At 53.9% G+C, this 57,671-nt stretch carries 56 protein-coding genes (2 of these 56 only partly in view); 16 read left to right on the top strand and 40 right to left on the bottom strand.

The features are described 5' to 3' along the window. The 4 genes from O146_RS11100 to O146_RS11090 form a co-directional block, all read left to right on the top strand. Positions 1-687 carry the 3' portion of a mechanosensitive ion channel family protein gene (locus tag O146_RS11100; RefSeq protein ID WP_021352357.1) on the top strand. The gene continues 546 nt to the left of window position 1, outside the view, so the window shows 687 of its 1,233 coding nt (coding positions 547-1,233); its start codon lies off the left edge, out of view; its stop codon occupies positions 685-687. A gap of 32 nt (positions 688-719) precedes the next feature. Beyond that, positions 720-1,361: a PH domain-containing protein gene (locus O146_RS11095; protein ID WP_232218023.1), complete on the top strand. Its 642-nt coding sequence runs from the start codon at positions 720-722 to the stop codon at positions 1,359-1,361. A gap of 66 nt (positions 1,362-1,427) precedes the next feature. Next, a complete protein-coding gene (gene ilvD / locus O146_RS0104370) occupies positions 1,428-3,269 on the top strand; it encodes a dihydroxy-acid dehydratase (protein ID WP_027017763.1) in 1,842 nt (613 codons plus the stop codon). Continuing rightward, on the top strand, positions 3,262-4,560 hold the full coding sequence (locus O146_RS11090) for a glycosyltransferase 87 family protein (protein WP_244266803.1): 1,299 nt from the start codon (positions 3,262-3,264) through the stop codon (positions 4,558-4,560). Before ilvD ends, O146_RS11090 begins: the two co-directional genes overlap by 8 nt. Here the strand turns inward: O146_RS11090 and O146_RS12140 are convergent. Then, complete coding sequence (locus tag O146_RS12140) at positions 4,557-5,750, bottom strand: DoxX family protein (protein WP_051619248.1); 1,194 nt, start codon at positions 5,748-5,750, stop codon at positions 4,557-4,559. The genes O146_RS11090 and O146_RS12140 overlap by 4 nt on opposite strands. Positions 5,751-5,816: 66 nt before the next feature. Continuing rightward, a complete protein-coding gene (locus tag O146_RS11080) occupies positions 5,817-6,584 on the bottom strand; it encodes an HNH endonuclease family protein (protein ID WP_051619247.1) in 768 nt (255 codons plus the stop codon). Positions 6,585-6,696: 112 nt separating this feature from the next. Here O146_RS11080 and O146_RS0104350 point away from each other — a divergent pair, with 112 nt between their 5' ends. Further along, complete coding sequence (locus O146_RS0104350; RefSeq protein WP_027017762.1) at positions 6,697-7,791, top strand: glutathione S-transferase C-terminal domain-containing protein; 1,095 nt, start codon at positions 6,697-6,699, stop codon at positions 7,789-7,791. A gap of 29 nt (positions 7,792-7,820) precedes the next feature. Here the strand turns inward: O146_RS0104350 and O146_RS0104345 are convergent, their stop codons facing one another. The 4 genes from O146_RS0104345 to O146_RS0104330 all read right to left on the bottom strand — a co-directional run bounded on the left by O146_RS0104345 (position 7,821) and on the right by O146_RS0104330 (position 13,472). Beyond that, positions 7,821-9,233, bottom strand: a complete 1,413-nt coding sequence (locus O146_RS0104345; protein ID WP_027017761.1) for a YkvI family membrane protein — start codon at positions 9,231-9,233, stop codon at positions 7,821-7,823. 93 nt (positions 9,234-9,326) lie between these two features. Beyond that, positions 9,327-10,835 carry an Asp-tRNA(Asn)/Glu-tRNA(Gln) amidotransferase subunit GatB gene (gene gatB / locus O146_RS0104340; RefSeq protein WP_027017760.1) on the bottom strand — a complete coding sequence of 503 codons (1,509 nt, stop codon included), beginning with the start codon at positions 10,833-10,835 and terminating at the stop codon, positions 9,327-9,329. A gap of 58 nt (positions 10,836-10,893) precedes the next feature. Continuing rightward, positions 10,894-11,925 carry a 6-phosphofructokinase gene (locus O146_RS0104335; protein ID WP_023019615.1) on the bottom strand — a complete coding sequence of 344 codons (1,032 nt, stop codon included), beginning with the start codon at positions 11,923-11,925 and terminating at the stop codon, positions 10,894-10,896. Between the two features lie 116 nt (positions 11,926-12,041). Next, on the bottom strand, positions 12,042-13,472 hold the full coding sequence (locus O146_RS0104330) for an MFS transporter (RefSeq protein WP_272696771.1): 1,431 nt from the start codon (positions 13,470-13,472) through the stop codon (positions 12,042-12,044). 48 nt (positions 13,473-13,520) lie between these two features. On the opposite strand from O146_RS0104330, the gene O146_RS0104325 reads away from it, so the two are divergent. Further along, positions 13,521-13,844: a hypothetical protein gene (locus O146_RS0104325; RefSeq protein WP_021353126.1), complete on the top strand. Its 324-nt coding sequence runs from the start codon at positions 13,521-13,523 to the stop codon at positions 13,842-13,844. Positions 13,845-13,912: 68 nt separating this feature from the next. On the opposite strand, the gene gatA is transcribed toward O146_RS0104325, so the two are convergent. Together gatA and gatC are read right to left on the bottom strand one after the other, a co-directional pair. Further along, positions 13,913-15,400, bottom strand: coding sequence for an Asp-tRNA(Asn)/Glu-tRNA(Gln) amidotransferase subunit GatA (gene gatA, locus O146_RS0104320; protein WP_027017757.1), 1,488 nt, complete (start codon positions 15,398-15,400; stop codon positions 13,913-13,915). Between the two features lie 60 nt (positions 15,401-15,460). After that, positions 15,461-15,751 (bottom strand): Asp-tRNA(Asn)/Glu-tRNA(Gln) amidotransferase subunit GatC, encoded by a 291-nt coding sequence (gene gatC, locus O146_RS0104315; RefSeq protein WP_021353124.1) that lies wholly within the window; start codon positions 15,749-15,751, stop codon positions 15,461-15,463. 196 nt (positions 15,752-15,947) lie between these two features. Between gatC and O146_RS0104310 the strand changes: the two genes are divergently transcribed. Continuing rightward, entirely contained in the window at positions 15,948-16,610 is a 663-nt protein-coding gene (locus O146_RS0104310) for an ACT domain-containing protein (RefSeq protein WP_021353123.1), read from the top strand. Here O146_RS0104310 and ligA read toward each other — a convergent pair. Beyond that, positions 16,607-18,712 (bottom strand): NAD-dependent DNA ligase LigA, encoded by a 2,106-nt coding sequence (ligA, locus tag O146_RS0104305; RefSeq protein WP_035000583.1) that lies wholly within the window; start codon positions 18,710-18,712, stop codon positions 16,607-16,609. The genes O146_RS0104310 and ligA overlap by 4 nt on opposite strands. 82 nt (positions 18,713-18,794) lie before the next feature. Between ligA and O146_RS0104300 the strand changes: the two genes are divergently transcribed. The 3 genes from O146_RS0104300 to O146_RS0104290 are packed head-to-tail and all read left to right on the top strand — an operon-like array spanning position 18,795 to position 20,771. Beyond that, positions 18,795-19,466: a 3'-5' exonuclease gene (locus O146_RS0104300; RefSeq protein WP_021353121.1), complete on the top strand. Its 672-nt coding sequence runs from the start codon at positions 18,795-18,797 to the stop codon at positions 19,464-19,466. Positions 19,467-19,482: 16 nt separating this feature from the next. Next, positions 19,483-20,496 (top strand): serine hydrolase domain-containing protein, encoded by a 1,014-nt coding sequence (locus O146_RS0104295; RefSeq protein ID WP_023019620.1) that lies wholly within the window; start codon positions 19,483-19,485, stop codon positions 20,494-20,496. Beyond that, on the top strand, positions 20,496-20,771 hold the full coding sequence (locus O146_RS0104290; protein WP_023019621.1) for a hypothetical protein: 276 nt from the start codon (positions 20,496-20,498) through the stop codon (positions 20,769-20,771). Before O146_RS0104295 ends, O146_RS0104290 begins: the two co-directional genes overlap by 1 nt. On the opposite strand, the gene O146_RS0104285 is transcribed toward O146_RS0104290, so the two are convergent. Both O146_RS0104285 and mnmA read right to left on the bottom strand, forming a co-directional pair. Further along, positions 20,768-21,877: a uroporphyrinogen decarboxylase/cobalamine-independent methonine synthase family protein gene (locus O146_RS0104285; protein ID WP_023019622.1), complete on the bottom strand. Its 1,110-nt coding sequence runs from the start codon at positions 21,875-21,877 to the stop codon at positions 20,768-20,770. The two genes, O146_RS0104290 and O146_RS0104285, sit on opposite strands and share 4 nt — an antisense overlap. Before the next feature lie 20 nt (positions 21,878-21,897). Further along, a complete protein-coding gene (gene mnmA, locus O146_RS0104280; protein ID WP_024272798.1) occupies positions 21,898-22,989 on the bottom strand; it encodes a tRNA 2-thiouridine(34) synthase MnmA in 1,092 nt (363 codons plus the stop codon). A 102-nt stretch (positions 22,990-23,091) separates the two neighbouring features. On the opposite strand from mnmA, the gene O146_RS0104275 reads away from it, so the two are divergent. Further along, positions 23,092-23,931 carry a spermidine synthase gene (locus O146_RS0104275; RefSeq protein ID WP_023019623.1) on the top strand — a complete coding sequence of 280 codons (840 nt, stop codon included), beginning with the start codon at positions 23,092-23,094 and terminating at the stop codon, positions 23,929-23,931. Between the two features lie 10 nt (positions 23,932-23,941). Here the strand turns inward: O146_RS0104275 and O146_RS0104270 are convergent, their stop codons facing one another. From O146_RS0104270 to rho, 24 genes are all read right to left on the bottom strand, one after another. Beyond that, complete coding sequence (locus O146_RS0104270) at positions 23,942-25,063, bottom strand: cysteine desulfurase family protein (RefSeq protein WP_021353114.1); 1,122 nt, start codon at positions 25,061-25,063, stop codon at positions 23,942-23,944. 73 nt (positions 25,064-25,136) lie between these two features. Then, on the bottom strand, positions 25,137-26,102 hold the full coding sequence (locus tag O146_RS0104265; RefSeq protein ID WP_023019624.1) for an electron transfer flavoprotein subunit alpha/FixB family protein: 966 nt from the start codon (positions 26,100-26,102) through the stop codon (positions 25,137-25,139). A 27-nt stretch (positions 26,103-26,129) separates the two neighbouring features. Beyond that, positions 26,130-26,933 carry an electron transfer flavoprotein subunit beta/FixA family protein gene (locus tag O146_RS0104260; protein ID WP_027017754.1) on the bottom strand — a complete coding sequence of 268 codons (804 nt, stop codon included), beginning with the start codon at positions 26,931-26,933 and terminating at the stop codon, positions 26,130-26,132. A 198-nt stretch (positions 26,934-27,131) separates the two neighbouring features. Next, entirely contained in the window at positions 27,132-28,013 is an 882-nt protein-coding gene (locus O146_RS0104255; protein ID WP_024272797.1) for an NUDIX hydrolase, read from the bottom strand. 16 nt (positions 28,014-28,029) lie between these two features. After that, positions 28,030-28,881, bottom strand: coding sequence for an ABC transporter ATP-binding protein (locus tag O146_RS0104250; protein WP_023019627.1), 852 nt, complete (start codon positions 28,879-28,881; stop codon positions 28,030-28,032). 276 nt (positions 28,882-29,157) lie between these two features. Continuing rightward, a complete protein-coding gene (locus tag O146_RS0104245) occupies positions 29,158-30,222 on the bottom strand; it encodes a tetratricopeptide repeat protein (RefSeq protein WP_051619246.1) in 1,065 nt (354 codons plus the stop codon). A gap of 121 nt (positions 30,223-30,343) precedes the next feature. After that, the gene (locus O146_RS0104240) at positions 30,344-30,670 is read right to left on the bottom strand and encodes an MTH1187 family thiamine-binding protein (RefSeq protein WP_024272796.1); all 327 of its coding nucleotides are present in this window, start codon (positions 30,668-30,670) and stop codon (positions 30,344-30,346) included. A 46-nt stretch (positions 30,671-30,716) separates the two neighbouring features. Beyond that, on the bottom strand, positions 30,717-30,959 hold the full coding sequence (locus O146_RS12990) for a hypothetical protein (protein ID WP_081820574.1): 243 nt from the start codon (positions 30,957-30,959) through the stop codon (positions 30,717-30,719). A 78-nt stretch (positions 30,960-31,037) separates the two neighbouring features. Continuing rightward, entirely contained in the window at positions 31,038-31,730 is a 693-nt protein-coding gene (gene nucS, locus O146_RS0104235) for an endonuclease NucS (protein WP_023019631.1), read from the bottom strand. Positions 31,731-31,740: 10 nt separating this feature from the next. Continuing rightward, entirely contained in the window at positions 31,741-32,178 is a 438-nt protein-coding gene (locus O146_RS0104230; RefSeq protein WP_024272795.1) for a DUF2550 domain-containing protein, read from the bottom strand. A 181-nt stretch (positions 32,179-32,359) separates the two neighbouring features. After that, complete coding sequence (locus O146_RS0104225; RefSeq protein WP_021353105.1) at positions 32,360-32,731, bottom strand: F0F1 ATP synthase subunit epsilon; 372 nt, start codon at positions 32,729-32,731, stop codon at positions 32,360-32,362. Between the two features lie 16 nt (positions 32,732-32,747). Then, positions 32,748-34,199, bottom strand: a complete 1,452-nt coding sequence (gene atpD / locus O146_RS0104220; protein ID WP_021353104.1) for a F0F1 ATP synthase subunit beta — start codon at positions 34,197-34,199, stop codon at positions 32,748-32,750. Between the two features lie 3 nt (positions 34,200-34,202). Then, positions 34,203-35,177 (bottom strand): F0F1 ATP synthase subunit gamma, encoded by a 975-nt coding sequence (locus tag O146_RS0104215; RefSeq protein WP_021353103.1) that lies wholly within the window; start codon positions 35,175-35,177, stop codon positions 34,203-34,205. Positions 35,178-35,234: 57 nt separating this feature from the next. Next, complete coding sequence (atpA, locus tag O146_RS0104210) at positions 35,235-36,908, bottom strand: F0F1 ATP synthase subunit alpha (protein ID WP_024272794.1); 1,674 nt, start codon at positions 36,906-36,908, stop codon at positions 35,235-35,237. Positions 36,909-36,954: 46 nt separating this feature from the next. Then, on the bottom strand, positions 36,955-37,782 hold the full coding sequence (locus tag O146_RS0104205; protein WP_027017751.1) for a F0F1 ATP synthase subunit delta: 828 nt from the start codon (positions 37,780-37,782) through the stop codon (positions 36,955-36,957). A 6-nt stretch (positions 37,783-37,788) separates the two neighbouring features. Continuing rightward, the gene (locus O146_RS0104200) at positions 37,789-38,358 is read right to left on the bottom strand and encodes a F0F1 ATP synthase subunit B (RefSeq protein WP_021353100.1); all 570 of its coding nucleotides are present in this window, start codon (positions 38,356-38,358) and stop codon (positions 37,789-37,791) included. Between the two features lie 45 nt (positions 38,359-38,403). Further along, entirely contained in the window at positions 38,404-38,640 is a 237-nt protein-coding gene (locus O146_RS0104195) for an ATP synthase F0 subunit C (protein ID WP_018120014.1), read from the bottom strand. Between the two features lie 94 nt (positions 38,641-38,734). Then, a complete protein-coding gene (gene atpB / locus O146_RS0104190; RefSeq protein ID WP_021353099.1) occupies positions 38,735-39,538 on the bottom strand; it encodes a F0F1 ATP synthase subunit A in 804 nt (267 codons plus the stop codon). Positions 39,539-39,903: 365 nt separating this feature from the next. Beyond that, a complete protein-coding gene (locus O146_RS0104185; protein ID WP_027017750.1) occupies positions 39,904-40,389 on the bottom strand; it encodes a Cg1360 family ATP-synthase-associated protein in 486 nt (161 codons plus the stop codon). Positions 40,390-40,515: 126 nt separating this feature from the next. Continuing rightward, positions 40,516-41,691, bottom strand: coding sequence for a glycosyltransferase family 4 protein (locus tag O146_RS0104180; RefSeq protein WP_021353097.1), 1,176 nt, complete (start codon positions 41,689-41,691; stop codon positions 40,516-40,518). Then, complete coding sequence (locus tag O146_RS0104175; protein WP_027017749.1) at positions 41,691-42,353, bottom strand: L-threonylcarbamoyladenylate synthase; 663 nt, start codon at positions 42,351-42,353, stop codon at positions 41,691-41,693. Before O146_RS0104175 ends, O146_RS0104180 begins: the two co-directional genes overlap by 1 nt. A 134-nt stretch (positions 42,354-42,487) precedes the next feature. After that, the gene (prmC, locus tag O146_RS0104170; RefSeq protein WP_425265829.1) at positions 42,488-43,378 is read right to left on the bottom strand and encodes a peptide chain release factor N(5)-glutamine methyltransferase; all 891 of its coding nucleotides are present in this window, start codon (positions 43,376-43,378) and stop codon (positions 42,488-42,490) included. A 3-nt stretch (positions 43,379-43,381) separates the two neighbouring features. Continuing rightward, a complete protein-coding gene (gene prfA, locus O146_RS0104165) occupies positions 43,382-44,455 on the bottom strand; it encodes a peptide chain release factor 1 (protein WP_021353094.1) in 1,074 nt (357 codons plus the stop codon). 3 nt (positions 44,456-44,458) lie between these two features. Then, the gene (gene rho, locus O146_RS0104160) at positions 44,459-46,618 is read right to left on the bottom strand and encodes a transcription termination factor Rho (RefSeq protein ID WP_027017747.1); all 2,160 of its coding nucleotides are present in this window, start codon (positions 46,616-46,618) and stop codon (positions 44,459-44,461) included. A 463-nt stretch (positions 46,619-47,081) separates the two neighbouring features. Between rho and O146_RS0104155 the strand changes: the two genes are divergently transcribed. Genes O146_RS0104155 through mobA form a run of 5 tightly spaced genes read left to right on the top strand, consistent with a single transcriptional unit; the run spans position 47,082 to position 52,611 of the window. Then, positions 47,082-48,869: a long-chain fatty-acid--CoA ligase gene (locus O146_RS0104155; protein ID WP_027017746.1), complete on the top strand. Its 1,788-nt coding sequence runs from the start codon at positions 47,082-47,084 to the stop codon at positions 48,867-48,869. A gap of 60 nt (positions 48,870-48,929) precedes the next feature. After that, positions 48,930-50,048, top strand: coding sequence for a GTP 3',8-cyclase MoaA (gene moaA / locus O146_RS0104150; RefSeq protein WP_027017745.1), 1,119 nt, complete (start codon positions 48,930-48,932; stop codon positions 50,046-50,048). Positions 50,049-50,063: 15 nt separating this feature from the next. Beyond that, positions 50,064-51,431, top strand: coding sequence for a molybdopterin molybdotransferase MoeA (locus O146_RS11075; protein WP_051619245.1), 1,368 nt, complete (start codon positions 50,064-50,066; stop codon positions 51,429-51,431). A 24-nt stretch (positions 51,432-51,455) separates the two neighbouring features. Beyond that, complete coding sequence (moaC, locus tag O146_RS0104140) at positions 51,456-51,935, top strand: cyclic pyranopterin monophosphate synthase MoaC (protein ID WP_021353089.1); 480 nt, start codon at positions 51,456-51,458, stop codon at positions 51,933-51,935. A 28-nt stretch (positions 51,936-51,963) separates the two neighbouring features. Beyond that, positions 51,964-52,611: a molybdenum cofactor guanylyltransferase gene (mobA, locus tag O146_RS0104135; RefSeq protein ID WP_051619244.1), complete on the top strand. Its 648-nt coding sequence runs from the start codon at positions 51,964-51,966 to the stop codon at positions 52,609-52,611. A gap of 64 nt (positions 52,612-52,675) precedes the next feature. Here mobA and O146_RS0104130 read toward each other — a convergent pair whose 3' ends face one another. The 5 genes from O146_RS0104130 to O146_RS0104110 form a co-directional block, all read right to left on the bottom strand. Next, the gene (locus O146_RS0104130) at positions 52,676-53,830 is read right to left on the bottom strand and encodes a ThiF family adenylyltransferase (RefSeq protein ID WP_027017743.1); all 1,155 of its coding nucleotides are present in this window, start codon (positions 53,828-53,830) and stop codon (positions 52,676-52,678) included. Positions 53,831-53,888: 58 nt separating this feature from the next. Continuing rightward, positions 53,889-54,389 carry a molybdenum cofactor biosynthesis protein MoaE gene (locus tag O146_RS0104125; protein WP_027017742.1) on the bottom strand — a complete coding sequence of 167 codons (501 nt, stop codon included), beginning with the start codon at positions 54,387-54,389 and terminating at the stop codon, positions 53,889-53,891. Then, a complete protein-coding gene (locus O146_RS0104120; RefSeq protein ID WP_081820565.1) occupies positions 54,370-54,939 on the bottom strand; it encodes a MogA/MoaB family molybdenum cofactor biosynthesis protein in 570 nt (189 codons plus the stop codon). The genes O146_RS0104125 and O146_RS0104120 overlap by 20 nt, the downstream gene beginning before the upstream one ends. 135 nt (positions 54,940-55,074) lie before the next feature. Next, positions 55,075-56,616, bottom strand: coding sequence for an L-lactate MFS transporter (locus tag O146_RS0104115; protein ID WP_027017740.1), 1,542 nt, complete (start codon positions 56,614-56,616; stop codon positions 55,075-55,077). Between the two features lie 178 nt (positions 56,617-56,794). Continuing rightward, positions 56,795-57,671 carry the 3' portion of a molybdopterin molybdotransferase MoeA gene (locus tag O146_RS0104110; RefSeq protein ID WP_051619243.1) on the bottom strand. The gene runs 446 nt beyond the window's last position, so 877 of the gene's 1,323 nt are visible here — the last part of the coding sequence; its start codon lies beyond the right edge, outside the window; the stop codon is at positions 56,795-56,797.

The raw sequence follows: 57,671 nt of genomic DNA, 5'->3' as shown, positions 1-57,671 counted from the left end.
GCCGTCGTCGTGATGCCGGTCCCGCTGCTCGAAGTGAAAACCCCCTGGGAGGCCGTCGAGAGATTCCAAAAAGCAACGCAGCGCGCACTCGAAGTCCCAGAAATCGCCGAAGTTCTCAAAGGCGATTTGGAAATTCACCCAGCGGTCGGCAACGGCATCAACCCTCCCCAGGTAGTTGGAATGCCCTGGACCGTAAATATCCGTGCGATGATTATGACTGAAGCAGGTATGCAATGGATGGTTGAGCGTGGCATCCGCCTGTCTGTAATGGAAGAGTTTTGGAGCGAATACGGTTCAGCCCCAACTATTAACGGCGACCTACAGGGCGAAGTCTCCCTACGAAAGAAACCGGAATATACCGAAAACACCTCAGGTTCTTATGCCAACAACCCATGGGTGGATCTATCCCTTGGCACCACCACACCAGAAGAAAACAGCCAGGAGATCACCGAGCTAACCGCACAAGACTCCGAGCATTACCGCAGGCTGGACCCGCGCACGCTCGTCGGCAAGTTATTGTCGTTCAATGGCAACCTTCGCCCTTCAACAACGGGCCTATCGTTATTGTTTATCGCTCTGCTCATTGTGCGTATTCTCGGCTCCAGCATAGAAATCGACGGCGAACTGGTACACGGTCCGCTGGCACCCCCTGCGACAGAAACCACACTGAAGGTATCCACGAATTAAAGATTTTTCCTTCATCCCGTAGCATGGTCGCCATGAGTGTTGCAGAAAACCCAGCCCAGGGCACCAGTTTCCGCCCAGAGCGCACCCACATTATTGCCGCTGTACTCATCATTGGCATTGCAATCATGGGCATCGCCTGGGCTCCCCTTGTGCTTGGTTGGTTGTTGCTTTTCCCATTGGCCTTTATCTACTGGGCTCTACGCGCAAAAACAACCGTCACCGCAACAGGCATTACGATTACCTATGCCTTCAAATCCGATGTCACCATCGCCTGGGAGGAATTCCAAGGCATTGGGTTTCAACGATCCCGAGTTTTTGCCAGCACACGGGACGGCAAACAATTCAACCTTCCCGGGGTGACTTTCCAATCACTTCCCGCATTAGAAACCGCATCTCAAGGACGAATCCGAGACGTCCTCACCGAGGGCAAAGAAGCCGCTGACGAAAAAGTTGTGATCACTCATCGCGACGGTCAGCGCATCATGATGACACGGGACGAATTTGAAAAATACGATGGCGTTGCTGCCCAGCACTACGAATCGCACCCGGCCTCTCGCAAACAGCAGCACCAACAAGTCCACGAACACAAGCCAGACCACAGCCCCCGGAAACCACATAGCAAGTCGAGTCAGCAACAGCAGCAGCAACGCCGACGTTACCAAGGGGACAGCTGAGAAAACCGGATTTAGGTTATTTCTCCCTGCTTCGCCGACTAAACCGCACAAAAGAAAGGCATCCTTGTGTACCCTCTTCGCTCGAAAGTAACAACCGTTGGCCGCAATGCTGCAGGCGCGCGCGCTTTATGGCGTGCCACCGGCACCCGGGATAATGAGTTCGGTAAGCCAATCGTGGCAATCGTGAATTCCTACACGCAATTCGTGCCCGGTCACGTGCACTTAAAGAACGTCGGAGATATCGTTGCCGAGCAAGTACGCGAAGCCGGCGGTGTACCGAAAGAATTCAACACCATCGCGGTGGACGACGGAATCGCCATGGGTCACTCGGGCATGCTGTATTCCTTGCCTTCTCGGGAAATCATCTCCGATTCTGTCGAGTACATGGTTAACGCTCACACTGTCGACGCCATGGTGTGCATTTCCAACTGCGATAAGATCACCCCGGGCATGCTTAATGCAGCTATGCGCCTAAACATTCCCACTGTTTTTGTTTCCGGCGGCCCGATGGAAGCCGGAAAAGCCGTCGTCATCGACGGCGTTGCGCAGACGTCTTCAGACCTTGTCGACGCCATCTCCGCATCGGCTAACGACAAAGTTTCTGACGACGAACTTGCCAAAATCGAGGAATCGGCCTGCCCTACCTGCGGATCATGCTCCGGCATGTTTACAGCCAACTCGATGAACTGTCTAACCGAAGCCCTTGGTTTATCTTTGCCAGGCAACGGCACCACGTTGGCAACACACCAGGCACGCCACGGTTTGTTCCAAAAAGCAGGCCAGTTAATCGTCGACATGTGCGAGCGCTATTACGGTAATGAAGACGAATCCGTCTTGCCACGCAGCGTCGCTACGAAAAAGGCGTTCCGCAACGCAATGGCGCTCGATATGGCCATGGGCGGTTCCACCAACACGATTTTGCATACCCTCGCTGCAGCCCAAGAAGGCGAGGTCGATTTCGATCTACGCGATATCGAGGAAATCTCACACCAAGTGCCGTGTCTGTCGAAAGTCGCTCCCAATGGGGTCTACCACGTAGAAGATGTGCATCGCGCCGGTGGCATCCCCGCGATCTTGGGCGAACTGCGACGCGGCGGTTTGCTGGACGAAGATGTTCATACGGTGCAGTACGACACCCTGGACGGCTGGCTTAACGACTGGGACATCCGCGGGGGCAAAGCAATCACGGACGCCGAGGATCTGTTTTATGCAGCACCAGGCGGTGTGCGCACCACTGAGCCATTCTCCAGCACAAATCGCTGGGAATCACTGGATACCGATGCCGAGACAGGTTGCATCCATGATGTTATGCACGCTCATTCTGCCGACGGCGGGCTCGTCGTCTTGCGCGGCAATCTCTCGCCGGATGGCGCTGTACTGAAAACCGCGGGTGTAGACGAAAACCTTTGGGAATTTAGCGGTCCGGCACGCGTGCTGGAATCCCAAGAAGCTGCTGTCAGCGCAATCCTCAAGCGCGAAGTACAACCTGGTGAGGTCGTCGTAATCCGTTACGAAGGCCCTGCCGGAGGTCCAGGGATGCAAGAAATGCTGCACCCTACCTCGTTCTTAAAGGGCGCTGGGCTCGGCAAAAAGTGCGCTCTGATCACGGATGGCCGGTTCTCCGGAGGCACTTCAGGGCTGTCCATTGGGCATATCTCACCAGAAGCTGCAGCAGGTGGTTTAATCGGATTGATCGAAAATGGCGATACCATCCGCATTTCCGTCAAGGACAGGAGCTTAACCCTAGAACTTGCCGACGAAGAAATTGCACGTCGTCGCCAAGAAATGGAAAACCGTGCGCAACCGTGGCAGCCCACCGAACGTAAGCGCACCGTAACCAAGGCGCTGCGTGCTTATGCCAAGATGGCTACCAGCGCAGATAAAGGGGCCGTACGCCAAGTTGACTAGCAGAGACACTAGTTTGCGGCACCACAGTGCTCCATTGCTAACCATTATCGGGCTAATTGCTGGGCTAGCCGCGACGTTTTATCGCATCAACAAAACAGCGTCGCCGGTGGATATGGTGATCTACCGGCAGGGCGTTGACGCATTCTTGCACGGTCGGGAAATGTATTCCGAGCCCATGTTTGCCGGCGACCTCGCGCTGCCATTTATCTATCCGCCGTTTGGCGCACTATTTATGGCACCCCTCAATATAATCCCTGGGATTGATGACACCTTCGCCGGTCGTATCGTCATCGCACTCTCCAACGCACTCTTGCTGCTCTGCTTATGGTTGGTATGGCGCTGGCTACTCGACGCTAACCGCTGGGCTATGCCAGCCGCAGCTATTTCTTGGGCGTTGGCTTTAATCAGTGAGCCGGTGGAGCTCAACCACAGCTTCGCCCAGATTAACGTCATCCTCATGTCGTTGGTAGTACTCGATCTTGTACCCCGCAAACGCACACTCCCACAAGGATGGCTAATCGGCATCGCCGCCGCAATCAAACTAACGCCATTGGCAATGCTGCTCTATTTCCTGCTCCGCAAAGACTTCCGAGCAATAGTCACCGCCGGTATTTCTGCTGCACTCGCAACACTGCTTGCCGCTATCGTGCGCTTCGATGCCACCTGGGAATTTTATGGTGCTCGCCTTCTGGGAATGGGTTCAGGTGGAGATTTCGGCGTCAATACCTCGTACCAATCAAACAGCTCCTGGCGCGGCATGATCCAGCGCTGGTTTAGCAGCGAGCAAGCTTTGGAAGATTCCGGACACCTCGTGACTGCTCTCTGGGCAGTGTTGGTAATTCTAACTATCACCACTGGCGCATGGATCATGATCCAGTTATTGCGCCGTGGCTATCTCGTCGACGCCTGGCTTATCAACGCAGTAATCATGCTATTAATTTCTCCAGTGTCGTGGTCCCACCATTGGGTCTGGTTAGCCGTAGCGGTTCCGGTGTGGTTCTGGCGGGCACATAGCATGCGTGATTACGGCCTTGGGGCTACCGTCGCGCTCTGGATTTCCGTTCTGGTAGTCCTCGAACAACCACCGAAATGGTGGTACGGCGATGCCATCGAAGTACACGCATTAAGCTTTTGGCCGAAGGTATTTGTTAGTGATTTCGTCTGGCTCGGCTTAGCAACCCTGCTCGTTATCGCCTGGGAATGCCGACCACAAGGCAAGTATCACCAGCACGGGAAATCGCTAGCAGGATTGCCCAGCCAAACCGGGACGAGCGATAAAATAACGCTTTAAGCCGACAGTGGGTTGGTTCCTGCCAGCAACCACCATGCGACCACGACTGCCGCAATGCCGAGGATCATAAAGAGCCAGGAGGAGGCTAGCGGGCGTCGTGCCCAGCCGCGCGCACCATCAAGCGCATATAATCCGGGCCCGGTAAATTGAACTACCAGCGCAAGAACTGCTGCCATCACCGGCACCCACAAAGTTTCTTCCCAGTTAAAAACGTTGAGACCAGTTTGCGCCTGGGCAAGCTCGTGGACGACCAAAAACCCGGTCACAATCCACGCAAGCATGGCAGCAACTGGTGCTAACAAGCCAAGCAGCAAGAAAATACCAGCAGCCAATTGTACGGATGGAACTGCGATGGCCACTAAATGTGCTTGGTTATAAGCAGCAAAATCAGATTCTAAGCCTGCAATACCCTCATGGGAGCCCAGTGTGAAAAACGTCCCGGTCGCTTGAATGATCAGCCACGCAGAGAGCGCAATGCGCAGCAGGAACAGCCCCAAATCAATAGTCCCGCGGCGAGTATCAACTGTGGTCACCGGCTCTGCACTAGCAGCGTTGCCAGGCGTTTCGGCTGAGACACCAGTTCCCTGTGCATAAGGCCCATCAACCGGAATCTGTTCATCGTTGGCGAGACCTTGCTGCCCCTGTGGAACACCTTGCTGAGTTGGCACCGAATACCCGGCTTGTTGTGGTGTAGCAGATGCTGCAACCGGTATGGTGGTCTGCTTGCCAGCAGGATCAATGACTTCGGTAGCGGCAAAATCTTCATCTCGGTATTCCGGACGATGCTCATCCACTGCGTCCGACACACCAGCTTCCGGTGCGCCAGCATTCGGTGTGCCAGCATCCGTCGCGCCAGTATTAGTAGCTGCCTCTGGCTGAGCAAACTGCGTCGTTGGCTCGGAATCAACGCTCGCACCAGTAGCGCGGTTTTCGCTAGAATTCGGCTCGATCACCTGCGGAGCTGCCCGGCCAGCTCGTTCGAAAATAGTTGTACGAGCTTCTGTAGACGGAGAAGTTTTCTCTGCGTCCGCTTTTGCCCGTTGTGGTTTTTCGGAAGGTTGGGTCGTCGATGTTTGCGGCCCCTCATAGGTGGGGACGTCGAATGCGTCATCGTGAAAATCCGCTTTATCTGGTTTTCGGCCAGCGTTGCCACCTTGGGCTGTGCTGGAAGTATTTTTTCGATCGCTCATGGACCCAATTTATGCGATCACCCTGCAGAAACCAGGCACCAACCCACCGATAAACCGAAGAGGTTACTAGCACTGGTCCAACAATTCGCCAAGCACTCGATGTTCAGCGTCAGTAGCCCATAACCCGTAAACATATTTCACGTGAACCTGGATACGCCCATAATCGCAACGAAAAGCCTTGTTGGGTGGCAACCAACTGGCAGCATCAGCTGCACCTTTCGCGCGATTGCTGGATGCGTCCACGGCCAAGAGATTAATCGGGTCATTCGCGAAATCACGGCGCTTAGTTTCACCCCATTCGAAAGCCCCCTTCACCCAGGCGTCGCCAAGCGCAACTACGTGTTCGATATCTACCTGATTGTCCCCACGACGAAAGTCAATGTGTTCACCGGTATACGGGCTAGTAAACTCGCCACTTTCCACAAGGCATCCATGGGTCCCATTGCGAACAGAGATCTGAGCTAGATCGCGTTGCAAAATATCATTGCGAGTATCACAGCCATTACGTCCACCAGCGACATTCACGTCGTCAGTCCACGCAGAACCAAAACGCTCCCTATCATAGCCGGTTTTCGGGGCTCGGCCTTTGATCTCCAAGCTCTGATGCATGGCACGGTAATCCAGCGAGTCGTCTGTATAGACACCTGGTTGCGCATGCGGAAACGGATGCTGCGCACTCTGATTCTCCGATGCTTCCGCATTCGTTTCCGCAGCCTGTGTGGTGGTAACCGTGGTAGACACCGTGGTAGTTGTAGTCGCACCAGCTTGCCCCTGGGTGGAATCTGCACCTCCAGAAACAGTGCAGCCTGATAACAGCACAGATACTGCCCCCATCAGGGCAATCCCCGTAGTTTTTCTTAGCGCTCGCATAGTGCGCTTAGATTACCACAGCTTTTGCTATAGTTGACACGTCATACAGTTTCCGTTTTAGAGAGAGCAATCACGCATGCCACAAACAGATGATTGGGCCGGAGACGCCCACAACGCCGCCACTAGCGGAGAATTCCGACGCGATACCAACTACATCGGGGACCGTATCCTCGCATCAGTAAGCACCACCCAGGCGCAACTAGCAGAGCAGAACGTCATGCATTGGCCAGTCCAACCACACCGGTACCGCCTGGTAGCGGCACGCGCCTGCCCCTGGGCACACCGCGCAGTGATAGTGCGCCGACTACTAGGTCTAGAAGACGTCATTTCCCTAGGGCTAGCCGGCCCTACACACGACAAACGTTCCTGGACCTTCGACCTGGACCCAGGCCAGGTCGATCCTGTACTACGCATTCCTCGTCTCCAGGACGCCTACTTTAACCGCTTCTCCGACTATCCCCGCGGCATCACAGTGCCTGCGCTAGTAGAAGAATCTAGCCGAAAAGTAGTCACCAACGATTTCTCGTCGCTCGTGCGCGATTTCCAGACCGAATGGACAAAATACCACCGCGAAGGAGCCCCGAACCTACTCCCACCGCGCGAGCAACACGCAGAAATGCACGAGATTAACGAGTTCATCTTCAAAAAATTCAACAATGGCGTCTACCGCTGTGGATTCTCCGCATCGCAAGAAGCCTACGAACAAGCCTACGCAGATGTCTTCGAAGTATTGGACTGGCTCGAACAGCGCCTAGCATCCCGGCGTTTCATCATGGGTGAGCACATCACCGAAACCGATATCCGGGCTTACGCTACCTTGATTCGCTTTGATGCCGTTTACCATGGTCATTTCAAAGCCAACCGCAACAAAATCAGCGAAATGCATAACGTCTACGGCTACCTGCGCGAACTATTCCAAACCCCTGGGTTTGGCGACACGACGGACTTCACCGAGATCAAACAACATTATTACATCGTGCACCGCGAAGTTAATCCTACGCAGATCGTGCCCGCTGGCCCAGACATGTCCGGGCTGGCACAACCACACGGGCGTGACCATCTAGCTGGTGCACCATTCGCGGAAGGCACCAGCCTCCCCGGCGCACTACCCGAAGAAGAAAAACTAAAAAACCCGACCCAAATGCAACGCGAACTTTTCCGCTTACATTAGGTCGGGTAGAAAACTAAACGCCCATCCGATTAATCGGCTTGCGATCGCTTCTCTTCTTTTTCAGAAGGAGACTCATCTGCAGGCCGCACGGAATCCTGGGCGAGAGAATCCGCATAAGTATCTGCCGTCTTTTCTTCCTTGGCTTCTGCTTGGTTTTCGTCGGCAAGCAACTTGTAGTCTTCGCCGATGCTGAAATCGACATCATCGTCATCATCCAGCTGGGTGGCGACTTCATCCGAAATGTAGTTGTACAGTTCCTTGTCGCCCAAGTTGGACTCCGAAACCAACTTCTGCATTTCTTCGTTGTGCTTCTTTTCAAGTTCCTTATCAGGGTGCAAAGACAAGTACATCAGTTGGCGCAAGCGCGCGCGTTTAGTGGCTTCATCGCGAATCCGCGAGAAAGACTTAATCCAGGCACCAACCAGCACCACAACCATGAACATGCCCATGTAACCCAGAACTGGGTAAACGTATTGCATCAGGATGTCGAAGCCGATAAAGCTGACGGCAAATCCCAGCAAGGTGCCCACAATGAAGATCACGCGGTACTGGTTCTCGCGGCCAGCGGAAAGGCGCTTACCGAGAGCGTAGAACATACCAATTGCGGTGTTAAACACCATGGCGAAGATCACTAGCGCCATGATCAGGCCGAGGTTTTCGTTGATGTCATCAACCAGGGTGAGCATCGGAATCGAGGTTCCATCAATCAACTCTGCATTGAACAACATCGCCATGGTCGCCAGGACCAACATGATGGCGTAAGCGATACCACCGAACAAGCCACCCCAACCAGCTTCACGTGGATCCAGGTAGTCGCCACCAATAACCAAGGTCATCGAGACCGCAAGGATCAACGCAAGACCGTTGTAGTTAAGAGCCGACAACAGCCAGTTACTAATTGGGCTCTCAATTTCAGCAGAACGTTGCGCAACCAAATTCACATCGTCTGGCCAGTTGAAGAAGGTATAGATGGCAACAGAAACAATCGCGATGATAATCAACGGCGTAAGCAAACCGATGATGCGCGAAACTTTATTGACATCCAACATTCCGGCTACAAGAACCAGCACCAGCATAACCGTGGAACCAATCCATGGCTGCCACCCGAACTGCTGCTCTAAGTTAGAACCGGCACCTGCAAGCATCACAAAGCCGATAGAGAACAGGGTGATGACTACCGAAATGTCCAACAAGATGGAGACGATTGGATGTGTGGTGCGTTTAAACACCAAGCGGTGTTCGCGGGCATGGAAATAACTGCCCAATTGCAGAAACACAGTTCCAGCCAGGGCCATAATGATGCCTGCTACCGCAGCACCTGCTAGCCCCCACATTCCATAGGACGAGAAATACTGTACGACCTCACGGCCGGTTGCAAAACCTGCACCGACAACGAGGCCCACAAAGGACAGGGCAATACCTGTAATGCGTGTATAAGACACGAATCATCGCTCTTTCTTAGTGTAAGAACATTGTCTTCGAAGAATTGACGTTCCTACGATACACGCACTAAGGCATTTTGTATTGTTGAGCGTTTATTCCGCTAGCTTTTCCGCGATCAATTTGTTGACTTGACCTGGGTCAGCTTTACCCTGCGTAGCTTTCATCACGGCACCGACGATAGCGCCAGTGACTTTCTTGTTTCCGGCGCGGTACTTCTCCACAATATCCGGGTTATCGGCCAAGGCGTCATCAACTGCTTTTTCAATCGCACCATCATCACGAACGACCTCAAGACCGCGCTTGGCGACGACCTCGTCGACATCACCTTCGCCTTCCAAAACCCCGTCGACGGCCTTACGCCCCAGCTTCGTGGTCAACTTTCCTTCCTTGACCAACTCCACGACGCGCGCAACCTGTGCCGGGCTAATCTGCAACGCAGCCAGTTCCAGGCCACTTTCGTTGGCCTTACCAGACAAGTAAGAAACCCACCAGGCACGAGCCTCATCGGCGGTCGCACCGTGCTCCGTAGTCTCAATGATTAGCTCGAGCGCACCCGCGTTGACGAGATCACGCATCTCTTTATCTTTCAGGCCCCACTCTTCCTGAATACGCGCACGGCGAATCCACGGCATTTCTGGAAGGGTCTGCTTGATTTCTTCTACCCATTCGCGCGGAGCAGATACCGGTGGCAAGTCTGGATCGTTGAAATAGCGGTAATCTTCCGCAGTCTCTTTCGGGCGTCCCTGGGCCGTCGAACCGTCCGACTCCTGGTAGTGGCGAGTTTCCAGGGCAATCTCTTCGCCGTTATCCAATGCATAAGCTTGGCGCTGCATTTCGAACCGTACGGCCTGCTCTACTGATTTCAACGAGTTGATGTTTTTCGTCTCGGTACGAGTTCCGAATTCCTCGCTGCCCTTTGGACGCAAGGAAAGGTTGGAATCTACTCGCATTGATCCCTGATCCATGCGAGCATCAGAGACGCCGAGCGCTGCAACCAGTTCACGTAAAGCGGTCACATAAGCGCGAGCAACCTCCGGGGCCCGCTCGCCGGCGCCGACGATTGGCTTAGTCACAATCTCGATCAACGGAATGCCAGCACGGTTGTAATCAACCAATGACGCAGTCGCACCGTGAATACGACCATCAGCGCCACCCAAGTGGGTCAACTTGCCGGTGTCTTCTTCCATATGCGCGCGCTCAATTTCTACACGCCACTCGGTGCCGTCATCCAATACCACATCGAGGTAGCCGTCGTAAGCAATCGGCTCATCGTACTGCGAAATTTGGTAGTTTTTCGGCTGATCCGGATAAAAATAATTTTTCCGGGCAAACCGGGAAGATTCTGCAATCTGGCAATTCAATGCCAGGCCAATCTTGATAGCCCATTCCACGCCTTTGGCGTTAACTACAGGCAGTGCGCCAGGAAGCCCCAGCGACACCGGATCGACATTTGAGTTTGGTGCATCACCGAAATGCGCCGAGGAGGTAGAAAACATCTTGGTTTCCGTCCCCAACTCAACATGGACCTCAAGACCCATCACCGGGTCGTACTTTTCTAGGACTTCGTCGTAGTCCAGCAAATCATACATCGCAGCAGTCATAGCCACCATGGTAATGGTTTTGGCCGGGACTTCGTGCACGGGGCTTCAGCACCGCTATTTAGCCGAACAGCGCCTGGGCAATTTCGTAACGACGCATAGGCACAGTTTTGAGCCTAGAGACGACTTCTGCCAGCGGAAGCGTCTCGATATACTCTCCTTTTAACACCACGCAGGAGCCGAATTCGCCGCGATGGGCCGCGCGGGTGGCATGCACGCCAAATCGGCTGGCGAGGACACGGTCAAACGCGGTGGGGGTACCTCCACGCTGCACATGTCCCAGTACGGTGGTCCGCACGTCATAACCAGTAGAACGTGATATTTCCTCCCCGATCAACTGCCCCATACCACCGAGCCGACGGTGGCCGAATTCGTCGACCCCCTTGTCATCAACCGCCATAGTGCCTGGTCGCGGTTGCGCACCTTCCGCGACCACGATAATGCCGTACTTCTCCCCCATCTGGAAACGCCGTTCCATCGACTTGGTGATTTCACTGACATCGAAAGGAACTTCCGGAATCACGATATGGTGAGCACCTCCGGCTAAACCTGCGTGCAAAGCAATCCATCCGGTATGCCGCCCCATGACTTCCACGATAAAGATCCGCTGGTGTGATTCCGCAGTAGCGTGCAGGCGGTCAATTGCGTCAGTAGCAACCGCGACTGCACTATCAAATCCAAAGGTGTAATCAGTTGCCAACACATCATTATCAATGGTTTTCGGCACGCCAATCACAGGGACACCGTTATCAGCCAACCATTTCGCGCCTTTCAGCGTGCCTTCACCGCCAATTGCGATTAACGCATCGACGCGGGCGTCAGCAAGATTATCCTTGATCGTTTCTAAATTAGCTTTGAAAATATCCGGGTGTAAGCGTCCGGTTCCTAAAATAGTGCCACCGCGAACCAAAATCTTATCGATGGCGTCATCGTCGTAAAGGTCGACACGATCGTCATCCAACAAGCCCAACCAGCCGTCGCGGTAACCGACGACAGTGGAATCATGTTCCTGATTCGCCGTGCGAACGACGGCACGGATAACGGCGTTCAGACCTGGACAGTCGCCGCCCGAAGTCAATGTGGCAATACGCATGCTTCTACTGTAGGCAAGCCAGCGCAGAGTTGCAGCGTGCGGTACGTCTCGCTACCGACTACTCCCAATTTTTAGCATTCTCGCCACAGCCACGAATACCTGTTGCCGGCCGAATTCTAAATAGTTTTACGATAAAACAACGAGGTCAACAAACCGATGGCCAATACCACCACGAGCAACAAGAGCGCATTGGCAGCCCCCACCGCTAAACCCGAAGCAGCGACAGTGATTTGCAGCAACGCCGATAAAATAGACACACCGAACACCGAGCCTAATTGCCGCGCGGTGTTATAAACGCCTGAGGCAGCACCCATGATTCGAGGTTCCACATCACGCATGGTAGTAGCCGAGTTCGTGCCCCAGACAAAAGACTGGCCGATTCCCAAAAGGCTCACGGCAACCGCAAGCCACCAGAGAGGAAACTCATGAGCCATGATCCACCAGCATGCTGCGCACGCACTCAGCATCGTGCTAAACCCAGCGACGACAAGATTGCGCGGATGGAATTTATCCGCCATGATGCCCGCGATCGGCGACACAAATAACGAGGTCAACGCCATAGGAACCATCAACAGACCCGCGCTAGCAGAGTCCAAGCCCTGACCGTCTTGCAACCACAGCATGATCGGTAGCATCAACGACGCCGCCATAAAACCCATGCACGCGATGATGATAATCCCCAGCCGGTAATTGTGATTCCGGAATAAAAACAACGGGATCATGGCTTCCACGCCACGTGCCTGCGCAGTAGCTTGCAACCTAATAAAGCCATACAAACCAGCGATGCCGGCCAACAGCATGAGCCAAATCCACCACGCCCAGTCGGCCTCCGGCGCCTGCTGGATCGCACCAACCAATAACAGCATAGAAAGCAAGGACACTGCCACGGACAGTGGATCTAGCTTTCGGGCATAGGTCGGCATACGAGGTACCCACAGCGTCGCCAAGACAACGGCTAGGACGCCTAAAGGCACGTGGATAAGAAATACCGCCTGCCATGAAGACGAGTTAATTAGTGCGCCACCGAGTACCGGCCCGGTAATCGCAGCTACCGAGCCGATAATTCCCCATACCCCTAACGCGCGCCCACGACGCTCACGGGCAAAAACTCGGTTGATTACCGACATAGTCTGCGGCATTTGAATGGATGCGCCGAGTCCTTGTAAGCAACGAGCAGCAATCAATAATTCGATACTAGATGCTGTAGCGGAAGCGACCGCACCAATAACAAAGACGGTAATACCAATGCGAAAGAGGCGTCTTTGTCCGAACCGATCTCCCAACCGGCCGGTAAACAACAAAGGAACCACCACGAACAGGAGAAACCCGGAAGATACCCAAAGGGTTTGTGCCAACGAAGCATCGAATTCTCGTCGTATGCTCGGAAGTGCCACCGCAACTAGGGTTTGATCCAGCAAAGACATGAAAAAGCCCAATGAGAGGGCGAACATAGCCTTCCATGCCTGGGCTTCTGGGAGCACTGTCGATTCGGCAGCGGTATGCCTATTTTCTGCGGACGTCTGTCGTCGGCCGTGCGAGGGAGTCACTCCGCTGATCCTAGCGCGGAACCAGTGCTGAGGCCTAGACTAACGGGCATGGCATTAATCGATAAGAAATCTCCGCAAGAAGTATCGACGGCAACCACCACCGCTTTCGGTTTGGTGGGCGGCTATCTCACCGCCGTCCAGACCGGAATCCGCCCCCTCGGTGGTGTGATACTCGGCTCTGCTGGTTACTGGGCGGCACGCTCGTGGGCTGCTAAGACCACTCCGGCAACCACGGCTGGATTGCTGGGCGGATACATCGCAGCATTCGGCCTATCGCACCCTTTGGCCAAGAAGATCGGCTCCTGGCCAGCAGTTGGCGTGGTAACCGCAGCCACCGCGGGTGCGGCGTACGCCCTATCCGATCGGAAATAAAGCACTGGTGGATCGTACCCGGCACCGCGCCTAATACTTGGCCAGCACCGGGTACGTCCTATTTCATTTTAATTGCGCACTAAAGCCTCGTAGGCTGCACCAACGCGGTACAAACGTTCGTCGGCGAAAGCCGGAGCCATAATCTGTAGACCGGTTGGCAACTGGGTATCTCCCGCCATACCAGAAGGTACGGACATACCGCAGACACCAGCCAAGTTCAACGGCAGTGTGCACAAGTCGAAGTTGTACATCGCGGTTGGATCTTCAACCTTTTCCCCCAGAGGGAAAGCTGTAGTCGGCGTCGTTGGTGATACCAGCACGTCGACTTTTTCGTATGCACGGGCAAAATCTTGCGCCACCAGGGTGCGAACGCGCTGCGCTTGTAGGTAATAAGCATCATAATAGCCGACCGACAACGCGTAAGTTCCGACCATGATGCGCCGTTTGACCTCTGGGCCGAAGCCAGCTTCGCGCGAAAGTTCCATGACCCGGTTAGCGGAATTTTCTCCGTCATCACCCACGCGCTTGCCGTATCGCATACCGTCGAAACGGGCCAAGTTGGATGACACTTCACACGGCATGATCAGGTAATAAGCTGCCAATGCGTCGTCGAAGTGCGGGCAATCTACTTCGACGACTTCCGCGCCATTATCCACCAGCGTCTGTACTGCCTTGTGATATTGCTCCATCACGCCAGGCTGCCATCCATCGCGTTCGAACTGCTTGATGACACCAACTTTGAGCCCGGTCAGATCGCCGTTTGCGCCCGCACGGGCGGCAGCAACAACGTCCGGGACCGCTTTATCGATACTGGTGGCATCGTAGGGGTCATGCCCCGCAATTACCTCATGCAGCAATGCGGTATCCAACACAGTGTTCGCACACGGGCCTGCTTGATCCAGTGAAGAAGCAGCAGCAATCAAACCATAACGCGAAACCGTGCCATAGCTGGGCTTCACACCGACAGTATTTGTCAGTGCGGCTGGCTGGCGAATCGAACCGCCGGTATCCGTACCAATGCCCAATGGTGCTTGCCCAGACGCCAAGGCTGCTGCCGTACCGCCTCCAGATCCGCCCGGGGTGCGGTTAGTGTCATAAGGGTTACGCACCGGCCCGTAGGCCGAGTTTTCGTTTGACGAACCCATAGCAAATTCATCCAGGTTAGTTTTTCCTAGGATAGGAATGCCTGCTTCGCGCAAGCGACGAGTCACGGTTGCGTCATACGGGCTACGGTAGCCCTCCAGCATTTTCGAGGCCGCGGTAGTCGGCGCATCAGTGGTAACCAGCAGGTCCTTCAACGCGAGCGGAACCCCAGCTAATGCAGAAGCCGGCTTTTCCCCGTTATCAAGGGCCTTATCCACCGCATCTGCAGCGGCCAATGCCTCTTCTGCACCAACGTGCAAGAACGAATTCAGAGTCTCGTTAGTGTCGTTGATGCGGTCCAGATACGCCTGGGTCACCTCACGCGAAGTAATCTCGCGGTCGTGGATACGCTGCGCCAAATCCGCCGCGGTTTCCGAGGTGATGCCATCTGTTGGGCGGGTAAATTCAGTCATTAATTCTCTACCTCTATCGCTTGTGCAGTATTTATCATGCGCTCACAGGTGAGCACTGAACTAGCCACGAATCTTGGGAACCACGAAACGGTCATCACGTACGTCCGGCGCCTGATCCAAAGCCTGCTCAGAATTCAGCGTGCGCACGACTTCGTCGCTACGCATGGTGGCGTTCACCGAATGTGGATGGCTCATGGGTTCTACCCCGGCAGTATCCACATTTTGTACCGCAGAAACAGCGTTCACAATGCCGTCAATTTGTTCTGCATAAGTCGCGATTTCTGCATCGCTTAAAGCAAGACGCGATAGCTTCGCCAGGTGCTCGATTTTTTCGCGGGATATTTCTGACACAGTCGATTCAATCCTTCAATATTCGTGAATCAATTTTCTCCCGTACTATGCTACGCCACTGGAACCTGTAGCTAAGCAACGCCTGATAGTCCGGTACGTGAGACAACAAAACAAGGTTTCGCCCAACTAAGCAACGCGCCAGATTGCTACGATGGTGACAGCGAACTCGAAGTTCAGAAAGTGGTGGCAATAAATCATGTCGTTTTTGATCCGTGTCCTGCTCCCAGACACCCCCGGAGCGCTCGGACAATTAGCTGACGCCATCGGCCAAACCGGCGGCAATATTCAATCCGTCGACATTATTGAAGCGTTTTCTGCTGATGCCGTCATGGACGATATCGTCGTCGACTTGCCCCAAGGAGTAATGGCAGATGCTTTAATTACTGCAGCCAACTCCGTTGACGGTGTCGAAGTTGACTCTATTCGGCCGTTTTCCGGCCGCGTCGACCGCCGCGGGCAAATCGAAATGTTGTCACATCTGGCGACCAACCGCGGCGGGTTACGTACGTCCTTACAAGATTTTGTCTCTGCTTTCCCGAAGGCCTTAACTTCGTCCTGGGCGATCATCGTCGACACAACCGACAAGATCACGCGCGTGGCTGCCTCCAGCGCCGCCCCAGAAGACGACGGTTCGATCCCTGCGGATATTGACATCACTTCTGCCCGTGTTTTGGTTGCCGATAGCGAAGACTGGATCCCTGATTCTTGGCGCATCTTGGATTCGGCTCTCGCTGGCGCGCCACTAGGCGACAGCGGACTGGTCTTAATCATCGGGCGCGCCGGCGGCCCAGACTACCTGGCCAGCGAAGTAGTACACCTGGGCCACCTGGGAAACATCCTGGGCAAGCTGATTGATTAGTGCTCAGCAATTAACGCGCCGTCGAGAAGCTGCACAAACTCCTCTTCCGACAAGATCCGCACGCCCAAATCACGAGCCTTGGTTTCCTTCGAGCCGGCGTTTTCTCCTGCCACCAAATAATCAGTCTTTTTCGAGACTGAACCGGTAGCTTTTCCGCCGCGCGAAACAATAGCTTCTTTGGCACTATCGCGGCTAAACCCTTCCAGCGTTCCGGTGACCACAATCGTCTTCCCTTCCAACGTTTGTTCCATACGTTGGGAGGCCTCGACTTCCATAGTCACCCCGGCCTGAGCCCACTTGTCGACGATGGCTCGATGCCAATCCACGCTAAACCAATCTTGCAGAGAATTGGCGATCGTCATTCCAACGCCATCCACATCGGCAATCTTGTCGACGTCGGCATCCCGCAATGCCTGCATCGAACCAAAACGCGTGGCCAATGCCCGTGCCGCAGTAGGCCCTACGTGCCGGATCGACAAAGCAATAAGCACACGCCAAAAATCAGCCTGCCGTGCGGTTTCTAGATTCTCTAAAAGTTTCCGACCCGAAGCATTGATCTCACGTTTAGTCTTGTCTTTTTTAACCGTACGGGTATAGACAGTGGAGTTCATCAGCACTTCTTCGTTGATGCCAAACAAATCTGATTCATCAACCACCACCCCACTGGCAATCAAATCGTGCGCTCCCTTTTCTCCCAAGGCTTCGATATCGAATGCTTTACGGGAGGCAAGATATTCCAAGCGCGCCCCTAGTTGTGCCGGGCAAGAGCGGGCATTCGGGCAGCGCCAATCGGCATCACCTTCTTTTTGCGGCGCTAGGGTGCTGCCACATGACGGGCATTCACTGGGGAATCTCCACTCATACTCGCTGCCATCACGCTGCGACACCACCGGCCCTAAAACCTCAGGAATGATCTCTCCGGCTTTTCGGATCACCACCGTATCGCCGATCAATACTCCTTTGCGTTTGACCTCTGTCTGGTTATGCAAGGTAGCCATCGAAACGGTAGTGCCTGCGACAAATACCGGCTCCATCACTGCGTACGGCGTCACACGACCAGTCCTACCGACGCCTACCTCAATCCGCAACAGCTTGGTGGTAACTTCTTCTGGCGGGTATTTAAAGGCGATCGCCCACCGCGGTGCGCGTGAGGTTGCTCCAAGCGCACGCTGCGTCGACAAGTCATCGACTTTGACGACCAGGCCATCCATTTCGAAGAAAGCATCATGGCGATGCTCTCCCCAGTACTCCACTTGTGCAAGGACTTCCGCACTGCTCGTTACCCGTTTGGTGTACGGCGATACCGGAAGCCCCCAAGCCTCCAAAGCCTTATAAGCATCCCACTGCGAGGCGGGTGCAAAACCTTCCCGGGCGCCAAGACCATGCGCGATCATGCGCAGCCGACGCTTCTTCACCTCTTCGGTATTTTTCATCCGCAAGCCCCCCGCTGCCGCATTACGCGGATTAGCGAATGTCTCTGGCTTTTTACCTTGCTCTTCAGCGAGTTTCACGCGTTCTTCGTTGATGACCGCGAAATCTTCGGGGTTCATATAAACCTCACCGCGAATTTCGATGAGTTCCGGAACCGGGTATTCCTCGGTAGCAGTGAGTTCGTGTGGAATATCCTCAATGACCCGGGCGTTGGCGGTAATGTCTTCGCCAGTGGTTCCGTCACCACGGGTGGCTGCTCGATCCAGCCGGCCATTGCGGTAGACCAAATCCACCGACAACCCATCGATTTTTAATTCGGTGAGGTAGGCCGGAGCCGGGGTACGCGCAAGCCAATCACGCAGCTCGCCGTCGTCAAAAGCGTTATCTAAGCTCAGCATAGGCGCCAAGTGCTCAACATTGGCGAAGCTGGACTCTTCGGGCACCGGCGCGCCGACTTCCATGGTGGGTGAGTCAGGCACCGCCAGTTGCGGGTAGTCTTTCTCCAGCTTCGCTAACCGACGAAGTAGCTCATCGAATTCCGCATCCGGAATTTCGGGTTGCTCGTTGTAATAGCGTTCACGGTGGTAGCGAACCTCGTCGGCAAGTTCATTCCAGCGGCGGCGCAATCCTGCTTCATCAAAACCTGCTTCATCAAAATCACTCACGTGCATCCATTCTAATAGGAGCCCAGCTTCCGTTGAATGTTCGAACCAGTGCGCCTGTCTGTGGACAAGCGCGTCTAGGCTGTAGGTCATGAGTTTCAACGCTTCCCGCATGCTTGCCTTCGACTTAGAAACAACCTCGAACATTCCTCAGGAGGCTCGGATTGTCACCTCTGCCCTGGTCTCAATTGAAGGCTCGACCGTGGATTCGCAAGAAATGCTGGCAAACCCCGGCATAGAAATTCCGCAACCAGCCACCGATGTACACGGAATTACTACGCAATACGCTCGCGAGCACGGCCAAGACCACGATGAAGTACTCGCAAAGACCATCGCAGCAATCAAGAAAGGCTGGGACGAAGGCAAAACGCTGATTGTTTATAACGCGAATTACGACCTGACTGTGCTCCGAAGTTTAGACGAGGATTTCACAGTGACCGGCCCCGTCTTTGATCCGTTCGTTATCGACAAACTGAAAGATAAATACCGCAAAGGGCCACGCACATTAAGCAAAGTGTGCGAGGAATACGGTGTACCACTGGATAACGCGCACGAAGCCACCGCCGATGCCATGGCTGCGGCTCGTGTTGCCTGGAAACAGGTGAACCAGCGGTTCCCGGAGTTAGCAAAGATGGACGATGGTGAGCTAATGGAGTATCAAGCCGTGGGTTACTACGAAATGCAGATGGAATTTAAACGCTACCTAGCTTCCCGTGACCGAGATGCCTCGTCGGTAGCAACTTCTTGGCCAATGCAGGGCTAATTGTAAGATTGGCAGCATGAAAAAGTCACTCGCAACCGCACTCATTGCCGGTGTAGCGGTGCTGTTTGGTGCCATTGCCCTGGGTCCACAACGCATTGCGCTCGCAGACCAAGCAACCGGCAATAAACGACTGGCTGCTGAACTAGCCGAATTAGCCGTTCCCGGACATAATCAGCTCACCGCATTGACTATCGACGATGGCGTGACAGAATACGCTGGTTGGGGTGCCGATAGCGAAACTGAGGTCGAAATCGGCTCAGTCACGAAGATGATGACAGCCGAGCTTCTGCGCCACGAAATCAAGAACAAAGAGGTGGAGTTAGACACCACCCTAGGCGAGTTAATCGACGAACTACACGAACCAGTCGCCTCGGTCACACTGGAAGAAGCCGTCAACCACACCGGCGGATTACCCCGGATGGCGGGAGTCAATTTCGCTTCAAACTTGGGCTTTTCCGTGCTGGGCACCAACCCATACGAAGGCATTGGGCGTGACGACATTTTTGCCGCTGCCAATGACATCGAAGAATTGGAAAACCGTGGTGAAGAACAATATTCCAACCTGGGTTTCGCATTGCTCGGCTGGGCGCTAGCAGAAAATGCCGGCACCACCTACGAAGAAATGCTTAACGACGTACTTTTCCGGCCGTTAGGCATGCACGATACCTACGTGGCTAGCCAACCGCTTCCCGACGATCAACCGGCAGGCCTACTCAACAACGGGCGGCATGCTCAGCCCTGGGTGACGGAAGGTTATGCACCTGCGGGCATGGTGCGCTCCACCGCTGCTGATATGGCGAAATTTGCGGAATATCTCTTAGAACAAGGCCTGCCCGATTACGGTTGGGCTCCAACCGTTTCTACAGACGACAAAGACAGCGGCGCAGGTTGGCACAACGGACAAACTGGCGGCTATTCTGCCATGCTGGTCGTCGCGCCTGAGACTGCACGAGCTGCCTTCGTCGCAGGCAATACCCCGCGTGGTGTAGAACAAATTGGATTGCAGCTAGCAGGAGAGGAAGTACGGTAATGAACGCAATCATCAACCTCGTCCTGGTATTCTTGTTGATTTTCAACTGGGGATTTGCCGCGTGGAAAGCGCGGGAGAAAAAGGGCTCCTTATCGATCCAAATCATCAACTTATTGGTGAATATCGGGCTAACGATGTTCATTGCCTACGTCGTCGCCTGGAACTCCTTGGTTCCCATTTGGGTCTGGTGGGGTTTAGCCGTGCTCATGGCCGCATCGGTAACGCTCATCGTTTATTACATGCTGGAAAGCCATAACCGCAAGGTTTCCAGTTAGAGGTCTCCGATATCCTCGGCCAGCATGCGCGCTACCTCCCTGCTAAGCCGGTAAGTGCGAGCACAATCCAAGATGGTCTTTCCGGGTATCCCCGGTTGCGGGCAAATATCAATCAATCGGGAACCCGCCAGCCGCTCGATGCCGAGAGTGTCGAGCAAGCGGGCAATCCGCACGGCAAGGCGGCGGGGATTTTCTCCCCGATCATCCCAGATCAGATCTGGAGGCACGCAAGCCAAACCAACCCGTACCCCGGCATCAATCAACTCGGCGAGCTGATCAAGTTTCGCAGTGCCAGTTAACTGGTGTTGATCAATGATGATTTCCCGTACTCCGCCACTATTGCTGACGCTTGCTTGCTGCTTATTGTCAGCAACCGCATCAGCAATCACCTGATGTAACGCGTCGTGATCTGTCTCCGAAACATTGAGATATTCAACTGGCCCTTCGGAACAACGTGCCAACAAAGCTGCGAAATCATCTGGGTCCAGCGGGGCAATTTTGTGGTAGTCCGTCGCACCCCGAATTTCGCCGCGCACGCACTGGGCTAGGTATGGTTCGTCAATTTGCAGCACGGTCGTGGCAGAAAAACGCCGAGTCACATCGGCACGGAAATTCGCAATCCCCACAGCCAGAGCATCAGCAAGATCGAATAACGCCGAACGGTCACTAAGCACACGATGGCCGTCGGCAAGCTCGATCTGGCTTGCCAAGCTCACCGGACCCATGACCTGTAATTTGATCTCCTGTCCTGCGTGCTGCCAGGTTTCTTCGAGCACATCAATGTCACGCTCGCGGAGATCTTTTAAGAACCAAGACCACCGTTGTGGGCGGGCGCTCAGCTGCCAACTACGAGCTCCGCGATCAACACTTAATGATTCCAGCAGCGCAGCGCTATAACCAACTGCGTCGGATCCCAATCCGCGTTGCGGCAAATGCGGCAAGTGTAACTGGTCACCAAATTCACTGATAACCATGTCCCCGGCTGCCGCCATCGAAGTGCCGGCCAGCGGACCAAGCGCTAGTGAACCCGGGAAAAGTTTTGCCGCTTGTTCTTGCTCTCCAGGTTGGTGCTGTGCCTCCGCTGATTGCAACGTTCGAAACTCCATCCGGCTCGTCAGCCCTAGCCCTAAGAACCTGTAGAACAGATAGTTCCAGAGCCCAGCACAATATCGCCCAAACCATCATCGGTTGGCATATACAACACAGCTGCCTGGCCGCGTGCTACGCCTGAAAGCGGTTCTTGCAAGTCCAAATGCATCGAGTCAGCTTCACGATCCACCACCGCACGACACGGCACCACAGAGCCGTGCGCACGCACCTGCACCAAACAATTCAGCTCGCCCTCCATCGCCGGATGCAGATATTTCAGTCGGTCGGCACCGATAGTCTGGATGCGTAAGTCTTCACGCGAGCCCACAGTCACAGTTCCAGTGTTGGCGTCGATATCAGTGACATAGCGCGGACGACCATCCGCTGCGGGGGTTTTAATATCCAGCCCCTTGCGCTGGCCAATCGTATAATTCCACGCCCCGTCGTGCTCTTTCAGCTTTTCTCCGGAATTCTTATCGACGATCATGCCTGGGCGCATGCCAATCGAACGACCCAAGAATGCTTGGGTCCGCCCATCCGGGATAAAACAAATATCATAAGAATCGGGCTTCGCAGCTGTAGAAAAACCATAGCGAGCTGCTTCTTCCCGAATCTGCGGCTTCGGTGTATCGCCAACCGGGAACATGCAATGGGCTAGCTCATCAGCGCTAATCACCCCAAGCACGTACGACTGGTCTTTATTTTGGTCCGGTGACCGACGCATATAACCTTCATCGTCAATGGTGGCATAATGCCCGGTAGCGACGGCATCAAAGCCCAGAGCCATGCCTTTTTCCAGCAACGCACGGAATTTAATCTTCTCATTGCAGCGCAGACACGGGTTCGGGGTTTCCCCGATCGCATAAGAATCAACGAAATCATCAATGACTTCTTCTTTAAAGCGCTCAGAAAAATCCCAAACATAGTACGGGATACCCAGCTTGTCGCAAATGCGACGGGCATCGGCGGCGTCTTCCAACGAGCAACAACCACGCGCTTTTTCCCTGGTTTGCTGTGCATCTTGGTGCAGAGCCAAATGCACGCCAACCACATCGTGGCCAGCTTCTACCGCGCGTGCAGCTGCCACTGATGAATCGACGCCGCCGGACATTGCAACCAATACTCGCATGCCTCATAGTTTAAGCCCAGTGTCAAAGCCATGCTTTCAGCCTTCACCAGAGACGAGATCTACCTGCAAAATCCGTCGGCAAGCCCCGTAGAATGACACGCTATGGGACGCAAACGGGCAAGAAACCAAGCGCAAACAGCTTCATCAATCATCGGACGATATGAGATCAGCACAGGGTATGCGGAGATCAAGCCTGATTCATTCCACGACAACGGCTACTACCTTTATGTCAACGGCGTTCCCAGCTCGCACGTACTGCTCGGCGAACCAGACTATTTGGATTTTGCGTATATGCGCTGGTTTGCAGCCAGCATAGAAGAATTCGTACGCGCACACAGCTGGGATACAGGCCGGCTACGAATCACACACCTGGGCGGCGCAGGCTGTTCCATGGCCCGCTACCTAGCGTGGCGTTGGCCAAAAACTCGCCACACCGTCGTGGAACTCGACACCAGCTTAGGTGAACAGGTACGCAATTGGTTCGATATACCACGCGCCCCAACTGTAAAAATTCGCCCTGGCGAGGCAGCTGAGGCCACTGCCAATTTTCGCCCAGCCAGCCGAGACATCATCATTCGCGATGTGTTCTCTGGCGATACCACCCCGCGCTCGCTCACAAGCACAGAGTTTTACCAGCATGCGCATCAAGCATTAATACCTGGCGGCCTTTTTGTTGCTAACTGCGGTGCACGCCACGGCGCCGCCGAAGTACAAGAAGAAGTTTCCGGTTTAGACAGGTTTTTCCGCCAAGTAGCGCTGATAAGCGATGCGGGTACGCTGCAAGGCCGCAGTGGCGGAAACATAGTACTCCTGGCGTCCGATTCTGAGCTACCGCAGGCGGGAACTCCTATTTACGATCAAATGCGCAGTGCGCTACTTCGAGGTGCCATGCCCGCAAAATATCTTGATGCCGCACAGACACAACAGTGGGCTCAGGAATAGCAGACCAGGGCTAGAGGCCTGCAACTTTTCGGGCGGTGGCAATAATATCCGGCAGCTGTTGGCACACAACCGCTATATCTTCTTCAGTAGTGCTGTACCCAAGACTAAATCGCAATGCACCACGCGCACGCGCCTCGTCAGTTTCCATGGCTTCAAGCACATGACTGAAACGATTTACCCCGGCTGCGCACGCTGATCCTGTGGAAACCGCAATACCTGCGCGGTCCATCAGCATGATCAAACTATCACCATCGGTGCCTAAGAAAGAGACGTGGAGATGCGTCGGTAAAGCTGGCTCTACCGTGTTAACAACTACATCATCGATATGCGTGGTGATAAAGGAACGCAGTTTATCTCGTAACTGCGCCAGGCGCACACGTTGTTGTTCATGCTCCTCTAAAGATTCCCGCAATGCCGCTGCCAAACCCGCTGCACCAGCGACATCGACGGTACCTGGACGAATTCCACGTTCTTGTCCGCCACCCAAGTAGACCGGTTTCGGCGCCGGGGTACGTTTCGCTAACAACAAACCAGCGCCCCGTGGCCCACCAAATTTATGTGCGCTAGCCGCCAAGGTAGTCGCCTGTAATTCATGGAAATGAATCGGAAGCTTGCCGACGGCTTGCACTGCATCCACGTGCAAGGGAGTCCCGGCTGCTGCTGCACGTTCAGCAATTTCGGGGATCGGCTGAATGGTACCGATCTCATTGTTCGCATACATACAAGCGGCTACAGCCGCTTGGGTGTCGAGAGCAGAAAGATCACATACACGGGCCGCCCCGTCGACAGGAAGATCCACAATCTCTGCCCCCTGGCTAGCCAACGCGTTGGCTACGTCACGGATAGCAGAATGCTCCGAAGGCGGGAGGATAATCCGCCTCGATTCGCTAGCGGCGTATAAACCCTGCAGAGCAATATTGTCGGCTTCGGTACCAGAGGCGGTAAAAATCACCTCAATCGGTTCACACCCCAATAGCTCCGCAACGGACTCGCGTGCGGAATCCAGAACACTACGCGCTTTCCTACCCGCAGCGTATTGCCCGTTTGGGTTCAGTTCACCGGCTGCGTGCACCCACGCGTCAATCGCCGACTGGCGCATAGGAGTAGTGGCAGCGTGATCAAGGTAAGTCATAGACTCCACTCTACTTCCCTATTCCATGGCGCCACGAGGCCCTGCCCACGGCGCCAGTGCGTCCTCGCTGAACCTAGCTCTGTGCTCGTGCTCGTAGCTCCGCAGTTAGGGCGGGCGCTATCTCATGCAAATCGCCCACTACACCCAGATCTGCGACGGCGAAAAACGGCTCATCCGCATCCTGGTTGACGACGATGATGTGTTCTGCAGTCTGCATACCTGCTAGATGTTGGATTGCACCAGAAATTCCGAGACCGATATACAGCTTCGGGCTGACGGTCACACCGGTTTGTCCAATCTGGTGTGCAGGAGCGTACATACCATCATCCACCGCATCACGCGTGGCGCCTACGGCCGCACCCAAGCTGTCTGCCAGTGGCTCGATAACGTCGGCGAAATTCTCTGCCGAACCGACTCCCCGTCCGCCAGCAACCACGTTTTTCGCTTGCAGCAAATCTGGCCGGTCGCCTTTGACGGCGGGAGTAAAGGAAGCAACACGTGCTTCATTCTCAGCGGCGCCGCCGAGCACAATCTTTTCGAGGTTGCCTGCCCCTTGCACGGGATTGGCTTCCGGTTCTACTGCACCGGGACGCAAGCTATACAACGGGCAATCACCCTCTGCTTGCGCAACAACATCCACTGAGCCACCAAAAATACTGTGTTGCGCAGTACCATCAGCATTGATGCCCACTACATCACTAAGAATTCCAGACGCCAGACGTGCACCCAGACGGCCGACGATTTCGTTACCCGCCGTGCCCGCGGCAACCACAATCGGGCCGGGATTCGACGCAGCAACTGTAGACAGCGCATCGACTTCTGGCAGCACTAAACGCTGCTCATAATCCGCAACCTCCGCAGAATAAATCTTGTCCACTCCGGCACTGGCAAGCTCGGCGGGCAGTTGTTCACAACCACCAGGTGCGCTGACGACGACAGCATGCACCGACCCCAAAGGCCGTGCTGCAGCAATCAATTCCTTACTAACCGGATTCAGTTGCCCGTTTTCATGTTCTATCAGCACGTATACGTGTGCCATATCAGTATTGCTCCCTAGTTCGCGAAGTTAAATGAGGTTGTTTTCTGCCAGGTAATCAGCAATTTTGCGAGCTTGTTCTTCCGGGCTTCCGGAATCGATCATTACACCAGCGCTGCGCGTAGGGCGCTGATTATGGCTGATCACATTCGTGGTGGCGTTAGCCGCTCCAACCATATCGGCATCCAGGCCGATGCCAGCTATATCAACCGTCTTCATCTCATGCTTTTTTGCTTGGCGTAAGCCTTTGAACTTCGGGAATCGCGGGCTATCAGCTTTATCAGTCACCGTCACTAATGCTGGTAGCTTAGCTTCGAGCTGCCAGGTGCCCCGGTTATCTTCACGAACCGCAGATACGGTATCTCCATCCACGGAAAGCGAGTGCACAGCAGTGAGCGCGGGAATCTCTTGGAATTCTGCTAGAAGTCCAGGCACGGTGCCAGTAGAACCGTCAGAGGAATAGTTACCCCCGATCACAAGCTGCACATCATCAATGGTCTCGAGCGCGCTATGCAGGGCAAAAGCAGTGCCCAAAACATCGCTGCCAGCCAGTGCCTCATCCGTGATATGCACCGCATCGTCGACCCCCATAGCAATCGCTTTTCTAAGAGCGTCCTCATGATGAGCCGGCCCCATGCTCAAAGCAATCACTTGATATTCAGAGCCTTGTTTCACTGCCTCTTCGCGAACCCGAAGGGCCTGTTCGACGGAGAACTCGTTGATCTCATCAATAATGACGTCGACAGATTCGCGATCCAAACGTGCGTCGTCACGCAACGTCTTGGTGGACCAGGTATCCGGCACGGTCTTCACCAAGACCACGATGGTTGGCATCATTGCCACCTGCCTTTCTTTCACAGTTCAGAATTTGTTTGTGCGGTTCGTTATTAATGCAGACGCGTCTGGTCTCTGAAGCGCATCATACAACGGTGCGCTGCACCTGCTCGTTACATGCGATAGGCGACCTACCGCAAACAACTGTACCACTCGGTCTAGTTAAAATAGACCGACCGTTGAATTAGATAGCTAAGATTATGGCATTTTCCCAATCCGATCTTCCGGTTGAAACTCCAAAAATTCTCGATACGCAGGATCTTCCCAACATTTACCAACAATCGGATGAATCACCGTTTCATCGGCGCACCGCATCGCCTCATCAACAGTCTTACACCCGGCTAGTTTTTGTAACTGCGCCCATGTAGGCAAAACAAACCGAACTAACCCTGCTCGCCAACCGTCGAGAAGCAGCTGCGGGGAAAACCAATTCGCGTCTTCCGCTTCGCCGCCCGGATCAGGAGCCGGGCGCTGACCATCAGGAACACGGGCAACAAAAGAAAAAGTATCGAACCACAGATGCGTACGATCAGATTTTCCGACCCACCGGGCCCACGGACGCAACAAATCCGAGCGAACCTTCAAATCATGTTTGTGCATGAGATCAGATAGCGCGATCTCATGCGATTCCAAGCTGCGACGCGCATAATCATATGGAGCCACGTTCGCAATTGGTGCACCGTCGCCATGTACCGCCAATAGCGCGCCTGCTTCTTCGAAAAGTTCTCGGACTGCAGCAAACACCAACGCGTGGGCTTTATACTTATTGGTTTCCATTCTGCGCGCCAGCGAAACTGCCGATGGCCCGCACCAATGTTCACCAGAGTCCCACGATCGAGCCGGGAAATCGCGATGATCAACCCCGCCGCCAGGAAACACAGTAATTCCCGGAAAATTGCGCATGGTCGACACCCGCTCTTGAGCGAAAACTTCAAGACCTTGCACACCATCGCGGACCAACAAGACGGTGGCCGCCAACCGAGCCCCCCGGTAACCAGTCATTTCCGCCGGATCAATCGCATCTATTTGATCGCTATGATGCTGACAGTGAAATTGCGTATGCGTCGAAAAATCTGGCATGAAAACCTCAACCGACCTATCCGGCGCGGTGCGAACCACGGCCCCGACTCGTACGCCGAGCAAAAAAGCGTGATCCCAACCGATCCACCTGAATCGGTTGATGGAAGGCTTTCGTGAGGTTTTCTGAAGTCAAAACATCATCCAGCAAACCTTGTGCCACGACTTCGCCTTCGTCCAGCAGCATGGCGTGAGTGAAACCTTCCGGGATCTCTTCCACATGATGGGTAATCATCACGATTGCTGGTGCATCAGGATCCAACGCGAGCTCACCCAGATACCCAACCAGATCCTCTCGTCCCCCTAGATCCATACCTGCAGATGGTTCATCCAAAATCAACAGTTCTGGATCCGTCATCAAAGCGCGAGCCAGCAAAACTCTTTTTCGTTCGCCCTCCGACAGCGTTCCCCAAGTGCGCTCCATAAGGTGAAAAGCACCAACCTGCTCCAGGGTATCGTAGGCTCGTTCAAAATCCAGTGATTCGTAGTCTTCCCGCCAACGGCCTAGCACCGCATAACCAGCAGAAACCACTAAGTCGTCTACACGTTCACCAGCAGGAATACGGTTGGCGAGAGCCGCGGAAGAAATTCCGACCATCGCTCGTACGTCACGCATATCGGCAGCCCCAAATCTCTGCCCCATCACGAAAGCAGTACCTTCCGAGGGAAATTCTTCGGCTGAAGCCATACGAACCAATGAAGTTTTACCGGCCCCATTGGGACCAATAATTACCCAGCGCTCATCCAGCTCGACCTGCCAGTCGACAGGTCCAACCAAACGATTTCCACCGCGGCGTAATCCGACTTGTCGGAAATCGATCAACAAGTCTTCGCTAGTTTCAGGTGTGAGATGTGCGGAGTTCGAAGTCATAATCTAAATCGTCTCTTTCTTCGCGGTGCAAAAACTATTCCTAAGTTCTCCAGGATTGAATGAGCTTCCGGCCTTGCCGCGGTTTTCTAGGCTCAGATCACGCAGTCTCAAACTCATGGATACTCCTCTTCTAGCTTATGCCACGACCCGAAAAAGGGGATGAAAAGTCTCAAGCGCCAGACCAGATCTTTCTCACCGTTAATCCCAGTCAATTTAGGACTCATCGAGAACGGAATGCTGCAAACGCTGCCTTGCACTGGAACTCGCGAATAGTTCTTAAAATAATGCGCTCGCCAAATCAGTACGAGCTTGTTTTACCCGTGGGTCTGCCGGATCAAATAATTCGAACAACGAGATAACCCGGGTCCGCAAACGATCTTTGTCTGCACCTGCAGTCAGCTTCATAGTGGAAATCAGACGAGCAAAAGCTTTCTCTGGGACCCCGGCTAATACCTCGGCGTCAGCAGCATCGAGTTGCTTACCGACGTCGTGCGGCGCCGCATCTCCATCTTGTACAGCATCACCGCTGCGGTTTGCTGGATCGAACCGCTCGATGACTTCCACGGTCTTAAGAGCTAAATCAGCCTGTTTGTCGTCTGGATTATCCTCCAAAATAGCATCATAATGCTCACGTGCCTGCCCATAATCTCCTCTAGCCAGGGCTTGTTCAGCAGCATCGTGCCGCGGGTCGATTTCCGAATCAGTATCCTGCTTTCCAGTAGCATCTGCTGGATTAACGATTGGCTGCGATGTTCCGGGCAGTTTAGAACCAATCTGTTGAATTAACGCGTCCACCCACTGCTGCAAAACCCCAACGGGTTGAACACCTTGAAATTGAGTGAGCGGCTGCCCTTGCCCCAAAGCCACCACAGTTGGTACCGCTTCTGCTCTAAAAGCTTGCACGATGGCTGGGTTTTTATCAGCATCCACATAACCGAAAATAATCTTGCCCAGCGTGGAATCTTTTACAACCAGCTCTTCAAAGTTGCGCTTCATCTCATCCGACTCAGCAGCTCTCGAAGTACCCAGCAACACGACAACGGGCACTTCCGCAGAACGACGAACCACATCAGTTTCGAAATTGTGCTCGTTTACCTCGAAATAAGCAGGTATTTGCGTCCCTGTGCCGCGATCTGGGCGTGCGTTTCCGGTATGACCAGTCGCGCCTGTGCCGGCGGAATTAGCTAAGCCAGCGGTGTTTGCACCACCGGCGGTTGCTTGGGCACGATTTTTCAGTTGTTGCAGATCCACCGCCGATGCGGCGAAACGTGCTGGTTCTTGCCTAGCTGAATCAGGGCGGTCCCCGGGGTTCTGGTCGGCTGGTTGCTGCGGAATAGTCATTAAAATTCTGCCTTCCTAAAAATCCTCAAGGTTGTGATGGGAACTAGCAACCAAGAAAATCGGCGATAGAGCTAGAGCTTCACAACGATCTGTCTTCATTGTTTTCAGCGGGACCGCGGTATTAATCCCCTCTTGATGCATTCTCCGAAGTTTCTGCGAGATGCCGGTTCACGGCGTCGACCTTGGCAGTCAAACCGTTGGTTACGCCCTGGCGAATATCCGCTTTGATAACCAGTGAAACACGTGGAGAAACAGCCTCTACTGCGGAAGTCGCTTTCTTAATCACCGCGAAGACCTCATCCCACTCACCTTCCAATAAGGTAAACATCGAATTTGTCTCGTTCGGCAGCCCCGATTCACGGACGACGCGCACGGCCTCAGCGACCGCTTCAGACATTTCACCAGTCTCATTTGTGGTAGTGGGTGCTACAGAAAAAGCCACAATCATATCTTCCAGGCTACCTGTTTCTGCAAAGACAACGCGCACCGCATTCTTAACGACGCTGCCAACAGCGCGCATGCCAATGACGGCGATCATCCCCTCGCCCACCGGAATCGCGCGGCCAAGCAACAATATGCGCGACCCCCGGCGGAATGTCGAGATTGCAGCCAGGGCACACATAGTATTTAACTGCGCGCAGCGCCGCGATCTGCCGATATTGATACGGCCTACCGAAATCCCAACTTGGGCCTTCAGTCACTTGTGTGCCAAACAGGGAACCCCCATCAGCCGGGATACTGAACGGCCTATGTTGCGCCCGCCATGCTTTACCTGACTTCTTGCCTTTTGGGCCGCGAGGTTTCTTCGCTCCCACTTAAAACAACCGCAATTCGTTAGTTTCCAGCCCGCGCAGTTCTTGATAATCCAGCGTCACACACCGAATACCCCGGTCTCGGGCCAGGGCTTTGGCTTGTTCTTTAATTTGTTGTGCCGCAAACACTCCATGCACTGGAGCCAAGAGGCTATCCCGGTTCAACAGCTCAAGATACCGAGACAGCTGCTCAACCCCATCAATACCACCGCGACGTTTAATCTCAACAGCGACGGTTTCACCAGCCGCATTGCGCGCCAAAATATCTACCGGGCCGATACCAGTCGGATATTCTCGGCGCACGAGTGTGTAACCATCACCAAGCGTCGTAATATGTTCCGCAAGCAATTCCTGCAAATGCGCTTCCACCCCGTCTTTGACCAAACCTGGATCCTCCCCAAGATCGTGGCTCGAATCATGGAATACGCGATGCAGAGTAATGCGCAACTGCTCACCTTGGGGGTTTTCAACTACCCAAAGTTTTTCTTCAGTATCTTCCCCATCGATATCAGTAATCGGGGATTCGGCCAATGTACACGGAGAAGTCATCCAGTTCAGCGGTTTATACGCACGGTTGTCCGCATGGACCGAGACAGATCCATCCGATTTGACCATGATCAAGCGATCAGCAGCGGGCAAATGGGCATCCAACCTGCCGACATAGTCGACAGAACATCGGGCAATCACTAAACGCATGCCCACTACCCTAGCGCAGACGCTGCGGCTTGTACCTTTCTTGCCGGCTATCCGGAGCAGATTCCAGCCATGAGCAGAGTGCCATCGCCGTAGCGTTATCTACGGCTAATTCAAAGTGGTCGTCGGGCGTCGATACTTCGAGCACCTGAAGTGATGAGGACATAAAAGAACCCTCGGCATCTGTCACTGAACGTTGACGGTGGAGCGTCAATTCTTGACGTTCGAGTATTACATCTGCAGAGGGTGATAATGAACGAAGCTTGTACATATTTAGCTGCTGGCCATCACAGACTATCCGGCCATGACGCCAGCCGTGTGTACCCTTCGCAGGAAGACGCCGAGCTATGACCGCATTGCCTTTCGACCGCAGAGTGAAGAACCTCCACGCAGCCAAGCCTGCGACGAAAACTAGCGCCAATAATACGCATACTGGTAAGAAGCTACCCATAATATCCTGCATTAAGCTGCCACCTTAACTAACAGAAGAGATTTCAAACCAGTTTAATGCGTGAGATAGCGTTTGTGAAATGTTTTCATCGGCAAACTGCGGTACGTACGCAAAAAGGCTTTTCCCAAGTTTGGGAAAAGCCTTTCCGATTAACCGTCTGTGTTGGAGCCAGACAGCAGGATTAGATTAACTCTGCGCGACGCTGGGCACGGCGTGCGGTAATTCCGTGCGCACGGACGTATTCATCGTCGGAGGTTTCGTATTCTTCGACGGTAGAAGAATCCCACTCTTCAGATGTGATCGCCCAATCAGCCAAGACCGTAACCTTCTCCTTGGATACGGAGAGGAAACCGCCCTGTACGCCAAAGACAACACGATCGCCATTGGCACCGGTAATCGTCACAACACCGTTGTCCAACAACTGACCGAGTAGGGGCTGGTGCCCAGGCAACACGCCGAGCTCACCATCGGTGGTCTCAGCAGTGACCATGGTGGCCTGGCCGGACCAAAGCTTACGGTCGACCGCGACGAGTTCCACGGTGAATTCAGCCATGTGTGTCGCCTACTTCCTACTTCTCGTTCATCTTTTTGTATTTTGCCTCGACATCATCGAGGCCACCCAAACCATCGAAAGCCATCTCTGGATAGTGGTCAAACTCACCATCACAGATGCGTTCGAAAGCGTCGATGGTTTCTTCCAGAGGAACGGTAGAACCTGGCAAGCCGGTGAACTTCTCTGCGACGTAGAAGTTCTGTCCCAAGAAGCGCTGGATACGACGGGCCCGCTGAACGGTCACCTTGTCTTCTTCTGACAACTCATCCATACCCAAGATGGCGATGATGTCCTGCAATTCCTTGTTCTTCTGCAGGATGTTGATGACGCGCTGTGCGATCGCGTAGTGGCGCTCACCCACGATGCCAGGCTCGAGGATACGGGAGGTCGAAGACAGTGGGTTCACGGCAGGGTAAATACCCTTCGACGCAATCGAACGATCCAGCTCGGTTGTCGCGTCCAAGTGCGCGAAGGTAGTAGCTGGAGCCGGGTCGGTGTAGTCGTCGGCGGGGACGTAAACGGCCTGCAGGGAAGTAATTGACTTACCACGTGTAGAGGTAATCCGTTCCTGCAAAACACCCATCTCATCAGCCAATGTTGGCTGATAACCCACGGCGGAAGGCATACGGCCCAACAGCGTGGAAACCTCGGAACCTGCCTGAGTAAAACGGAAGATGTTGTCAATGAACAACAAAACGTCCTGGTTTTGAACGTCGCGGAAATATTCAGCCATGGTTAGACCAGACAAGGCCACGCGCATACGAACCCCTGGTGGTTCGTCCATTTGACCGAAGACAAGGGCGGTGTCTTGCAACACGCCCATCTCTTCCATTTCCAGGAACAGGTCAGTACCCTCACGGGTACGCTCACCGACGCCGGCGAACACGGAAGTACCGGAGAAGTTACGAGCGATACGAGTGATCATTTCCTGGATAAGAACGGTCTTGCCGACGCCGGCGCCACCGAACAGACCAATTTTGCCACCCTTAACGTAAGGGGTAAGGAGGTCGATAACCTTGATTCCAGTCTCCAGAATCTCGGTTTTGCCCTCCAGCGCATCGAATGGTGGCGGATCGCGGTGGATTCCCCACTGTTCGCCGTCGCGGCCCAATCCTGGTTCGTCCAAACACTCACCGAGCGCATTGAAGACGTGTCCTTTGACGGCATCGCCGACGGGAACAGTAATTGGCTTACCAGTGTCGATAACCTCAGCGCCACGGACGAGACCGTCCGTAGGTGCCAACGCAATGGTCCGGATCAGGTTATCGCCGAGGTGCTGTGCAACCTCAAGCGTGATGGTCTTGGCGACTGCCTCGAGGGTGACCTCGACAGTCAGCGCGTTGTACAGAGCAGGCATCGCTCCACGCGGAAATTCCACGTCGACGACCGCACCGGTGACGCGCACGACGCGGCCGGTAGCGTTGGCGCTACCTTCCTGCGTGTTCTGCTCATCGAGAGCTGTAGTCATGATTTAGTCACTTTCTCCGCTGCCGGCAAGCGCACCAGCGCCACCGACGATCTCGTTGATTTCCTGGGTAATCTGTGCCTGACGAGCCTGGTTAGCAACGCGCGACAGGTCGTTGACCAACTCGGTCGCATTATCCGTCGCAGCTTTCATGGCTGTACGGCGCGCGGCAGACTCCGCAGCCGATGCTTCCAGAAGCATTGCGTACAGAATACGTGAGACGTACTTCGGGAGCAGGGATTCCAGTAATAATTCTGGATCCGGCTCGAATTCCATCTGAGCTTCAGTTTCGCCGTGAGTAGTCGAAAAACCTTCGTCGACGACTTCTTCCTCTTGGTAAACAGGCTCAATTGGAAGCAACTGATGAACGTTTACTTCCTGTACGAGCATAGATTCAAACGTTGTGTGAACTACGTGGACCGAATCAAAGCCGAGCAGGTCTTCACCTTCGACAACATTGACTCCGTCGCGATGTGGCGCAGTTCCTTCAGAGCTTGCTTGGAAGCCTTCGATGAGATGCTGGCGCATATCATGGGTAGCTTCCATGCTTGGGTCCTGGGAAAAACCAGTCCACTGCCCTGCGATGTCGACGCCACGGAATTGATAGAAATCAACGCCTTTACCGCCGGCAACGTAACGCTTGACCTCATAGCCTTTTTCGTCCAAGAGTTTCTCCAACTCATTGGCACGTTTCAGCACGTTGTAATTGTAACCACCACACATGCCGCGATCAGAAGTAATGACTAGCACTGCGGCCGTCTTTACGTGCTCGCGTGGCTTCAGCATAGGGTGTTCCAGCGTCGTTGCAGACGCCAGGCGCTCCATCACTTCTTGCATCTCCTCAGCGTATGGCTGTGCTTCTTCCACACGAGCCAAAGCTTTGTTAATGCGCGAGGTGGCAATCATTTCCTGCGCTTTGGTGATTTTCTTCGTTGAGTTAACCGACCGAATTCGGTCGCGTAATTCGCGAAGAGTAGCCATGGTTTCCTTCCCTCCCTTCTTTCCTTATCTCGAAGCAATCAGAGTTACTACTGCTAGTTACTTCTTGACGCTCTTTCGGGAGACGTTGAGCTGGTTCTTTTCCACTTCAGATTCCTCCAGAGGATCTTCGTGGTTGTCGATCACAGGCTCACCGGAGGTGGTTTGGAAACCCTTCGCGAATTCGTCGTTAGCATTGCGCAAAGCTTCCTTGGAGTCATCATCCAAAGGCTTACCGCCCTGGATTTGCTCGTATACCTGTGGAACCTCACCCTGCAAGTACTCGTGGAGTTCGGTTTCGTATCGGCGAGTGTCCTCAACCGGAACGTTGTCGAAGGCGCCTTCCGAAGCCAACCAAATCGAGACGATTTGGAATTCCACATTCTGAGGGCTGGACTCTGGCTGCTTCAACAGTTCAACCAGGCGCTGGCCGCGATCAAGCTGGGCCTTGGACGCAGCATCCAGATCCGAAGCAAAGGTGGCGAACGCTTCCAAGTCACGATATGCGGCCAGATCAAGACGAAGGTTACCTGCAACCTTCTTCATGCCCTTGGTCTGAGCAGCACCACCGACTCGGGATACCGAGATACCGACATCGATAGCTGGGCGAACGCCCTGGTTGAAGAGATCGGACTGCAAGAATACCTGGCCGTCCGTAATCGAAATGACGTTGGTCGGAATAAAGGCGCCGACGTCATTTGCCTTAGTTTCAATAACAGGCAACGCAGTCATCGAGCCTGCTCCGAGCTCATCGTTAAGCTTTGCAGCGCGCTCAAGCAAACGGGAGTGCAAGTAGAAAACGTCACCTGGGTAAGCTTCGCGTCCTGGTGGACGGCGCAACAGCAACGAAATTGCGCGGTAGGCCTCAGCCTGCTTCGTCAAGTCATCGTAGATAACCAAAACGTGCTTGCCTTCATACATCCACTGCTGGCCAAGGGCAGCACCGGAGAACGGTGCCAACCACTTGAAACCAGCGGCATCAGATGCTGGTGCAGCAACGATGGTGGTGTACTCAAGAGCCCCATGCTCTTCCAACGTACGGCGAACACCGGCGATGGTGGTGCCCTTTTGGCCAATCGCAACGTAGATGCATCGCACCTGTTTGTCCGGATCACCGGACTCCCAGTTTGCCTTCTGGTTAAGGATGGTGTCGATGCACAGAGCGGTCTTACCGGTCTTACGGTCGCCAATGACCAGCTGGCGCTGGCCGCGTCCGATTGGAGTCATCGCATCAATCGCCTTGATGCCAGTCTGCATTGGTTCTTCGACCGGCTGCCGGTCAAGAACGCCAGCGGCCTGCAACTCAAGTGCGCGTTCTTTGTCAGATTTGATCTCACCCAGACCATCGATTGGTTGGCCCAGGGGATTAATCACGCGGCCAAGAAAATCTTCGCCTACGGGGATGGAAAGTACTTCTCCGGTCCGTTTAACCTCATCACCTTCTGCCAGTGATTCGAAGTTTCCCAGAACTACGACACCGATGGAATCAGTGTCCAAGTTCTGTGCGACGCCAATAACGCCGCCCGGGAACTCCAGGAGCTCATTCGCCATAACGGACGGTAGGCCAGAGACGTTGGCAATACCGTCGGCTGCCGAAATGACCACGCCGACCTCCTCACGGGAGGCCGCCGCGGAATAGCTCGAGGTGTAGTTCGCAATCGCGCTACGGATCTCGTCGGAGGAGATCGTTAGCTCCGCCATGTTCTTCCTGCTCTCGGTTGTGTTTTCCAGCAATTACTTTATAAGGATCGTTTATTACGTCAGCACTGTCAGAAACGCTCTAACCAACGCTTAGCGCTGAACGCATACGCGCCAGCTTAGCCTTGGTCGAGCCATCGATGACTTCGTTACCAACGTGGATGCGCACGCCACCGAGGAGGCTGGGGTCAACCTCATTGTGGATGGACATCCGATGATCATAAATCGTGTGAAGTTTTTCTGCGAGGGCTTCCCGCTGTGCACCAGTCAAGCTTCCAGCACTGACTACACGAGCCACCTTGTGGCCGCGCAGTTCGGCTGCCTGCTCAACGAGTGCGGCAACATCGCTAGCCGGATCTTTTTCAATCCTGCCAACCGCATGCAACACGAGCGCCTCGCTAAACATCGTGATGTTTTTACCTTCGAGGAGTCGAGCAAGCAGTGAGCGTCGTTTCGAAGCCTCAACCCGGCGATCAGACAGCAGCATGCATAGCTCGCCTTCCCGGTCCAGTACACGAGACAAAGAAAACAGCTCTTGCTCAACCTGTTCTAACTGGTTTTTGTATTCCGCTCCCCGCAATAAGATGCGACGAGCTCCCGCAACCAAACCGGTTCTTAGGTCTCGTGGGGTTGACCAAGTTAGCCCCACTGCTTTTCTCAGAACATTCAGAGCGTTGGAAGAAAGGTGTTGCGTAAAAACCTCGTCTGCCAAAGCCACTCTTTGTTCAGCAGAGGCTGCATTGTTGGCAAGCGCAACGCGTAGGGGTCGATCACCTTCGATCGCTTCAACGACCTCAAAGATCTCCAAACCGGTCTGCGAGTCAACCTCTACAGCATTCGAAGACTGAGACGAAGTCTCGTCAATAGCTGCGTAAAGTTGTTGCAATGCTTCGCGGCTCGCTGCTTTCATGCTTGCCTACTTTCTTGCGGCTGGTGCCACGTTGTCGAGTTCGGACAAGAACGAATCTACCGTTCCGGATTGCTTAGTAGCATCCGATAGTTCGGTGCCGAGCAAACGCTCAGCCAAGTTAATCGAGTTTTGTCCCAGATCTGATCGCAGATCCGCAATGACTTGTTCGCGGTTCGCAGAAAGCTGCTTGTTGCCAGCTTCAATGATGCGAGTAGCTTCTTCTTCAGCCTTTGCTTTGTGCTCGGCTTCGATTTGCTCGCCGCGCTTACGAGCATCCTCACGGATGGTCGCAGCTTCTGCACGGGCATCCGCCAGTTGTGCGTTGTATTTTTCCAACGCTGCCTTTGCTTCAGCCTGGGCGGCTTCAGCGCGGTCCATCCCGCCTTTAATCCGGTCCTCGCGCTCGTCAAGAACTTCTTGGAATTTCGGGATCACAAATTTTGCGAAGAGGAAGACGACAACTGCAAGCGGAATGATCGACCAGACGATGTCGTAGTTCGCAGGCAAAAGGAGGGAGTTCCCACTTTCGAGTGGCAATTCCTCTCCATGCTCCGCAAGCAAATAAGTGACGTTCATAGGCTCTCCAGTCTTAAAAAGTGTGGTGTTATTTCCGCGCGCTTTTTAGAACAGGAAGCCTGCAACGAGGCCGATAAGGGCAAGAGCCTCAACGAAGGCGATACCAAGGAACATGGTGGTACGAAGCTGGCCAGCCATCTCAGGCTGACGCGCCATACCTTCCACGGTCTTACCAACCAAGATACCGATACCCAGACCAGGGCCAATGGTTGCCAATCCGTAGCCGATGGCGCCCAGCTCGATGGAGGACTCAGTTGCCTGTGCCAAGATGATCTCGTTCATGTGAAAGTCAATCCCTTTCGTGGTTCTCGGTAAGGTTTACCGAGAGTGTAGTTGCTGTGGGGTTATGTAATTAGCCGCGTGGTTCGCGAGTTTGTCAGTGTGCGTCTGCGTGCAAAGACAATTCGATGTACACCGCAGTCAGCAAGGCGAAAATGTAAGCCTGCAAGAAGATGATAATCACTTCGTACAGGGTAAACAGGACCGCTGCCAATACCGTCACACCGGATAGTGCTGTCCAGCCATTGAGCTGCCAGAAGAAGAAGTTAGTGGCGCTAAACAGCAACACTAAAATAATGTGACCGGCAAGGAAGTTTGCCATCAGACGCAGTGCCAGCGTGATCGGACGCAGGATGAACGTCGAGAAGAATTCGATCGGCACGACCAGAACGTGCAGTAATGGTGGCAGATTAGGAATCACCACCGAAGACTTCACGAATTTGCCGAACCCATAGCGCTTTGCACCGGCATAAATCATGGTGATATAAGCCAGTAGCGCAAGAGCGATCGGCATTCCGATACGTGCATTTGCCGAAATGTTCAGGCCCGGAATGATCGTCGAAACATTCATGAACAAAACTGAGAAGAAGATTGCCGCGAGAATCGGCAGGAACCTTCTACCTTCCTTTTTGCCCAAAATGTCTTCGGCAATGTGGATCCGAACAAAATCCAGCGCGTACTCCATGACGTTCTGCAAACCTGAAGGAACCAGCTTGGGGCTCCTAAAGGCGACGAGGAAGACCACCAGCATGATCGCCAGCATTAGCAAGCGAACAAGCATCAAGCGGTCTAGCGCGAACCAACCACCCAAGAAATCATCAAGGATGATGTGGCCATAGTATTGCCCCGGGAAAAATTCTGGGTCCAGTTCAGGCGAGTGGAACTCACCTCGAAAGGCCATAGTTGTAACGCTCAGCGTTCTCTCCCGTGTTCGGGCCGCATGAATAACTCATACGGTGCGATGGACGTCTTCAAACTCGCTGCCGTTACCACGGACTCCGTCGCACATCAGCGCGGCAACAGCAGGGGAAACAGCGCAGCATTTCAGTCACACCCTTACAGTTACCTGTGAAAGGCGCACCACTATTGCGGTTACCCGTGCAGTATATTATCAGCGTAATCCGATTCTGTCGCCTTGTGGGGGTAACTTTTTCTATTAATAAGCTGACCTGCACAAATTCGCAGTTATTTTTCGCAAAAGTCTCTCACTTTTCATGCAATTAAAGTCACAGAGTTGCGGCAGTGTTTGCCTTTGCCGGGGCCACTTTATCCAACAAAAGTAACTTTGGATGTAACGATGGCCCAGACTTCCGTACCTAAAGTAAGGATGAGCACTACAACGACCGTCACGAATAATGAAACAGTGTGGTAGAAGTCCAAATCTCGGATTGCAAACAGAACCAACACCAACAGCGTAATTTTTAGTAACCAACTCCCAAGCACAACGGCCATCGTTGTGGACGGTGTGGTATTTGCAGTGAGCAATACGCTCACAGCAGTAAACAGCACGAAACTTCCCCCGATACCCGCGCCAAGAAGCACCCCCGATAATCCCGGTAGTCCCGCAATTGCACCCCAAAGCACGAGTGAAGCGATTGTCGCGATGATCAGTGCGCGAATTCCCAACCGCAACCCTCGTTTGAGGGGCAAACTATGATCCTCGTAGGGTGATAACCCCTGAGCGTGATCGTGATTCTTCGCGCCATCAGGACCATCGCCCGTGTTATATCCCTTATTTTTCGCTAGATTCATTAAATCTTTCCTGCCCCTATATCGTGGAAACTCTTTTACCTTTATTCACGGCTTCCGCCTCCCCATTTAACAGATCGCAATTGCTTCAGCACAGTACTAACTATGTATGAAGCACGCTTGACCGTATTAAATAGGTGACTGATTGGACACAAATTTGAGTGCTCGATCGTTGCGACCAAGTTTTCCAGCCTTTAACGGAATCATCGTCACAAGACCTGCTATCAGAAGCGCAAACACCGTCCCAGCCAGCGCTATCCAGGCCGGAACGACAGAAAAACTCACTGCACCAAATGCGACTACAGCAACCCAAAGGTACAACACCAAAACTGTTCGTCGGTGCGTGTGCCCGAGCGATAGCAATCTGTGATGAATATGCTGCTTATCCGCCGCCATCGGCGATTGCCCACGAGCTACCCGGCGCACCACAGCGAGAATAAGGTCCAATACCGGCACAAAAACCGCTGCCAACACAACAATGAATGGAGAAACCAGCGCCACCACATCTGCTGCACCGTATAAGGACATATTAATCTTGCCGCTCGCTGAGGTCGCCGCCGCCGCCAACAATGTACCAATCAGCATTGAGCCGGAATCACCCATAAATATCCTTGAAGGCTCAAAGTTATGAGGCAAAAATCCCGCACAGATACCGACCAAACCCGAGGCGATGATCGCTGGTGGATATGCCGAAACTGCTCCCCCTTGGTCATATAACACTGTCAGGGAAAACACTAAGATCGCGCCTCCCGCAATCATTCCCAAACCAGCTGCTAAGCCATCCAAACCATCTACAAAATTTATGGCATTAATGAGCATCACGGTGAACAACACGGTCAAGATTAGAGACTGGACTTGATCGAGTACGACCGTGGTTCCGTCCCCAATCGGCAGAAAAAGCAGCGTCCAGGTTAATCCCAACAGGCTCATCAAACAGGCTGCAACAATTTGTCCCACCAACTTGAGCACCGCAGTTAGCTCAAATAAATCATCCAACACGCCAACGATGACAATGGCAAAAGCCGACCACAATACCGCCGTCATTTCCGGGGTCACGGGCATAAAACCGCGGTTCAACGCGGGTAACTGCATTGCGAGAGCAACCGCGAGCAAAAAGCCGCTGAACATAGCAACCCCACCAAGCCGGGGAGTTGGCTGAGTGTGCACATCACGCGCGCGGATTTCCGCTATGCGTCCGGAACGCACCATTACACTGCGAACCAGGCCAGTGATCAGAAACGTCACGGCTGCTGCAACCAAAAGCACCAGTCCGAGTTCCCGTATCGGGATTCCCGCCGCTCCCATCAGTTTTTCTCTTTATGCAGTGCCTCCGGCGAAAGCCCAAGCACTTCTGCAATTCGGTCCGTACTAATTGCACCCTCACGCAAAACCACCGGGTGCGACCCCGACAGATCAACGATGGTAGAGGCTTGCCCCACAGGACTATCACCATCATCCAAGTAGACAGCGACATTGCGCCCAAGTTGCTTTTCCGCCTCAAACACCGATTTCGGTGGCTTCTGTCCAGAAATATTTGCCGAAGAAACCGCCATTGGGCCAACTTCCTGCAGGAGCGATATAGCCACGGGGTGCAACGGCATGCGCAACATAACCGTTCCACGCGTATCGCCCAGATCCCAAGGCAGCGAAGGAGCCTGCGGGACGATAAGAGACAGTCCACCTGGCCAAAATGCTTCAATCAGGGTTTTGGTTTGTTCAGGGAATTCTCGGACCAGGCCCTGGACCGTCGCCCACGAACCAACGAGCACGGCTATTGGCATGTCTCGCCCCCGTTGTTTCGCCTCGAGTAACCGAGCGACAGCATCATTGTCAAAAGCATTACACCCTAGGCCGTATAGAGTGTCAGTCGGCATAACCACCAACTCGCCAGCACGTGCTGCCTCTACTGCTGCGCTTATTCCGGCGTTGCGTTGATTACTGTCATCGCAGGAATATGTTGTGCTCATTGCGCCTTTGCCTTTCTCATACCTCACGTGATCGCTGTCGACTTCTCCGTGCCCACACGGGCCGGTCATGGCTACTCGAGATCGCTATATAGATGTCCCTCGGAGCCGCAGCCAATACGTGCTTAGTCTACGCGCTAAGATTTTACGCGTTTGGCAGCAGTCACAAACCGCTTCCTGCCGGTCAAATCAGCTAACGGGGTAACGGCACAAAAATCTGCTTCTGCTTTAAACACCTGGAGTGATTGTTCTGAAGTTGCATCATCATGTTCGAAACCTACTAAACCGCCAGGTCTTAATAAGCGCGCACATTGCACAGCGAGCCCATTAATAACATCCATCCCGCTCTCGCCGGCGAAGACGGCATCATCAGGATCCGCATACACCTCAGCATCTAACGTGTCATCGCGCGGAACATACGGAGGATTGCACACTATGAGATCCACCTGCCCCGCAATGTCGGCTAGCAGCGTCGGATCGAGTACATCTCCGTCGACTAACTCATAGTTGAGGCCATAATGTTGCTGCAAGTTGTACAGGTTTTTTTCCGCCCATCGCATGGCTCGTGAAGAATATTCCACGCCAATGACCCGGGCGGCGCTGAACTCGTGCGCAATATAAGCGGCAAGAGCGCCAGTCCCGGTGCACAGATCTAACACCACCGGGTGCTCGGAAGTAATGTCGCCGACAAGCTTGTCGACGGCCCATTGCGCAAGCACTTCCGTTTCTGGCCGTGGAATGAAAACGCCTGGCCCGACGAGCATATCCAGCGGTCCAAAGGGAGCAGATCCGATAATGTGTTGCAGCGGCTCACGACGTTCTCGCCGCTCAATTGCCGAAGCTAAACCTTTGGGAGCAGGTTCGCGCAAATGAAGAAATACTTCAGCGGACCCTACAGCAAGATAGTGTCCCGCAAGTAAACGAGCCTCACCTGCGGCGTTTGCAATACCGGCAGCAGAGAAACGACGAATGGCTGAATGCAGCACCGCGTGTAGCGGTGGCTGCTTATCCGGCACCGGAAACTCCACGCGTTACTTCGCCTCTAAGCGCTCAGCACGTTCTTGATCCTGTAAAGCCTTGATCAAATCGTGCATATCGCCATTGAGGACGCTATCCAAGTTACTGGCTTTGTATCCGATGCGGTGATCCGCAATCCGGTTTTCCGGCCAGTTATAGGTCCGAATTCGTTCTGAACGGTCCATCGACCGCACCTGCGAAGCTCTTTGTTCACCCGCTTCTTCGTCTGCTTTTTCCCGCTCAATCTGATCCAACCGCGCCTGCAGCACCTGCATGGCCCGTGCTTTGTTTTGGATCTGTGAACGCTCCTGCTGGCAGGTCACCACCAGCCCGGTCGGCAAGTGCGTGATACGAACTGCGGAGTCCGTGGTGTTGACTCCTTGTCCACCTTTGCCTGAAGAACGGTAGACGTCGATACGCAAGTCTTTTTCGTTGATGTCGACCGATTCCACTTCTTCCGGCTCCGGGTAGACCAGAACACCAGCCGCGGAAGTCTGGATGCGCCCCTGGGATTCGGTTACCGGCACGCGCTGTACACGGTGCACTCCGCCCTCATACTTGAAAAATGCCCAAGCGCCATCACGACCAGGGTTTTTCGCACGGAAAGAAATCGTCATATCTTTAACGCCACCGAGATCAGATTCATTCAGCGCAAGTACGTTCCAGGCAAAACCGGCCTTATCGGCGAAACGCTCGTACATGCGGGCAAGGTCAGCGGCGAACAATGCGGCCTCTTCCCCACCTGCACCAGCCTTGATCTCCATAATGATATCTTCAGAATCTTGCGGATCCCGCGGTGCTAACAGGTCAGCAAGCTTTTCCTGCAACTGTTCTACTCGTACCGCAAGTTCATCAGCTTCCGATTGAAAATCATGATCCTCGTAAGCCATCTCCCGCGCAGCTTCTAGATCTTCTTTCGCTGCGGTCAGCTCTTCATAGGTGAGCATGATAGGCCGCAATTCGGCATAGCGTTTCGAGAGCTTACCGAATTGTGCCTGGTCACCGGCAATTGACGGATCTGACATCTGGGCTTCAATGCCACGATATTCAGAAACGACATCGTCGACAAGTGATACCTCATTAGCCATTAATTAGTCCTCTTCTTCAAGCGCCGCTGCCATCGGAGCCGACGACGCAACCTGCATCAAGAATTCGCCATTCGACTTCGTCTTCCGCAGCTGTTTAATCAACAAATCTATAGCCTGGTGCGAATCCAACGCGGACAAAATCCTGCGCAGCTTCGTCATAATGCGCGCTTCTTCTGGCACCAACAGCAACTCGTCTTTCCGCGTGCCCGATGGGTTGACATCAACCGCCGGGAAGACACGGCGCTCGGAGATTCCACGGTCCAGCTTCAGCTCTGCGTTTCCAGTGCCCTTGAACTCTTCAAAAATCACGGTGTCACCAGTCGAACCGGTCTCCACCATAGCGGTCGCAATGATCGTCAACGACCCACCGTTTTCAATGTTGCGGGCCGCACCAAGGAATCGCTTCGGTGGATACAGTGCGTTCGAGTCGACACCACCCGAGAGGATACGACCAGACGCTGGTGACGAATTATTGTATGCACGGCCCAGACGGGTGATCGAATCCAACAGCACAACGACATCCTGGCCCTGTTCTACTAAGCGCTTAGCACGCTCAATAGCAAGTTCGGCAACCGCGGTGTGCTCTGAAGGTGGACGATCAAAGGTTGACGCAATGACTTCACCATTGACGTTGCGTTGCATATCTGTAACTTCTTCTGGGCGTTCGTCGACAAGCACTACCATCAGATAGCATTCCGGGTTGTTCGTCGAGATTGCGTTCGCGATGTTCTGCAAGATGGTCGTTTTACCAGCCTTTGGTGGCGAAACGATCAACGCTCGCTGGCCTTTACCAATCGGCATGATCAAGTCAATCACGCGGGTGGTTAGAATCTTCGGCTCAGTTTCCAGACGCAGACGCTTATTCGGGTACAACGGCGTGAGCTTACTGAATTGTGGTCGCTGCTTGGCTTCTTCAGGGTGCAAACCGTTGACGGTTTCCACGAACACCATCTGGTTATACTTTTTCCGATTACGGCCTTTGCCGTGCGACTGTCCGCCCCCGGTCATTTTCACCTTGCCGGTTAGATAATCGCCAGTACGCAAATGGAAACGGCGAACCAAATTGGTGTTGACGAAAACATCAAGCGAACTCGGACGATATCCCGTAGTACGCAAGAAGGCAGCATTGCCATCGACTACTTCCAGAATGCCCGCGACTTCTTGCAGACCGTTATTGCGGTTGTCATTGTTACCGCCTTGGTCATTGCCACCATCGTGGTTACCCCCCTGATTATTTCCAGAGTGATCGTTGCTTAACTCGTTATTGTCGCGGTTGTTACCACGATTCCGGTGTTCCCGTGGACCCCGGTTGTCACGGTCGTCGCGGCCACCACGTGCATTGCGGTTACGGTGGTCATGGTCAGTACGATCTTGACGCTCAGATTGGCCACCCCGATCTGCTACCTCAACAACATTGTTGTCAGTACTGCTGTGGTTCTGGGAATCATTTTGTGCCGCTTCCTGCTGGTGATTGTTTTCACCTAAGCGACGAACGCGCCGACCTCGACGCCCTCTGCGGGTGTTAGCAGCCGGGCTAGTATGTTGCACAACGGGCTGCTGCTCCTGGTCTTGCGCTTGAACCGCTTCATCAGCCTCCGACACCTGTGTAGCCTGCAACGATTCGCGACGGGAATCATTGTCGTTCCGGCGATTCCGGTCATGTTCATGCTGCTGGTTGTGCTGGTTGTTGTTAGCGCGAGCTTTAGCACGTGCCCGGCGCGCACGGCGAGCTGCTGCAGGCGAAGGGGTCTCTTCCTCTGGTGCAGCACCAGGGGTGTTCTTTTCTAGACCCGGCTGTTGCTGTCCTTCTTTGCTGCCCCTAGCGCGGTCGCCACCATCCACAGTGACATTTTGCTTTACAGATACGGACTGCTCAGTGTGCTCGGTTGAGGCCGGAGCCTCCTTTTCAGGCGAATTCCGTACGCTGTCTGTTCCGGATTCCTGAGCGGCCAATCGCGCGGCACGCTGTGCTTCTAACTCGGACTTCTTCATTCGCGGCAACGGTTTCTCAGTGGATTTACGTGGCACCTTACCAGTTTCAATTGCTACGATCAGCTCTCCCTTACGCAGGGCAGTGATGCTTTTCAACCCTTTGGCGATGGCAAGCTCCCGCAGTTCAGGAAGCTTCATGGAATACAGGTCTGGGTTGTCCGTTGTGCTCACGGATATCCTTTCGCGTCGATTTTTCTCGCGTGATTCAGGTAGCCCCGATAACCGGGGATCCCGGACTACAGCCTGGGCGCGGGCAGTGCGCAACGCGTGCGCGGAAGAAATTGTGAGATGCCTTGGCATCACTTCCGGCTGCTTGCTTTCTGCGCGCAACACCGTGGCAGTAGTGAAAAGTTAAAAGACTAATTCCAAATTTCTCATTCGGATCCCGCTCGGCGAAATACCGCAGCATCTTCGCTCGGGCATTCCTGGTTGTGAGAATTTAGAATAATCGTGCAGACGGTGTGAATACTCTGCCTACCGATTTCACGCACCAGTGTAGCGCACATCAATGTTTTTTCGTATTTACCCCCTAATGGAGCCATATTCCCCTTCGTTCTCTAACCTTTTACTGTCCCGCTAGGCATTATTCGGCAGCCACTATCTAATGCCTGCAGTCACCGCTAAAATTGGGTTCATGCTCTCGACGATGCAGGATCTGCCGCTGTCTGTGTCCAGAATTTTGGAATACGGTCGTAGCACGCACGCCACGACGAAGGTCACCACCTGGTCTCCGAATGGCCCACAAGAAACGACTTTTAGCGCGATCGCGTCCCGGGCAGCGGCATTTGCGCACGCATTACGTACACGTTTTCAGATTGATGGCGACCAGCGGGTCGGCACCTTGCTTAATAACTGCGCCGAACATCTCGAAGTCATGTTTGGCGTGATGTCAATGGGTGCGGTCTTCGCTCCACTCAACAAGCAGTTGATGCTGGATCAATTAACGCACATCGTCAATCACAGCCACACCGAGATACTGGTAGTCGACCCGCGGATGATCAACCAAGTGCGAAAGATTACGGAAGAGGCACCGTGTGTACACACCGTGGCCTTCATTGGTTTACCAAGCCCTAATGAGCTCGCGGATTTCGCGGAGCAGTTACCAGCTCATATTTCGGTGTATTCCTATGAATCCCTATTAGATGGCCAACCAACCACTTTTGTTTGGCCAATAGTTGACGAGCGTGATGCTACCGCGCTGTGCTATTCGACAGGCACAACTGGAGCACCGAAAGGCGTGGTCTATTCACACAGAGCAATCTACTTAGCAGCACTACAACTGCGTACCACTGATTCTCTTGCCATCACTCATGGTGAATCATTTCTGTGTGGTGTTCCGATCTATCACGTGTTGTGCTGGAGCGTCCCCTTCGCTGCTTTTCTATCCGGCGCTCCCTTAGTACTCCCCGACGCTGACACCTCTGCACCGACACTCGCCACGATCATAGAAGCAACACACCCGAGACGCGCGAACGGCGTGCCCAGCCTCTGGATCCAGCTGATGGTGCATTATCTGAAGAATCCACCAGAGCGGATGTCGCTGACAGAAATATTCGCTGGAGGCTCCCCAGCGCCGCCGTCGTTGATTAAAATCTGGGAAGAGCGCTACGGTGTCGACATCGTCCATGTCTGGGGGATGGCGGAAACTACCACCATAGGCACTGTTTCGCGCCCACCATCAGGCGTATCTGGAGAAGCGCGCTGGGGATACCGGATTTCGCAGGGGCGTTTTCCGTCGATGCTGGAATACCGCGTAGTAAACGACGGAGAAATCGTGCCGAACACCGACCGCAATGAGGGTGAGATCCAAGTTCGGGGAAATCTGGTTACTGGATCATACTTCCATTCTGCTGCAGAAGCGTCCAACGGAACCGCAGCAGAATTCCGAGGCCAAGATGTCGCCGATGATATTGATGCCGCTCGTAACAAGTTTACTGACGACGGCTGGTTACGGACTGGCGATGTCGGTTCCATCACCAAAGATGGTTTTTTGACGGTATCCGACCGTGCCCGGGATGTGATCAGATCCGGCGGCGAATGGATTTATTCCGTTGGGCTGGAAAACATGGTGATGGCTTCCGACAGGGTTGTGGAATGTGCCGTAATTGGCTACCCAAACCCGAAATGGAATGAGCGCCCGTTAGCAGTCACCGTGCTGCACGCTGGTGTACCACGCACCGAAGCTACAGCCAACGAACTGCGCAATTACCTTCGCGAATCACTGCCGAATTGGATGGCACCGGAATATTGGGCTTTTGTCGATTCCATCGATAAGACCTCCGTCGGCAAGTTCGACAAAAAAGATCTCCGTGAGCACCTCGAAGCTGGTCGCTTGGATATCATTGCCTTGCCAGGTCCTGGTGTGCGCATCGAGCAAAAAGATGACACAGAAGATTCAGAACTCACAGATGGTACATCATGATCATTCCCACTGTCAGACTCATTGTGCCTGCCGCACAGGGATATTAAAATAGGAACTAATATGTCCACATCTGTTGCGCTGCCTGATCCTACTACCCCGCCGAACTCGCCTGTGCAGGATATCGCTAACGATCTTCCTGCAGCCAATGCCGACGGCACCCGTCTACTCCTTGATCGTTACGGGCGCACCGCGCGCGACCTACGCGTTAGTCTCACAGACAAATGCAATCTACGCTGCACTTACTGTATGCCAGCCGAAGGCCTGCAGTGGATGCACAATAGCGCAGTGCTTACCGACGACGAAGTTATCCGTTTAGTTCGCATCGCCGTGGAAAAACTGGGGGTTCGAAAATTACGGTTCACCGGTGGCGAGCCCTTACTGCGTAAATCCTTGCCCAGCATCATCGAACGCAGCAAAGCCTTGACAACAGATACCGGGGATGCGCCAGAAATCGCCCTGACTACCAACGGGCTCGGGCTAGATAAGCGCGTGGCTAGTTTGTCAGCTGCCGGGCTAGATCGGATTAACATATCCTTAGACACCATCGACAAGGCAAAGTACACGGCCCTAACACGCCGTGACCGTCTGGATCATGTGCTGCGCTCAATCGATAAGTGTGCCGAAGCTGGTTTAAGCCCTATCAAAATCAATGCCTTGGTAATGAAAGGCGTCAATGAAGACGATGTCGTCGATCTCGCGGCTTTTGCACTCGATAAAGGGGCGCAGCTGCGATTTATCGAGCAGATGCCACTAGGACCACGCGAGGCCTGGTCCCGGGAAGATATGATCACCGCCGACGAAATACTAGCGAAGCTGCAATCGTCGTTTATTATGACACCGGCAAAACAACCACGCGGTTCTGCCCCTGCTGCTTTATGGGATGTGTGGAAAAATGCAGATCATAGCGTGCACCGAGGCAAACTGGGCATCATCAGTTCTGTCTCCTATCCGTTCTGCGGAGACTGCGACCGCACTCGCCTTACCGCAGATGGGGCAATTCGCACGTGCCTATTTAGCAACCGCGAAACCCAGTTACGCGATTTGCTTCGTGCTGGTGCCAGCGACGACGAACTAGCCACCATCTGGGCAGCTGCCATGTGGGAAAAACTTCCTGGCCACGGCATCAATGACGAAGGCTTTTTGCAACCTGCACGCACCATGTCTGCTATCGGTGGTTAAGGTGGCGACACAATAATGATTACTTCTTCAGTCTCGGTTGCAGAACACCTAAAGCGTGTACGTGAACTCATACAACCGACCAAGCCCCAGCGCCTATCGGTAGAGGAAGCTCATGGACGCTACCTTGCGCAGACTGTGCAGGCCCACGTCGCTATCCCCTCTTTCCACAATTCCGCGATGGATGGTTTCTTGGTCCATGACAAAGATCTTTCTGGATCTGGTCCGTGGACGCTGCCGGTATCCGGCGAAGTTGCGGCCGGCGGGCTTCCGCAAGAAGTTGTGCCGAATCAAGCCCTTCGCATTATGACGGGGGCCCCGATTTCCGGGGATGCAAAATCGTTGCGGGTGATTCCGTCAGAATTCACGGACGCATCGCTAGGACCCGCACAATTGCCAACACAGGTAACCATCCACGAGGTACCAAAGAAGCGACATATCCGGTTGCGCGGTGAAGTAGTAACACCAGGCGAAGACATCGCTCACCCCAACACACTTATCGACGCTGGGACCCTGGCATTTTTTCTCACCGCTGGTGTCTCTCACGTGTCGGTATACCGTCGCCCGCAGGTTGCTGTGATTTCTTCCGGAGATGAATTAGTTTCCACCGCCAACGTCGGTGCCGCAGCTACTAACAATGTCGACAACGCTGCCGGTGTTGCTACCGGTGTCGGAACCGCAGATGAAAATGCGGATTACCGCATTGCAGATTCCAATGGCCCAATGGTTGCCAATTTGTTGGCTGAGCACGGCCCAGTCGACGTTCGCCGATTCCACGTCGGCGATGGAACCGACAAGCTCACTGCGCTTCTCGACGAACTTACGTCATCAAGCGCTCAGCCAGTAGATCTCATCGTTACCACCGGTGGGATCTCACAAGGCGCTTTCGACGTGGTCAAAGCTACCGCTGTAGATTCCCCAAACGCGGATTTCTGGTTCGGAAACGCAGCGCAGCGACCCGGTTCACCACAAGGCGCCGGCCTATGGAATGGCACGGCTGTCGTAACCCTACCGGGCAACCCTGTTGCTGCCTATGTCTCTGCGACGGTATACGTACTTGCCTGCCTATATATTTTGCAGGGTCGCGTAACCTCCACCCCAGTCGAGGCCAGGAGCACAACCGAGTGGTGGCCACACTGCGCTGCCTTAGTTCACGCTCACCCAACCCTGCCACTCCCGAGGCCTGGAAAAACCCAATTGGTACCTGTCCAGGTCGTTCCTGCTGACACCGGATTGCTCGCGGTTCCAAATACCGGAGGAAATCCCGGTTCACATTTCGTCAGTACACTCATAGGAATCGACGGTCTAGCAGTGATTCCGCCAGCAGAAGACGCAGAGCACCCTGATTCCCCTGGAATGGCAACCGTACTCGGCTGGTCTCGTTAGCATCTTGATAGGAAGCGAAAATATATGAAACAACCCCCGCATTTAGACAGTTCCGGCAACGCCTACATGGTCGATGTGACAGAGAAGAAACCAACTGTTCGCGCAGCAACCGCTGTAGCTTCTGTTGTGTGCTCCAAGGAGATTCTGGAAGCCTTACGCAATGGAACCGTCCCCAAAGGTGATGTCTTCGCTGTCGCGCGTATCGGCGGTATCTCTGCTGCGAAACGGGTTCCAGAACTGCTCCCATTGGCTCATACAATCGGGGTTCACGGGTGTGAGGTTTCCCTCGACTTGCTGGAAGATCGCCTGCGCATCGAAGCCACAGTACGCACCGCGGACCGCACAGGCGTGGAAATGGAAGCCCTCACTGCGGTCAACGTTGCCGCACTCAACGTAATCGACATGGTCAAAGGCGTCGATCGAAGCGCATATATTAGCAATTGCGCGATCATTAAGAAATCCGGTGGCCGTTCCGGCGACTGGTCTCGCCCGGAGCCGCAATAGGTCACAAAAACACCACCACGTAAAAGCTATGACCAACGCAAATCAGCCAGAAATTCTTGCCGACGATTCCCCCGCCTACGACGACCTTGCCGTCATTATTTTGGCCGGGGGCCGTTCAGAGCGGATGGGCGGAATTGATAAGTCCACGATCCGTCTCAACGGTACCCGGTTAATAGACCATCAACTTGCGGGTGTGCTGTCACTCGGTGTTGAGAAGCAAGCGATCGTGATCGTTTCCACCAAACAGCTAGCTGCAGAAATCTCCCACACTGCAGAAAATCCAGCCTTCGGTGGGCCATTAGCCGGGATTTCTGCAGGATTATCAGTAATTCCGACAGGTGCACAACGCGTAGCAATCTTGAGCGTAGACGCGCCGGACTCGTGGCAGCTACTACCCGCACTTATGGCTGAACTGACACGGCATACGGAACGGGATGCAGCAATCATTGAAGATTCGGCGGGAATCGCGAACCCATTGTGTTCAGTTTGGAAATCGGAACGCCTGCAGGCTAATCTCGCAGAAATTGGTACTGCGCACAACAAGCCAGCCCGTGCTTTAGTGCGTCACGCAGATTGGATTGGCGTCGACGGTGGCGGGCTCGAGGTAGATTACGACAGTCTCCCTGAGTTGAAAGTACGTGGCGCGGTAGAGCTACCTACAGATAATTCCCGCTAAATTTGCACGACTATGTGCTTCTATACTCTGCAGTTACTCGAGCTTGCGGTTCTGCAGAAGAAGTTTATTCAGCCTGCCGCGTGAGCCAGCCGTCAATCCCACCGCGCAAATTTCCCAGGCGGGTCATGCCCGTCGCCTGTAGGTACGCGATTGCTTGGCTTGAACGCTTACCTGCTGCACAATAAATGACTACCGGATGCTGTGGATCATGTGCACGAACGGTGCTGATGACTTGAGCTGCAACAGCCTCACCGGCGATTACAGAACTCGCTTGCTCACCAGGGCGCTGAGCACTGCCGTTAAAGGTCGACAGCGGGATATTTAATGCACCAGGAACCGAGTATTCAGCATATTCATCGGGTTCACGGACATCAATGACCACAGCATCCTCTGGAATGTCATCGACCACTAGGCCTTCTTCGAGCTGATTTCCGGGCTCCTCATTAGCGTCTGCCCTTATAGGACCGCTAGACAATACAGACTCACGCGTGATTGCATTAGCTCGTACTGGGATATATTCCCATTCCCCCAACAGCGCGTCGAAGTAACCCAGACGCCCTGATAGCGGCTTTCCAATGCCTGTGAGTACTTTTATTGCTTCTAACGCCATAGCCGAGCCCACCACTCCGACCACTGGTCCCAGCACTCCTGCTTGTGCGCAAGAAGGAACCGAACCAGGCGGTGGCGGCGTAGGAAAAACATCCTCATAAATTGGACCATCGCCTAAACCGAACACTGAAATTTGTGCGTCAAATCCCAGAATTGAACCCCATATATGCGGGATTCCGCTGCGCAATGCAGCCCACGAAATAAGGTATCTGGCGCCTAAGTTATCGGTGCCATCTATCACCAGATCAGCCCCAGCAAAAATCTCCCGCGCGTGTTCCCTATCTAGTTCAGCATTGATGACAGCAACCGCTATATGCGGGTTTAGGGTTTTGATAGTATCCCTCGCCGAAGCAGCCTTCGGGGTACCGATTGTCTCAGTGGTGTGGATAATCTGACGGTGCAAATTAGATAACGAGACTTCATCACCATCAATGATGGTTAGCGCGCCTACCCCTGCAGCGGCCAGATAGAGCAGCGCTGGAGAGCCTAATCCGCCGGCGCCAACCACAACGACGTGCGAACCAGCTAACTTTTCTTGTGCTTGTCGGCCAAAACCGCGCAAGCTAAGTTGTCGCTGATAACGCGCAACCCATTGCGGATCAAACTCCATGTACTCTTTGCCTCCCTAGTGATGCTGTCTCCCTTATGACGTTATGACGGTTCACCGTCTAGTCCAGGCCGACCCATTGCGTTGAGCCATCAGTAAGAAATTGTTCTTTCCAAATTGGCACTGTAGCTTTGACACGATCTGCCAATTCAGCACAAGCAGCAAATGCTTCCTTACGGTGTGCACTCGCTACCACAACCGCGAAAGCCAGCTCTCCAATCCCAAGCTTGCCTGTGCGATGCGCAGCCCACAGGCGCACATCCGGGTACTCGGCGGCAATGTCAGCGACGACACTTGACAATTCCTTCTCGGCAGAGGGGTGAGCGGTATACACGAGCTCGTCGACCGAATGTCCGTGGTCATGATTGCGGATAATACCGTCAAAAGTAACAACAGCCCCGGCAGTCGCATTGGGCACCAATCGCTGCGCTTCTTCACGTAATGGCTCCAACGGCTGGTCAGTAAGGGCAGTACCGATGATGCGCGCGTTTAGCGTGCTCTCTCTCGCTTGGTTCGCCGCAGCTGTGGGTTCTTCAGAAGAATTAGGAATGATGTTTGCCATGATTGGTGACTTGGCGTCCTTTCAAAATATTAATTGCATGGGCCAACACGTCTTCTAGCACCTTGACGCCGTCGCGCACTCCTCCCGGTGAGCCAGGCATAGCCATCACGAAGGTCTGCCCCACAGTGCCTGCTAGCGCACGAGATAGTGTTGCAGTCGGCGTTTTTTCCAGACCTTTTGACCAAAACGCGTGTGCAATACCAGGCAGCTCCCGATCCAGATGTGCTTGGATCGACTCAATCACCTGATCATCTGGACTAATTCCTGTTCCACCTGACGTTAAAATCACGTCAGGCCTGTCAGAACTAGCGAAAATTTCAGCAATAACACGGGATATATCTTTATCCGCGACCACGCGTGCATCCGGGGTGCAAAAGCCTTGCTCCCGTAAAAATCTCACGGCAATGGGGCCGGATTCATCAGTGTAGAGTCCGGCTGCGGCACGAGTCGAGGACACCAGCACCAATCCTCTAGGTGCAGGATGCCCAGCATGCTCTGTATTTTGGTCATGCCCAAACTCAAGAGTATCTACAGTATCGCTACGCGCCATGCTGGCCTTTCTGCTGTGGTGAGCTCACATTCGCCGCACGATCAGTACGGGCTTTCCGCCCCCAATCTTATTCGAAAACCCGCATACCGCGATAGAATGTGCGAATCTCACACTGCTTAGCACACCGTGATATTGCTATCCAATAAACAATCCTGCCGCGCGTACCATCGTGTCCCATAGCCCGAAGGCCAAACTCACACCGATAAAAATACCCAGAATGAGGGAAACCGCGTTGTGCGCGAAACTAGAGTTGCCTTTTGCCTGACCGTTCTCCTTTGCTTCCCGTTCAGCTTCTTCAACAGCTTTGCGGTCAGCAGCTTCTTTTTGCTTGACGACGTCTACATCGACATAGTGTTTCTCATTGACAGGTTTGATCAAAAGGTTCGCGACGACACCAACAGCCAGCAATCCACACATCAACAATAAACTTGCCCGATACAAGTCAGCACCTTCTAAGCCCGCATCGGCACGGGATTCCACCACCGTGTTCACGATCAGTGGGCCTGCGACACCGGCAGCAGCCCATGCCGTGAGCAACCGACCGTGGATCGCTCCGACGTTGTAGACACCGAATAGATCTTTCAGGTAGGCGGGCACTGTAGAAAAGCCACCGCCGTAAAAAGAAATGATAACCAGCGTACTGAGAACGAAAATGGCCAGCGACGCTGAAGAGAAACTGGCAACCACCAAGTACAAGAGTAATCCAAGACCTAAGTAGAGGAAATAGGTGTTTTTCCTGCCGATCCAGTCTGACACCGTTGACCAGACAAAACGACCCCCCATATTCGCTAGCGACAGCAAGCCAACGTAACCTGCGGCTGCGCCCGCCGTAATTTCTGCGAAATAATCCTGCACCATCGGGGCCGCATTTTCTAAAATTCCAATGCCGGCCGTGACGTTCACGAAAAGCACCACCCACAGCAGCCAAAATTGTGGGGTCCGCAAGGCTGTATTTGCTGACACATTTCCCGTGGTTTTCATCTTCGTTCCGGAGTTATTCTCCGGTTGATATCCCTTAGGTTTCCAGTCTGGATGTGGTAACCGGATCGCATAAGCCCCTAGCGCAATGACCACCAGATACAAGATAGCCAAGGTCAGGAACGTCCCATAGAGGCCGTCGGCAAGATTCGCGGTACCTGAGCCGCCGCCAAAGAATTCCATCATGGTATTGGAAGCAGGACTCGCGATTAAGGCACCGCCGCCGAATCCCATAATCGCCATCCCAGTAGCCAGACCGGGTTTATCTGGAAACCATTTCATCAAGGTTGATACTGGGGAAATATAGCCAATCCCCAATCCGATACCACCGATTACGCCATAGCCCAAATAGACCAGCCATAACTGCCCAATTGCGAGACCAAATATAGCGACGAAAAAGCCAATAACCCAGAACAGACCAGCAGTTGCCATTGAGGTTCTCGGCCCAACTTTTTCAACCCAGTTTCCAGCAACGGCTGAAGAAAGCCCCAGCATTCCAATAGCAAGGGAGAAGATCCACCCCACAGCCACTTCACGGACAGCAAAAAACTCCATCAACGGGGCTTTAAATACCGAAAAGGCATAAACCTGGCCGATCGATAAGTGAATTGCCAATGCAGCTGGTGGTATTAACCAGCGATTAAATTCTTTCGGCGCAATGATCCTAGTACGCGCAAAGAATGAGGTGGCCGTTGCCATAAGTGTCTCCCCATAATTATTGTGTGTTAATTCACTAACTCTAGTGTGCTAAACATAATAAAGGATGGTGACCCAGACAGCAGCAATAGGCCGACCTTGTAGTCGTTTTGGGGCTTCCCAGGTTTTCGCTCACATCTTGGTGCCCTAAAACCTCATAGCCCCGTGCAAGGCAAACCAGCTAAAGCGGGTAAGCCCACAACCGCTGACGCGCGTTAACGGTAGCACCAGCCGGAACCCGCACCAGTGCGTCTGCGGCTACTGCCTGCTGCAACAGGTGCGAGCCAGGCCCAGAAACGACTCGCGCTCGAACATGCCCGCTGGAATATTCAAATCGGGCCCGTAAAAATTGATCTTTGTCAGATAGCCCCGTCAAAGGCTCCGCAGAAATAACCTTGATTGGCTCCGGGACCAATCCCACCGCAGGAGCAACGAATAACCGGAAACTCACCAACGACGAGACCGGGTTACCCGGCAAACAAATGCACGGTACACCTGCAAAACTTCCATAACCTTGCGGCCCACCAGGTTGTTGGGCTACCGCACCAAACCAGGCGCCGTCTCCGTCGGCAAGCAGCTGCCGCACGACCTCATATTTCCCTTTGCTAATGCCGCCTGAGGTAACGACCAAATCTGGCTGATGCACGTCGATAGCCTGCTGCAAGCTAGTAGCAAGTGAATCAACGTCATCATCAATATGCACCCGGCCTACCGGCTCTAGCCCGTAGCGCTGTGCTTGCGCCGCCAACATGGGGAAATTCGCATCCGGAATGACGGCGGAGCCAGCTTCCGCATCCAATTCACCAATCTCGGCAACCTCTGCCCCACCGGTAGCAATCAGAACCCGCGCGCGCTTGCGTACCTCAACAGTCGAAACCCCCTGGAATGCCAAAGCTGCAATCGCAGTTGGGCTCAACACCTCGCCGGAATCAACAATAACCTCGCCAGCTCTGCTATCAATGCCTTGTTGCCGTATGAACTGCCCTTGCTGCGCCATAGAAATTTCCCGGCGCGGTGCTGTGGGCTTGCCCCGGGAGGCGTCTGTATTCGTGCCATTG

Origin of the sequence: Corynebacterium pseudodiphtheriticum DSM 44287 (assembly GCF_000688415.1) — a bacterium.
In the GTDB taxonomy this organism is placed as follows: Bacteria; Actinomycetota; Actinomycetes; order Mycobacteriales; family Mycobacteriaceae; genus Corynebacterium; species Corynebacterium pseudodiphtheriticum.
Note: the sequence above shows the minus strand (reverse complement) of the source record. Positions and strands in the feature narration are given on the sequence as shown.

Bases quoted from the DNA above. Each gene is read 5' to 3' on its own strand.
- O146_RS11095 (WP_232218023.1), top strand. From the start codon at position 720: ATGAGTGTTGCAGAAAACCCAGCCCAGGGCACCAGTTTCCGCCCAGAG.
- O146_RS12140 (WP_051619248.1), bottom strand. From the start codon at position 5,750: ATGAGCGATCGAAAAAATACTTCCAGCACAGCCCAAGGTGGCAACGCT.
- O146_RS11080 (WP_051619247.1), bottom strand. From the start codon at position 6,584: ATGGGGGCAGTATCTGTGCTGTTATCAGGCTGCACTGTTTCTGGAGGT.
- O146_RS0104350 (WP_027017762.1), top strand. From the start codon at position 6,697: ATGCCACAAACAGATGATTGGGCCGGAGACGCCCACAACGCCGCCACT.
- gatB (WP_027017760.1), bottom strand. From the start codon at position 10,835: ATGACTGCTGCGATGTATGATTTGCTGGACTACGACGAAGTCCTAGAA.
- O146_RS0104335 (WP_023019615.1), bottom strand. From the start codon at position 11,925: ATGCGTATTGCCACATTGACTTCGGGCGGCGACTGTCCAGGTCTGAAC.
- O146_RS0104325 (WP_021353126.1), top strand. From the start codon at position 13,521: ATGGCATTAATCGATAAGAAATCTCCGCAAGAAGTATCGACGGCAACC.
- gatA (WP_027017757.1), bottom strand. From the start codon at position 15,400: ATGACTGAATTTACCCGCCCAACAGATGGCATCACCTCGGAAACCGCG.
- O146_RS0104310 (WP_021353123.1), top strand. From the start codon at position 15,948: ATGTCGTTTTTGATCCGTGTCCTGCTCCCAGACACCCCCGGAGCGCTC.
- ligA (WP_035000583.1), bottom strand. From the start codon at position 18,712: ATGCACGTGAGTGATTTTGATGAAGCAGGTTTTGATGAAGCAGGATTG.
- O146_RS0104300 (WP_021353121.1), top strand. From the start codon at position 18,795: ATGAGTTTCAACGCTTCCCGCATGCTTGCCTTCGACTTAGAAACAACC.
- O146_RS0104295 (WP_023019620.1), top strand. From the start codon at position 19,483: ATGAAAAAGTCACTCGCAACCGCACTCATTGCCGGTGTAGCGGTGCTG.
- O146_RS0104290 (WP_023019621.1), top strand. From the start codon at position 20,496: ATGAACGCAATCATCAACCTCGTCCTGGTATTCTTGTTGATTTTCAAC.
- O146_RS0104285 (WP_023019622.1), bottom strand. From the start codon at position 21,877: ATGGAGTTTCGAACGTTGCAATCAGCGGAGGCACAGCACCAACCTGGA.
- mnmA (WP_024272798.1), bottom strand. From the start codon at position 22,989: ATGCGAGTATTGGTTGCAATGTCCGGCGGCGTCGATTCATCAGTGGCA.
- O146_RS0104275 (WP_023019623.1), top strand. From the start codon at position 23,092: ATGGGACGCAAACGGGCAAGAAACCAAGCGCAAACAGCTTCATCAATC.
- O146_RS0104270 (WP_021353114.1), bottom strand. From the start codon at position 25,063: ATGACTTACCTTGATCACGCTGCCACTACTCCTATGCGCCAGTCGGCG.
- O146_RS0104265 (WP_023019624.1), bottom strand. From the start codon at position 26,102: ATGGCACACGTATACGTGCTGATAGAACATGAAAACGGGCAACTGAAT.
- O146_RS0104260 (WP_027017754.1), bottom strand. From the start codon at position 26,933: ATGCCAACCATCGTGGTCTTGGTGAAGACCGTGCCGGATACCTGGTCC.
- O146_RS0104255 (WP_024272797.1), bottom strand. From the start codon at position 28,013: ATGCCAGATTTTTCGACGCATACGCAATTTCACTGTCAGCATCATAGC.
- O146_RS0104250 (WP_023019627.1), bottom strand. From the start codon at position 28,881: ATGACTTCGAACTCCGCACATCTCACACCTGAAACTAGCGAAGACTTG.
- O146_RS0104245 (WP_051619246.1), bottom strand. From the start codon at position 30,222: ATGACTATTCCGCAGCAACCAGCCGACCAGAACCCCGGGGACCGCCCT.
- O146_RS0104240 (WP_024272796.1), bottom strand. From the start codon at position 30,670: ATGATTGTGGCTTTTTCTGTAGCACCCACTACCACAAATGAGACTGGT.
- nucS (WP_023019631.1), bottom strand. From the start codon at position 31,730: ATGCGTTTAGTGATTGCCCGATGTTCTGTCGACTATGTCGGCAGGTTG.
- O146_RS0104230 (WP_024272795.1), bottom strand. From the start codon at position 32,178: ATGGGTAGCTTCTTACCAGTATGCGTATTATTGGCGCTAGTTTTCGTC.
- O146_RS0104225 (WP_021353105.1), bottom strand. From the start codon at position 32,731: ATGGCTGAATTCACCGTGGAACTCGTCGCGGTCGACCGTAAGCTTTGG.
- atpD (WP_021353104.1), bottom strand. From the start codon at position 34,199: ATGACTACAGCTCTCGATGAGCAGAACACGCAGGAAGGTAGCGCCAAC.
- O146_RS0104215 (WP_021353103.1), bottom strand. From the start codon at position 35,177: ATGGCTACTCTTCGCGAATTACGCGACCGAATTCGGTCGGTTAACTCA.
- O146_RS0104205 (WP_027017751.1), bottom strand. From the start codon at position 37,782: ATGAAAGCAGCGAGCCGCGAAGCATTGCAACAACTTTACGCAGCTATT.
- O146_RS0104200 (WP_021353100.1), bottom strand. From the start codon at position 38,358: ATGAACGTCACTTATTTGCTTGCGGAGCATGGAGAGGAATTGCCACTC.
- O146_RS0104195 (WP_018120014.1), bottom strand. From the start codon at position 38,640: ATGAACGAGATCATCTTGGCACAGGCAACTGAGTCCTCCATCGAGCTG.
- atpB (WP_021353099.1), bottom strand. From the start codon at position 39,538: ATGGCCTTTCGAGGTGAGTTCCACTCGCCTGAACTGGACCCAGAATTT.
- O146_RS0104185 (WP_027017750.1), bottom strand. From the start codon at position 40,389: ATGAATCTAGCGAAAAATAAGGGATATAACACGGGCGATGGTCCTGAT.
- O146_RS0104180 (WP_021353097.1), bottom strand. From the start codon at position 41,691: ATGGGAGCGGCGGGAATCCCGATACGGGAACTCGGACTGGTGCTTTTG.
- O146_RS0104175 (WP_027017749.1), bottom strand. From the start codon at position 42,353: ATGAGCACAACATATTCCTGCGATGACAGTAATCAACGCAACGCCGGA.
- prfA (WP_021353094.1), bottom strand. From the start codon at position 44,455: ATGGCTAATGAGGTATCACTTGTCGACGATGTCGTTTCTGAATATCGT.
- O146_RS0104155 (WP_027017746.1), top strand. From the start codon at position 47,082: ATGCTCTCGACGATGCAGGATCTGCCGCTGTCTGTGTCCAGAATTTTG.
- moaA (WP_027017745.1), top strand. From the start codon at position 48,930: ATGTCCACATCTGTTGCGCTGCCTGATCCTACTACCCCGCCGAACTCG.
- O146_RS11075 (WP_051619245.1), top strand. From the start codon at position 50,064: ATGATTACTTCTTCAGTCTCGGTTGCAGAACACCTAAAGCGTGTACGT.
- moaC (WP_021353089.1), top strand. From the start codon at position 51,456: ATGAAACAACCCCCGCATTTAGACAGTTCCGGCAACGCCTACATGGTC.
- mobA (WP_051619244.1), top strand. From the start codon at position 51,964: ATGACCAACGCAAATCAGCCAGAAATTCTTGCCGACGATTCCCCCGCC.
- O146_RS0104130 (WP_027017743.1), bottom strand. From the start codon at position 53,830: ATGGAGTTTGATCCGCAATGGGTTGCGCGTTATCAGCGACAACTTAGC.
- O146_RS0104125 (WP_027017742.1), bottom strand. From the start codon at position 54,389: ATGGCAAACATCATTCCTAATTCTTCTGAAGAACCCACAGCTGCGGCG.
- O146_RS0104120 (WP_081820565.1), bottom strand. From the start codon at position 54,939: ATGGCGCGTAGCGATACTGTAGATACTCTTGAGTTTGGGCATGACCAA.
- O146_RS0104115 (WP_027017740.1), bottom strand. From the start codon at position 56,616: ATGGCAACGGCCACCTCATTCTTTGCGCGTACTAGGATCATTGCGCCG.